Source organism: Paenibacillus sp. H1-7, assembly GCF_022354825.1.
In the GTDB taxonomy this organism is placed as follows: domain Bacteria; phylum Bacillota; class Bacilli; order Paenibacillales; family NBRC-103111; genus Paenibacillus_S.
The window spans coordinates 173,015-230,685 of the sequence record NZ_CP031168.1; the positions used below are offsets into that span (position 1 = coordinate 173,015).

Genomic DNA, 57,671 nt, shown 5'->3' on the forward strand with positions numbered 1-57,671 from the left:
AGAAAAACCTGCAAATTTTGCAATCGATCAACCGCCGTCTGAAAGAGCATATCGATATGATGTACAAGACGGAGGTCGCCGATATTTTGACCGTGAAGGAGAATGGAAGCTACCGGGCCACCGGCGTCGTACTCCAGAACGGCGAGGAAATCGAAGCCGGCTGTGTGATCGCCGTACCGGGCAGGGACGGCTCCGCATGGCTTACCGACGTTCTGAAGAAACGGCGGATCAAAATGTTCAACAACCAGGTCGACGTCGGCGTGCGCGTCGAGACGTCCGATGTCGTAATGCGTGAAATTAACGAGCATTTGTACGAAGGCAAATTTATTTTTAACACGTCGGTAGGGACGCGGGTGCGCACGTTCTGCAGCAACCCTTCGGGCCATGTCGTAGTCGAGAATCACAGCGGCGTTATGGCGGCTAACGGCCACGCCTACAAGGATCCTAAGCTCGGCTCGTCGAACACGAACTTTGCGCTGCTCGTATCGCACCGGTTCACCGAGCCGTTCGATAAGCCCAACGAATATGCGCGGGAAATATGCAAAAGAGCGAACGACCTGTCGGGCGGCGGCGTCATAGTGCAAAAGTACGGCGACATTATCCGCGGACGCCGATCGACTGAGGGCCGCATCAAGGAAGGCTTCCTGGAGCCGACCTTGAAGGAGGCCGTGCCGGGAGATCTGGGGCTTGTCCTGCCGTACAATACGATGAAGAGCCTGATCGAAATGGTGGAGGCGCTGGACAAGGTGACGCCGGGTATCGCTTCCGAGCATACGCTGTTTTACGGCGTGGAAGCGAAGTTTTATTCCGCGAGACCGAAGCTTAACACGCAGCTGGAAAGCGAGATCGACGGATTGTATTGCGGCGGCGACGGAGCCGGCATTACCCGAGGCCTGGCCCAGGCCGGAGCGGCGGGAGTCTGGATTGCACGCTCTATCGTGGAGCGGTTGTCTGTGTAAGGGCTTACTAAACAAAGTTCAAAAAAGCCTGTATCTGCTTCAACATGCGGATACAGGCTTTTTCTATGGGCGGCTTCCTTCAAACTTCCCACCAGGTTATGTTGGCGATAGAGCTTAATATTCCTGCGACCGATAAGGATGCGCTCACGGTCATCGCAATCGATTGGCCTGGAGGAACGACGATCCGGCCCGTTTCCTCGATGGAGAACTGTCCGGCAACGAGGGGAAGCGTAAGGAAAGGCGTTCCGCCCGTAACGGCAGCGGTTGAGGAGTTAACGTTCATGACGCTGGTGTTGGAGCTTGTGAAATTCGTATTGGTTTTGGCCACAGCGGAGGGGCTGGTTAGCGTCCCGCCTCTAACCAGCGTAGCCGTCGCGGAAAAGCTGGACAGCAAGCTCAACGAAATGCCGGTGCCGCCCGAAAAGCTGGAGACATAAACCGTCTTCCCGCTGCCTCCCGGGTTGCTGACCTGCAATGAAATGGTAACGGTTCCTCCCAGCAGATTGAGGTTCTGGGAGTTGGTAGCCGTTGAGATAAATAGGCTGCCTGATTTACCTGCGCCGGTTTCGGGGGGAGCGATGGTCCCGGGGGTATGGAACGTGTTGGTGACTCTGGTAAACACAGGCTGATTTTTGGGGTCGAATACAGAATCGTTGGGCATGATACACCACCTTATGATGCAATAGCTAAAATTCCCACCATGTAACGACGGCGGAAGCGTTCAGCGCCCCTGTTCCTACGGTTACGGTGAAGGTTTGTCCGGGAGGAACGACGATAGATCCTCCTATAGGGATCGTGTAAAGGCCTGCAGTGACCGGAAGGCTGGCGAACGTGACCGGAGTCCCCGTCAATGACCCCGTATTTTGCCGGGTTGTCATGGAGCTCACATTGGAGCTGCCAAACAGCATATTTACAGGTGTAGGCGTAGTCCCGCCGGTTATCGTTCCGCCTGAATGCATAAGGACGGCAGCCGCTGCGGTTACGCCGCCCATGACCCTGGACACATACATCGTCTTCCCGCTGCCCCCGGGATTAGATACCTGAAGCAGCAAGCTTGAACCGCTCGGGACGCTGACGCTGCCCGAAGACAGAGTATATAGTAAGCCGGACTTGTCCGCGTCTTCCGCCGGCGCCGATTCGATTCCCGGAGAGGAAAAAGTGTTGGTGATTTCGGTATACAACGGACTGTTGGATTTATTGAAAATAGAATAATTGGTCATCATCTCATCCCTCTTTCATCCGGCAATTGGAGAATGGAGCTGCGTTCTTGTGCCGTTGGTATACCATATGTAGGTCTTGTACAAGGTGTATAGGTACAATGGCAAACATTTTATCCAGAAAAAGGCAAATGCCGTTTCCTGAATGAGACGAGGGTCATACATTAACGCAGCACAACTTTTTAAGGGGAATCACGATGGGATCAAAAGCGGCTTGCGCAAAGCGACAAAACAAAGTGAATACCGGCCGAGGCAAGCAGTGCGTGACCAAAAAGTGCCCTCTGAAGAAGCCGGCCTGCACATTGCATCCATGCAGGAAAAAAAGGAAGTGCAGCAAGGCTTCCGGGCGGTGCAGGGAAGGCATTCCTGTCTATTCCGGCAAAACGTGCCTTGATATTTCGACGGAAGATGAGTTTGTGTTTTTGCCGATCCAGGATGTTTCCCGCCAATCGGTCTATTCTTTTGGCATAGTGAATAGGGGGGAGAATCCGGTTGAAGCGATAGTCCAAATCGGGCCGACCCGGGTGGACTTCACCGGAGATGTGCAAGAAGTGATTCAAGGTGGACAAACATCTGTCCTGGTGCCGGTCCGCTTTGTACGCTATGTTCGCCTGGGCGTCCGCTCCGTGGAGGAGGGAAAGGGCTCTGTCGTCGACGTGTATTTCCAGACCAAAACGACTGCATAAGGGATCGGGCTTGGTTTTCACTAATATGGAAGGGGGAAGTGAGCTTTGCCAAACTTTTCAACGTTTAATACGAATCCGGACCGGCTGCGTACGCTCATTTTCGGTCAAGACAATGCGTCCGTAGCGCACCCTTTGGCAACGGATGCTAACGGCAACTTGCTTACGGTCATTATGGACGGAACGCTGAGCGTACAGAGCGTAACGCTGACTGCGGGCACGTTGACGAACCTGCTGAACGGAACGATCACGAGTGTGCTGGGAGCAACGATTACGGCTGGGACGCTGTCGAACCTCCTGGACGGAACGATAACGAGTGTAATGGGAGCGACCATCACGGCAGGGACAGTGAGCGTATCGGGTGCGACGATCACAGCAGGTACGTTGACGAACCTGCTGAACGGTACAATTACCAGCGTACTGGGAGCGACGATCACAGCAGGTACGTTGACGAACCTGCTGAACGGAACGATTACCAGTGTGCTGGGAGCGACGATAACGGCAGGAACGCTGTCGAACCTGCTGGACGGAACGATCACGAGTGTAATGGGAGCGACCATCACGGCAGGGACAGTGAGCGTATCCGGAGCGACAATCACAGCTGGAACATTGACGAATTTATTGAATGGGACAATCACGAGCGTGCTGGGAGCTACTATTACAGCGGGGACGCTGTCGAACTTGCTCGACGGTACGATCACGAGTGTAATGGGAGCAACGATAACGGCAGGGACAGTGAGCGTATCGGGTGCGACGATCACAGCAGGTACGTTGACGAACCTGCTGAACGGTACAATTACCAGCGTACTGGGAGCTACTATTACAGCGGGGACGCTGTCGAACTTGCTGAACGGTACGATCACCAGTGTAATGGGAGCGACGATTACAGCAGGCACTTTGACGAATTTACTGAACGGAACAATCACCAGTGTGCTGGGGGCGACAATCACAGCCGGAACGCTGACGAATCTGTTGAACGGTACGATTACCAGCGTGCTGGGAGCGACGATTACAGCAGGGACGCTTAGCAGCGTAACCTCGATTTCACAAAAGAGCTTCCAGGAATCGGAGAACCTGAACTTGACGACTGCCGACGCTTTCACCCCGCTTGCTGCGGTCACTACGAGCGTGTTCGGCTGCTATTCGTTCTTTGTCTATAACCGGGGACCCGGTGTGAATAGGGCGGATGCGCGGATCGAGATTAGCGCCAACGGGACGAACTGGTATGACGATGTCGACACGGTAACCGGTATCGCGGTGGGCTCCGTCGATGTGCTGGTTCCGCAGCGATTCCTGAAATATACGCGGCTTACGTACCGCTCCAGCTCAGCGGGCAATCCGACGGCGATCGATGTGTTTTTTAACGGACAAGGCACATAACCTTATACCGCATCATATAGGTACATGGGGCCCCTTCTTCGGGGCTTCATGTACTCTTTTCATGATTAAATACAGTTTCACAAGATAGATACGGGTTATTACGAAAGCCTTACCTACACGCGGAGGAAGCGGATATGAAGCAGCTGCTGTTAGGCGTTCATGTAATTGCAAGAAATGAAGAAGCGGTGCTTGCCCGATGCTTGGAGAGCGTCCGGTCGATTGCAGACGAGTTAATAGTCGTAGATACGGGCTCGACCGATCGAACGGCGGACATCGCTCTTTCGTACGGCGCGAAGGTTGTGCATGAGCCATGGCGGGATGACTTTGCCCAGGCGCGCAACACGGGTATCGCCCACGCGGCTTCCGAATGGATACTGGTGATAGATGCCGACGAGGAAGTGGTGGACGGGGCGGAGCGGATCGTTGCGTTCTTGAAGGAAACCGAGGCGGACAAAGCTCTTGTACGCATTGTGAACCCGGTTGGGGAGCTTGCAGAAGAGAAGGTCACTTATGAGTCAGAGCGGCTGTTCCGTTCGGGCAAAGGGTACCGTTTCGAGGGGGCGATTCATGAGCAGCTCGTTCGTGATAGAGAGGATGATCGGGAGTCAGATACGGGTCAACAAGGAGAGCCGCTGTCAACACCGTCCGATGGAGCTGCTGCCTTGAGCCCCCCGTTAAGTCCGCTCCTGCTTCACCATACCGGCTATTTGCCCGCCGAGCTCTCGCGCAAGAAGACGATCGAGCGCAATATGCGTATTTTGCAGCGGGTATTGGAGGAGCATCCGGAAGATCCGTTTCACATTTACAATTTGGGTGTTACGTATTGCCAGAGCGGGCAAGCGGAGCAAGCACTTGCGATCTTCGCTCGAGCTTTGCGGTTAGCTACGCCGGGAGCCCCTTACCGGGGAACGCTGGTCCGTGACTACGCAAAAGTCCTTCTGGCTGCCGGAGATTATGCTGAAGCATCCGTCTTGCTTCAGGAGGAGACGAAGCGGTATTCCGGCTATTCCGATCTGCATCTGCTGCATGGTGAAAGTCTGGAAGGGCAAGGGCTGCTCTCCGATGCCTTCAACGCTTACCGTGATGCCATCCATGCCACGGGCGGCGGAACATATATTACGGAAGCGGGCGCGAACAGCTACCGCCCGCTGACCGGCCTGGCCCGGGTCGCGGGCCAGCAGGGGCGCACGGAGCTTGCCGGGCGGCTGTACCGTGAAGCGCTGTCGGAGCACCCGCACTACGAGCCGGCCCTCGCAGGCTGGGCCGACCTGCTGCAGCTAAGCGGGCTCAGCGACGACAGCATCAAAGCACGGCTGATCGAAGCCGTTCAGCCGGATAATACCGCCGCGTACGAGCTGGTAGCGCGCGTGCTTGCTGCCTGCGGCGCGTATGCCGCAGCGCTCGCCGTGCTGCAGCCGCTCAGCGATGCAGCTCGTGCCCTGGTCTGCGAATGCTTGATGCAGACCGGGCAGTTCGCCGAAGCCGCCGGACGGTTCGCGGCGTGGCGGCAAAGCGGCGGCCTGCCGGAGAGCGCGGCGGCGGATTGGGCGCTGTGCTGCTGGAGCGAGCAGCGGCCGTGGGCGGATTCGGCGGAGGGAGCGCTGCCGCCGCTGCAGCTGGCCGCCTTCGCCGCAATCGAGCGCTGGCTGTTGGACGGTACGGGTCAGCCGGAAGCCCCCTCGGCCGACCCGCCGCTGCACAAGCTTGCCTGCGAGCGCATGGAACGAGCCGTCGAGCTCCGGCTGCTCCGGCTGGCCAGGCGGCTGTCGGAGCTGGCGCCGCAGCTCTCGCTTGAGCTTGCCAAAAGCTTGTATCGGTACGGCTACGTGCTGTCGGCGGCGGATCGGCTGCTTGGGCTGATGGAACGCAGCGAGCTGGATGCGGAAGGGCTGTTCCACTTGGGCGAGGTGCTGTACGTCAAAGGCTTTTATGGTCAGGCGGCAGCCTTGTTCGAGCAATCGCTGGCATTGGTGCCGGATCAACCGCGTGCCCGTACGGGTGCGGCACTTAGTTATTTGCAGCTTGCGTACGAAGTGGCGGCGGAGAGCTACGATTCGGCTCCCGATGCACAGGTGCTGCATAACGATATGCGCAAGCTGGAGCAGGTCATCGCCACGCTGAGCGGCTTCGGTTGGAGGACGCAGCGCACCGGGAGGCAGAGGAGGAATGCGCATGCAGCGGAAGCGGATATCTCTATGCATGATAGTTAAGGACGAGGAGCACCATTTGCCGCGCTGCCTTGCCAGCGTTAAAGGAGCCGTCGATGAAGTTGTCATCGTCGATACAGGCTCCCGGGACCGGACGATACGTATCGCGCGTCAGTTCGGCGCCCGCGTCGTGGAAATACCATGGCGCGGCGATTTCGCTGCCGCCCGCAATGCAGGAGTCGAGCAGGCGTCGGGCGACTGGATTTTGTTCCTCGACGCCGACGAGGAGCTGGACCGGGAGGGCCGTGACCAGCTGAAGCAGTACGTTCAGCATGAGCAGTATGACGGTTTTTTTCTGCAAATTCACAATTACGTCGGCAGCGGCACGCAGGGAGCGACCATCAATCCGGTGCTTCGGCTGTTTCGCAACAAACCGTATCACCGCTTTGAAGGAACCATTCATGAACAGATTGCCGCCGCCATTTGCCGGCATAAGCCGGATGCGGCGTTCCATATAACAGATACGATCATTCACCACTACGGCTACCGGCATGAGGATGTCGTCGGCAAAGATAAAATACGGCGCAATATCGGACTTCTGGAGCAGGCGATAGCGGCGGAGCCGGACAATGCGTTTTACCGGTACAACCTTGGAGTGGAGCATTTGCGGAAGAACGATGCCTCAAGCGCGCTGCTGTCTTTCGAAGAGGCCAAGCGGCGGATCGACCCGCTGGAAACGAGCTATTCGCATTTGCTGTATAAGTATGAAATTCGCTGCTATCAGACGCTGGGACGCTGGGAGGAGGCTCTGGCGAAGATAGACCTGGCCCTCGAGCTGTTCCCGGCTTATACCGATTTGCTTCAATATAAGGCGGTCAGTTATGAGGCACTGGGCCAGCGGGAAGCTGCGGTCCGTTCGCTGCTGGAGGCGATCCGGGTCGGGCCCCCGCCCGCGGCTTATCACACGGAGGAAGGGATGGGCACGTACCAGACCGCTTTTTTGCTGGGGCAGCTGGTGGAGGAAGCCGGTGAGACGGAGGAGGCTCTGGAATGGTATATGGAGACGGTCCGGTTCAAGTCGAGCTTGACGCCGCCGTTGTACCGGATGTTTCATATGCTGCGCAGGGCCGGGCAAGAAGAACGGATCGTAGCGCTGCTGCAAGAAAGGCTTGCTGTCCGTTCGCCGGAAGCGTTGTGGAAGGTGGTTGCGATTTTGCTGCAATGCCGTTGTTCCCGGGCTGCAGTCTCCTTGTTAGACAGCCGCGAAGGCCGGCAGCTCCCCGAAGTCTCCCGCCGCCATGCGGCAGCGCAAAGCTATATGCTCTCCGGACGATGGGAGGAGGCGCGCAGTGTTCTGGAGGCGAAGCATGGACGCGGACAGGAGAAGAAGCTGGAGGAGCTGCGGGTGCAGCTGGACTGGCTGGAAGGACGCAAGATTCGAGGTAAGGACCCGGTTGTAGCGTTATTGACGGCTGCTGCAGGAAGCGACACTAACCGAGAGGAACGGCCTAAGAGTAAGGGGGACGGCTCACGCTCACGCTCCGGCAATGGCACAAGCTCCGCTTCCGGTACCGGCAAGCCAAGCAAAGGCGGCTCCGGATCGCGGAAGGCTGGACAGCTGCCGCGGGAGGACCATGCGTTGTGGCCGGACCTGCAAAGGCTTCTTCTTGCTGCCGATGCGGCGAATCGCAAGGATGCGCTCGGTTACATCGTGGAGAGGTGGATGGACCTGATACGACGGGAGAACAACGAGGGACGTGCGGCCGGTGCCGATGCACTGGTGAAAGGATTGGCTGCCGTAGCGGACCGTCATTTGGCTTTGCTCGGCAATGGCGGCAGGATGGGCCTGACGTCTAAGCGCGCCGAGAACGATGAGCACAGAGGAACTACAGGCGGATCGGCAGACGGACCGACATACGGACCGATAGACGGACCGGCGGGCGGATCGGTAGATGACGAAGGAGAGGGGAAGGGGACGCAATCCGGCTCCGGCGCGATTGCCAGGGAGTATCCCACCCTTTACATGGCTAAGGAACAGGCCTATAGGGCATTCACAGCCGGAGCCCGGCTGAAGCTTCCGTGTGAGGACGGATTTTAGCGCAATTTCCGGCGGTGTCCGGGCAAGGGCGGGCGACCGTGTCGCTTGAGGCCAGGCTTAAAGGCAAATAGGAAAGGAGGGGGCTGCCTGTGGGAGCGATGAACATATCGCTGTGCATGATTGTACGGGATGAAGAGGAGCATCTGGCCCGCTGTCTGTCATCGGTGGCCGGAACGGTCAAGGAGATCATCGTCGTCGACACCGGTTCGACCGATCGTACGGTCTCCATTGCCCGCAGCTTCGGCGCCCGGGTGGTTTCCGTTCCGTGGCGTCACGATTTCGCCGAAGCGAGGAACCGGTCGCTGGAGCTGGCTACCGAGCCGTGGATCCTCGTTCTGGATGCGGACGAACAGTGGGTTGCTCCTCCTGACGATAAGCTCGCAAGGCTGCTTAAGCAGGACGGCGTCCTCGGCTATTATGTACGGATGCTCAGCTATGTCGGGCCGCATGGGGATGAACACGTGACGGACGCCGTATGCCGGCTGTTCCGCAACGACCCGCGTATACGCTATACCGGGCGCATTCACGAGGACGTCGCTTCCCGCATCTTATCCTTGGCGCCGGAAGGCCTTGTATTTTCCGATTTGGAGATCGTTCATTACGGTTATTTGGACCGGGTCATTCAGCAAAAAAATAAGCACGAGCGCAATCTGACCCTGATCCGGGAGGCGCTCAAGCTTAACAAGGACGATTTGCAGCTGCTGTATGCGCTGGGGACGGAATATTACCAGCAGGCTCAATACGGACGCACTCTGACGGTGTTCGAGTCGCTGCTCCCGCGTGTGCCGGTTTATGGAGGCTATACGTCCGACCTTTTGTTGAAAATGGCCTACGCCTACCGGGCGACCGGGTTTCGCGACGAGGCGCTTCGCATGACCGAGGAGGCGCTCCGGCTGTATCCGGATTTTACCGATTTGTACGAGGTACAGGCACTCGTGCTGACGGATGCGAAGCGGTACCGGGAAGCGCTTCAGGCGCTGGACAAAGCCATGGCTACGGGCGACGTGTCCGAGAAGTATTCGTCCAGCTCCGGAGCGGGTACGTACCGCAGCTGCTACTTGAGCGGCATCGTCTACGAGCGGCTGTACTGCTGGGAGGACGCTCTCGCCTGCTACGAGCTGGCGCTTGCCGACCAGCCCGGCTACGTGCCGGCCTGGCAGCGGCTTGCGCCTATCTGCGCGGCGACGGAGCGGATGGACCGGCTCTCCGCCGCGCTGCGCGCGCACGGGCGCCGGCTGCCGCCCCACGCGCAGGCGGCGCTGCTGGAGGCCGCTGTCGATTTGCAGCGGCCCGAATGGCTGCTGCAGCACCGCGACGCGCTGCAGGCGGCTCTGGCCCTCCAGCCCTTGGCGGAAGGGCTGGCGCTCGCGCAATCCGGACGGCTCGATGCGGCCGAAGGAGCCCTGCGCCCATGGGCGGTCCACCCGCAGCACGGCGCTGCGGCGGCGCTCTCCTTATGGGCGCTCGCTGTAAAGCGGGCCGATGCGCAGCAGGACGCATCGGAGGCCGAGCTCCCGGCGGCCGCCTTCGAGCCGGCGCGGCAAGCACTGCTGCGGCTCGTCGCCGCGGACGGCTCCTTCGCCCCGCTGGAGTGGCTCACGCCGGGAGCTGCGCCTGTAGGCGGCGACGACGGCGATCCGCTGCCGCTGCCGGATGCGCTGCGGGCGCAGGCTGCTCAGGCGCTGCTTCGCGTAGGCGCCTGGGAAGCCTGGCTCCGGCTGTCGGCCGACGCGACGCCGGAGTTCGCCGCGATGCCGCACACGGTCCGCTGCGGCATGCTCCAAGCGCCGGCCGCTGTGCAGGAGCGGCTGCTGGACCTGCTGCTAGCCGCCGAGCCGCCGGCCGAGGAGCTGGATCGTCCCGGCCTGCTGCTGGCCGGGGTGCTGGCGCTTGAGCGCGGGCGCAGCCAGGACGCGCTGGCTTGGTTCTGGGCCGCGCGCGAGCAGGCGGGCGCCGAGCCGGCCGCGGTTCCTGCGGCCGTAGGCGTGCTGCATGCGCTGGCGCAGCTGGCCTCCGGCGTGGCGAACGGCCGCGTCCCCATTGCGCTGGCCAGCGAAATAAGGGCGGTCATCCTCGATTGATGACCGCCCCTTTCTTTGTTAGGCAAACAGACTGATCAGGTTGCCGTCAGGATCTTTGACGATGGCGTAGCGCTGCCCCCAGAACGCGTCCCAAGGCTCGCGATGCACCTCGTAGCCGCGGTCGACGATGCTGTGGTACAGCTCATTCACGGCATCCGGGCTGTCGCATCGGAAGGCGAGCTCGATCCGGTGCCCGGCCGGCTCTACCCAGCCTCCGTAAATGTCTTTGATCATCGATTGGGTATCAAAGGCCAAGCGGAAGCCGTTTTGCGCCACCTCCACGTGCGGCTCGGCGTTAGCGCTCTCGGGGATGTCGAGTCCCATGGCGCGATAAAAATCCAACGCCTGCTTCATGTCTTGAACTACAATGCCGACCATATCCAACTGAACTCCCATTAGTATCCCTCCACGATTGGAATTGAACTTTGTATCCTTATTTTCCCATAATCGAGCAGGCTTGTCCCGTACTATTTCGTGATGCCCCGTATTTGTTCGGACAGGCCCATCCGCCGGACGTCAGGAAAAGGCACGCCTATAGCATATACGATTCGGAACCAAATGAATTGTAAAAAACGGACATCGAATGAGGCGTGAGGCAAGAACGGATTGGAAGATCTCTTCGGTAGTGGATTATGGCCTGATTCTGCTCTACTTATTCTCCAGCTTGGGGCTCAAGTAGGCTTCAAGCACTTGGCGCCAGCGCTGCTTCCACTGGGCTTTATCGAAGGCGAGCGACGTCATCCGCGCGTGCTTGCCGAGCTGCCTGCGCAGCATAGGATCCTCAACCAGACTGCGAAGGGCGGTATACAACCGGTCTTCGGTAGGCGTTACCAAATAGCCGTTGAAGCCGTCGATGATCAAGTCGTTTAGACCGCCTACATTGCTCGAGACAACGGGCAGTCCGCAGCTCATGGCTTCGAGACATGCATAGGAGGTGCCTTCCGAGAACAGGGTAGGGATGACCGCAATATCGGCTTGATGATAAGCATCCCGGACTTTCGCGAAATCGTAGGTGTGTTGGAAAATGCGATCCCGGTGAGGATGGGAACGATGCCAGATCCGGAACGTCCGGCCGACAGGGCTGCCCTCCACCAGCTCGCCTGCAAACTCTACCTCGACCCGCGGGTCGGCAGCCAACAGACGGTCCGTAACCAGCATCATCAGGATGACGCCCCGCTCAAGACTAAGCCTTCGGGGATATAGGATGCGGATGGTTTCCGGCGCACGTGCGGCATCCTTATGGACCCGGACACGTTCGGTCTGCGCTCGTTCGATTGCCTCACGGCCGCCGTGACCAGCCTCCTCCAGGTCAAGCTTGTGCGTCCCTGACACCTCCGAAGCAGGCACGAAATAGTCCGTATCCACCGCATTCGGAATCAGCTCGATCCGTTCGGCATCGTCATACGTGCAGACGGACCGGCAGTATGTTTGGAAATGGGAGTCAACCGTTACGATCCGCTCCAGGCTTCGGACCGCCTGCTGAATGATCTCCGCCACGCTGCGTTTCACTTCGCTTCGCATATCGTGCCGGTCCCAGTTGATTCCGTGGCAAATGCCAAGAGACCCCGGCTTGTAGCGGATCGGCTGCCAAATACAGCTGGCATAAATAATAGGGCCTTGAGCGACCTCGGCCATCTGGTGGAAGGCGTCGCCGATCCGGTCCAGATCGAACGGGTGACCGTACACGTCGATGTGCTCGAAGGTCCGCTGGAACGGCTCGTAAAACGACAGCTGATGCACCTGCGTCCGATAGCCCATTTCTTTAAGGACTCCGCACAGGTCGTAAATATATCGTTCGAGACCGCCGCCGAAGATACGTGTCAAATCGCGGTTATAGCCGTCGAGAAAGCTGTGCGTAAACAGGCTGACTTTGCTCATGGGGTTACTCGGCCTCCTCTTTCCATTCGACCAGATTCGGATTCAGATCGAGAATCGACTCGTATTGTGCCAGGCTCCCCCACCGGCCGTCCGGATCGATCCGTTTGTAACGGATATATTTACGTACCCGGTCCTCCAGGGAGCCTGCCCAGCCCAGATGCTTCACCCTGAACTCGGTAAGCAGCCCGGGCAGCGTGCCGAACGGTACGGGCAGCCTGGGGACATGATGGTTCAGCTGCGGATATATATAAGGGAAGCCGGGGAAGTAGCGGACCAGCGTAGCCGTATGCCGCCGGTGGATGTTCCAGTACTCGTCCTCCCTGTAATGGGTAAGTCCGCCCCACATATCATAGAAGCGGAAGCCGACCCAGTCGTACCGGTCCTGATCGATAAGCCCCCGCATGGCGCGCTTGGCCCGCTCTTCATACAATTCGTCCGCATCGACGGAGAGCAGCCAGTCCGGCCCCGTAGAGACAGCGGTGTCCCAGAGAAGCGACCTCAGCTCCCACTCTTTATCGAACAGCGGAGAGGGGAGCGATACGAGCTTGACGACCTTGGGACAAGAGCGGCATAGGGCTGCGGTATCGTCGGTGCTGGCGTCGTCGACAATGACAATGTCGTCGACAAAACCGCACAGCTCATCCAGCACATACCGCAAATACCGCCCGCTTTCGTTGCGAACCTGCATCATGGCCGTCAGCTTGTTTCCGGCCGACTTGCGCACCAGGCGCATGGACCGGACCGCCCGCCCGTTCGGCAGGCTTGCCGCTGCCGTTGATACCGGCTCCCATCCGTATGACCCGGGTTTGCTGATAAGCGCGTCCGGCCCGGTTTTTTCTTCAGCGGGGAGAGGGGGCACACTCGACTGAGCCTGTTCGTGTTGTAGCTCGTGTTCCTGCTCCCGTTTCGCTTCCTTAGTCCATGCTTGTTCATCTTGCTTTTTCGGCTCCGGTGTTTCCTTGCTGTTATCGTTCATTGGCCACTCCTCCATTCCCGCTATCGCTTATCCGGTCCTGCAACCGTTCCAGTCCTTCTTCCAGCGCATCGATCTCTACGATATGCGCCAGCGCCTCTTCCTCGTTCAACGCTACCTCCAAAAACAGTCGTATCGCTTCATGCCGCCGGCCGCGCATGGACATCACCGTTCCCGTCAGCAGCTTGTGAGCCTTTACGTCGGAGGGACCGAGCCGTTCTTCGGGGGTTAAGCATTCGAGCGCCGCCTCCATCCAGCCCGCATCCAGACAAATACGCATCCGTAACCGTCGGGCTTCCGTGTCGAATGCTCCCGAGAGCGCTGCCAGAGCACTTTGGTAATCGTCATTCAGCCGAAAAACTTCCGCTTTGGCCAGATCGGGGCGGTCTTGCTCCATCCATCGGCACAGCTGCTCATAGCTCTGCCTCTCTTCCTCCGATACCGCCGTAATGCCATAGACATGAATCGCTTCTTCCAGCTCATCGTTCTGCGCATGGACGGCCGACAGAAACCGGTAATGCGTCGTAAGGCTGCTCCCGTACCCCTCCGTTACGGAGGCTTGCCGGAACGATTCGATCAGATGGGGTTTGGCCGACGGGCGGCCAAGCAAATATTCATACACCGCAAACAAAAAAGAAACCGTCTCATGCGGGCCCGTCTGCTCGCGGAGAAGCGAGTAATAGTCCTCGCGCAGCACCCATTGCACGGCTGCAGTCTTCGCCGCGCCGCCTGGTTGTTCATGCGTCAGATCGCCGATGCACCGCAGGAACAGCACCTCGTAATCGCGCAAGGGTATTTGCTCGGTGCCGATCGTTACGGTCGCTGAAGCGGAAGGGTCTTCGCCGGTTAGCAGAAGAGCTGCGCTTGTACGAAGGCTTAGCTCCAAATAACGCGTTTCGGATTCGGTGCATACGAGATCGGCGATAGCCGAGAGCTGAGCCCAGCATTTTTGCCATAAGTACGTCTCTTCGTCCATGGTTAGATGGGGGAGCATCACGACCAAACGGTGGGGCCGCAATGCCGCCACGGTCCTGACCCAATAAGGGTGAGTGACGATAACCAATGCAGGTTGGTTGAAGATGGCGGGCACATCGTCCACAGTGACAGCTTGCAAAGCCTCCGGCCATGGTACCGGTTCCGGCGCCGATCCGGTTACATAATAAACGGGGCGAACGGTTTGTAACACGGCCGCCAGCTTTTGATAAGGAAACTGCCCCCAACTGCAGTGGGGGAAAATAACAACCGGTATGCTGCTCATGTGATACCTTCTCTCCATTCGGCAACTGTGCCTCCTTGATCAGCTAGATCATAGGGCATAGCTCCGGAAGCATTCATTCCATCTTATGGGGAGAATGCGGTGTGGTGACGACTACGGAGAGGAAAACGGCTTCGGCGGTGCGGCCATTTTGAGCGTAAACATATGCAAAGGGCACACATGCATGGGCAGTCATGACAATTAGCCTTTCCCGGTTGGGCTGCCCAGCGCATTCCGCTTTTGAGCAGATGTAATGAACAATAGTTACCAGCGGGAGCCTGGGAAAGGGATTCAAGCTTGTGCAATCGAATGGCCGGAAAAATTGAAAAAACCCTCCGCTGCACTGTTATCAGTGACGGTGAAGGGTTGGCCGCTTATGTTTCCATTGTTGATTGCCATTGTTGATTACCTGTATGCCGGTTCAAAAGTACCGCTGCTTATGCTCTGCGCTGCCTGCCGCAAGAACTTCCCAAGCGGGAGGGCAACAGCGCGTTAGCCGACGCGCTTGAACTGGCTATTGTATAAGTCGCAATAGAAGCCGCCTTGATCGAGAAGCTGCTGGTGCGTTCCGCGTTCGATGATTTCACCGCCGTTGATGACGAGAATTTGATCGGCCTCGCGGATCGTGCTCAGCCTATGTGCGATAACGAAGCTCGTGCGTCCCTTCATCAAGGAATTCATCGCTTCCTGAATGTGCATCTCGGTCCGCGTATCGACGCTGCTGGTCGCTTCGTCGAGAATAAGGATCGCGGGATCGGCGAGAATCGCCCGCGCTATCGTGATCAGCTGCCGCTGCCCTTGGCTCAGGTTGCTGCCTTCCGCCGACAGCACAGTTTCGTAGCCTTGCGGCAGCTTGCGGATAAAGCTGTCCGCATTCGCCAGCTTGGCGGCGGCTTCGATCTCCTCGTCGGTGGCGTCCAGCCGGCCGTACCGGATGTTCTCGCGGATCGTATCGGAGAACAGGTAGGCGTCCTGAAGCACGATTCCGAGCTGTTGGCGCAGCTCGTCTTTGTCCAGCCGGTCGATCGGCTGCCCGTCTATTGTAATCGTCCCCTGCTGAATATCGTAAAAGTGGGTCAGCAGGTTGATGATCGTCGTTTTGCCGGCACCGGTAGGCCCGACCAGCGCGATCGTTTCGCCCGGCTTGGCCGTGAGCGACACGTTTTTCAACACGGGCACATCTTCATTGTAATGAAAATGGACCCGATCCAAAATGACTTCCCCTCTGACCTGGGGAATCGCCTTTTGCTCCGAGCGGTCTTCGTACTCGGTTTTCGTATCCATAATCTCAAACACACGCTCAGCCCCGGCCACGCCGGATTGAATCATATTGAACTGGTTGGCCAGCTCATTGATCGGACGGCCGAACTGCTTGGAGTAGTTCAGGAAGCTGACGATGATCCCTATCGTCGTCATGTCGTTGATAACCATCCAGCCCCCGACGGCGGCAAGCAGTGCGAAGCTCAGGTTGTTGATGACGTTCATGACCGGCCCGATCATCCCGCTGAAAATTTGCGCTTTCGTCCCAACGTCCCGCAGCTTGTTATTAATATCGCTGAACTGCTCGATCGATTTGCGCTCGCGCCGAAACGCTTTGACCACCTTTTGGCCGGATACGGTTTCTTCGATAAACCCGTTGATTTCGCCCAAATGCTTTTGCTGGCCGGAAAAGTAGCCCCGGGTATTACTCGCGATTTTGCCCGTAATGAACATAACGAGCGGGATGGTGACCAGACTGAGCAGCGTCAGCCACAGGTTCAGCCCGAGCATAAAAATCAAGGCGCCTACGACCGTAATGACGCTGGAAATCAGCTGTGTAACGCTCTGATTGAGCGTATTGGATACGTTCTCGATGTCGTTGGTCGTCCGGCTCATCAGCTCTCCGTGAGTCTTGCTGTCGAAGAAGCGGAGCGGCAGCTTCTGGATCTGCGAGAACATATCCTCCCTCATTATCCGGACGGTGCGCTGAGAGACGCCTGTCATCACGTAGGCTTGAATCCAGCTCATCACGGCACTGGCGACATATACGCCAAGCAGTAACAAACACAGCCCTACAAGCCCGTTATAATCGCGCGGGATAATATACCGGTCGAAGGATAGCCCGATTAAATAAGGGCCGATGAGCGCCAAGCCGGAGCTCAGTATCGCCAATAGGACTACGAATATAAGTCCTGCGCGCTGCCGGCTCAAGTAGGCCCACATTCGTTTCAGGGTCGCCCATGTGTTCTTGGGGCGCACCTTGGCCATCATGCCGCGGCCAGGACCTCCCGGACCGCCGCCCATCGGGCCGCCCATACCCATAGGAGGACCCATCGGTCTCATCCCGGCATTCGGTTGGCTATGCGATTCATTGCGGTTATGCTCAGCCATGGGCCAACGCCCCCTTTCCTAGCTGGGAATGATAAATGTCCCGGTATTCCGGACTGCTCTGGATCAATTGGTCGTGCGTCCCTTCGGCGACGATGGCGCCTTCTTCCAATACGATGATCGTATCGGCATCCATCACGGATGAGATCCGCTGGGCGATGACGAAGCAAGTGCTCTCCTGCATGAGCGACTTGATCGCAGCCTGAATGCGCGATTCGGTGCCCAGATCGACGGCGCTCGTGCTGTCGTCGAGAATAAGAATAGGGGGCCTGAGAAGCAAAGCGCGCGCAATGGAGATCCGCTGCTTTTGCCCGCCGGACAAGTTAACGCCCCGCTGCCCGAGCACCGTATCGTAGCCGTCCGGCATTCCGGCGATGAAATCGTGCGCCTGAGCGGCCTTCGCCGCCGCTTCGACCTCCTCCTGAGTGGCGTCCGGCTTGCCGAAGCGGATGTTGTCGCGAATCGTTCCCGTGAATAGGATCGCCTGTTGAAGCACCATGCCGATATGGCTTCGCAGATCGTCAAGCGGAATTTGACGGATGTCGGTTCCGTCAATAAGAATTTTTCCCTTCGTCGGATCGTATAGACGGGGGATGAGGCTGACCAGCGACGATTTGCCCGAGCCTGTAGCGCCGAGAATGGCGACGGTTTGCCCTGGCTTGGCGGTGAAGTTTATCGTCTTGAGAACAAGCTCCTTTTGCTCGGTCAGCGTATCGGTGCCGGTAGCTGCATCGGCGTTATATGCGAACGATACCCGGTCGAACACAACCTCGCCGGCCTTTATGGCGCCGGTCTTCGCGTTGCCGGCGTCGGCAATTTCCGACTCTACGTCAAGCACCTCGTTGATCCGGTCGGCGGAAGCTTTGGCACGAGAGACGAACATCAGCATCATGCCTACCATTAGCAGGGAGAACAGCACCTGCGTCACATAGTTGACGAACGCGATCAAATCGCCGACCGCGAGCGACCCGCCCCAGGTGAGATTGCCGCCGTACCACAGGACGGCCACGATGCTTGCGTTCAAGATCAAGGTCATCACCGGCATGTTCAGCGCGACAATCCGGGTAGCCTTCATCGCGAAATCGGTATAGTCGTCGTTAGCCTTGCGGAACCTGCTGTTCTCGAACCGGGCGCGGACGAATGCCTTGACGACCCGAATGCCGGCCAAATTTTCCTGCATGACATTATTGACGTTGTCCAGCTTGCTCTGCACCTTGGAGAACAAAGGAAAGGCATAGCGCACGAGCAAATACAGCACGAGGAACAAAATCGGAATGACGACGGCCAACACCGCCGCCAGCCGGTAACTGATCGTTACGGCCATAATCAAGCTCCCGAGAGCGAGAAACGGGGCGCGGACCAGAATGCGCAGTGTCATTTGGACCAGCGTTTGCATTTGCACCACATCGTTCGTCAGCCTTGTGACGAGAGAGCCTGCTTTGAACTGATCAAGATTGCGAAAAGAAAACGATTGCACTTTCTGAAACAGCTCCTGCCGCAGATCGGCTCCGAAATGCTGGGAAGCGATACTGGAAAATACCGTACATCCGAGTCCGCCCAGCAGCCCGATAAGCGTCAAGCCTATCATGATCAGGCCGGTTTGTTGAATGTGGGCCAAGTCCCGCTGCATGACGCCTTCATTCACGATGCTCGCCATCAGCTTAGGCTGAAGCAAATCCATGTAGACCTCAATGAGCATCAATAACGGAGCTAACAGAGCGGATTTCCAGTAAGGCTTTATAAAACGGATCAATTTCCACACAGCCTTGCACCTCGCAATTATTTTGTCGGCTAAACAGTTTCTTCGATCTTTTTCAAGTTATCGTGCATATGGAGCAGGAAGCGGCGCAGAAGCAGCTTCTCCTCCGGCGTGAAATCTTCGAAGCAGCGAAGCTCCAGGTCCTGCATTGTATCCTTGACAGCCTGGATCGCCTCATTGCCCTGCTCCGTCAAGTAGACGCGGGAAATGCGCTGGTCCCGTTCGTCCGGCTTGCGCTGGACCAGACCGGTCTTCTCCATGCGCGTCAGCATTACGGTCAAGGTTGCCGGCTTGATCCGCAGCTTCTTGGCGAGCTCCTTCTGACTCTGGCCGTCCTCCTCCGACAAGCGGAACAGGAGAGGAGGCTGTCCGGGATACACTTCGATTCCTTTCTCCTGAAGCAGCAGGTGCAGCGTATGGCGGTGGAGTCTCATGGTGTGGGACATCATATGGGTGAGCGATTCGAACTGGCTGCGATGCACCGGGTCTCCTCCTTTATTTAATTAGTCGGCTAATATAAATTGTAAAACAGTGACAACAATACCGTCAACCCGTTTCTTGAAATATGGGTAAAGGGGCAAAATGGTTGTTCCCTGTAAAAAAATCATTCGGCTATGTAACGGTAAAGCCGTGGCAATCGTCAAATCGTATGATGCTGGAAACGGTAGAGGAGGGCTGCACGGTGAAAGCGTGTCTTATTGTACTCGTTTGCGGGATGATGACGGTCCTGACAGCGGCACAGGTCAGCGCGGCACAGCCTGTTCAGGCTATGATAACGCCGGCCAAGTTTCAATATGACGGGGAAAGCAGCGGTTTGGGAAACGATAATCAGCCTATAAGCTACGATGGAGAATTGGATGAGCCGGCTCGATGGATAACCGAGAGAATGGGATTCCACATCGAATCCGAGGGCGAGAACCGCCTCGTTTACATCAGCTTTGGCAAGCTGGATATTACCGATCCGCGGGTCAGGGGCTTCAAAACAGGCAATTTGCTGCTCAGTCGGGATACGACGGTTCCGGGGATCGAACGGACCCGGGTTACCGGGCAGTTAAAAGTGGGGATAGCGGACTCGGAGCAAGTGAAGGTAAAAGCAAGTCTTTCCTTTTACAACGATAAGCATGAGCTGCTTGGCGAAGTGCCGCTGGATGGCGACTACCGGCTGCTTGGGACACACAAGTTCGAGAAGGTCGTCTATGGCGACCCGAGGCGGTATGCCAGTGTGGAGCTGCGGGTTCATTCAATGAACGACCGTCTTGTCACAGATGAGCCGCGGGTTCCTTTGACGGAAATAGTGAAGGATGATCTGCGCAGCGTATCCCGAATCGAAATCCGTTACGGACCTGTAATGCTGCTCGAGGTGCGGGAGGAATCACGGATTCGGGCTATTACCGATAAGCTGAGGGAGATGAAGCTGGTGAAGTCTTTTCATCAAGAACCGATGAGCGGTTATTTGTTTTATATGGATATTTATACCGACGGGCACAAGATCCGCTACTCCACAGGGCTAAACTTCGATGGAGTATGGTACGACCCGAATGAGCAAACGGATAGCTTCAATCAGTTTATTACCAGCCTGCAGTAAACGAGAGGCGCTGGTGGAGCAATACGCTGTCTGTTCAAGGGGGAACAAGGCGCAGTACCGGGCATGGAGCCATGTTGACAAAACAGTTGTTTGTAACTACAATCATTACAAGTTAAAGCTAACGAAGGAAGATGAGCCTCATGACGATAAGCAGCCGTTTTGCCGTTGCCATACACATATTGTCTCTGCTTGAGATTAATAAAGACGGGCGCACAACGTCGGATTTCATAGCCGGAAGCGTCAATACGAATCCTGTGGTCATCCGCCGGATTATGGGCATGCTGAACAGGGCGGGGCTCGTCATAACGAATCCCGGCGTTGCGGGTGCATCGTTAGCCCGGGATAAAGAACGGATTACACTGCTCGAAGTGTACCGTGCGGTGCAATCGGATCAGCAGGAAGAGCTGTTTGCCATTCACGAGCAGCCGAATCCCGAGTGCCATGTAGGACGCAATATTCAAGGCGCATTGGAAACCACGTTCCACCGGGCGCAGCAAGCCATGGAGCAGGAGCTCGATAAAGTGACTTTGGCGCAGATCATCGATCAAATGACGGAGTAAAAGGGGGCTTTCTCACAGGAGGAGCGCCCTTTATTTTTGTCAGGAGCTGCGGTGGGCTGGCGGCATGCAGAGAAAAAACCTCCGTCCCGCAAAATGCGAGCCCGGAGGCAGTTTCCACAGCCTTTAGAGGCTTTTTATCATATGAAAATACGTTTTTTTTGTTAATAATCGTTTCCTTGTCCGTCACGTAGCCGAGCTTCTTGTAAAGCGAGCAAGCCCGCTCGTTATACTGCTCGACGTTTAAGGCGATTTTGCCGTAGCCCCGCTGCTGTGCATGCTGCTCCGCCGCCTGAATCAGCTCGGTGCCGATGCCTCGTCCTCCCCACTCAGGCGATACGGCGAGAGCGTCAATGTAATATTCGTCCTCGTCCGCTTCTTTGTCGATGGTTAGCGTAGGATCGTTCGTTATGCGCCGCAGCTCATCGAGTATCGGGCGGTCTATCGTTTCGGCGTCGGAGCCGTGGTAGCATAAGATCATGCCGGCTGTCTCGCCGTCCGCTATTTTCACTAAAAATTGATTGCTGCTAAACCGATTCCCTTCCTGCACGAAAAAATTCGTGAGCCGATCGATGACTTCCTGCTCGGTTGCCGCTCCTGTGAGCTGAAAGCCGATGTCCTTGATGGCATCGAACAGCAGCCGTACAACGGAAGGGGCGTCCGCAGGCTGCGCTTGTCGTATGGTCATAGCTCCTCCGGTTCGTTTTTCATGTCATGTATTTTGATAAACTCTCCTTTCATTGTATACTAAATGGGACGAACTCGGAAATGGAGACGGAGAACAGCGGCGGGAAAGCCCTGTATATGGATGTTCCGGGAGAGATGAGGTGCCTTGTGTTTGTCAATAAAGAATCGCTCGTCGGGCAGTTCAAGCAAACGATAGCCGAGTGCAGCCGCAATCCCGATCTGCCTTTTTGGGGAGAGGTGTTTGTGCTGCTGCATCAGATGAAGAAAGTGCCGGGCCGTGAAATGCCTCTATACGAGATTGCTCCGTCGGGAGAGGTCATCTATGACCATGGGAAGCGCCGCTTTATCGTCAGGGCGCCGGATATGGATATTGTGATAAAGGATTCGGAGCTGGCCGACGCCATTGTGAAGCAGCGGCTGTTCTGGCCCAAATAGCGAGGGTATGAGAGAAAGCAGAGGATTAGCTCTGCTTTTTTTGCTATGCGCAGACTTTCCGCCTTCATGCCCAAGCAATCGGGAATAGAATGGAAAAGGAATTTCCTGCCATGTATCGAAATGTAACATAGACAAAATCATAGGTCAGCTTTCAGCCTCTGCGAGGATGCGGAGGCTATAAAAGGAGGATGCCACGATGACCATTTCCGCCACACTGGGCCACCCTAATGCCAAAAGCTTCGAACGCCGGATCCGATACGGCGGGCTTCCGGAGGATTCATGCCGATTGTATGAAGAAAGAGTGCGCGGACGGGGGTTCGGAAACGAACTTATCGTCGCGGTATGCAGCTAAAGACCAAATGATAGAGAGAAGAGACGGATTAGGGTGGACCATGGCAATCAGGAGTATGACCTTTGTCTGCGGCTTGTTTCTTTTAGTCTTGATGAGCTGCAGCAGCGATAAGCACCCGGCAAAGCCGGTCGAGGACGGGCTAGTCATTGCATCGGTAACATCAGCCTTGGGGGGGACGCCGGAGGAGACCGAGCTGACCTATACGGTTAGCCTGTGGAATAAGACCGCCAAGCCTATCGTCATCCGCTCGGTCGAACCGGTCATAGAGGAGCCGTTAAAAGCCAGAGTCATAGAAAAGCCTCCCGTTCTATGCAACACGGAGATTAAAGGGGGCACCGTCGAGCCGATTAACGGTTCGTTCCGATTCCGTACGCAGGGGATGAGCAAGGAAGACATCCGCAAGCTTCAGCCGACGGTAAAAGAGTTTATTCTCTATACGGAAAGCAGGCTCAGTTTGCAAGAGCCTTGAGATTCTTGGAAAATAGAGATGGACAAAGCGATTCCCGTCGTCAAAGATGGGTTGAATTTATGGATTTGGGATGATGCTAATGCACAGCAGACTACGCTATGCCGCTGCCGTCGTAATTACAATGGCGCTAGGGCTGGGATCGCGAAAGGGAGCGGCCTTGCTGCCGCATTGGATAGCGGAGCACGCCGGCGATATGCTATGGGCGGCTATGGTCTATTTCGGCTTCCGGGTTCTGCTTGTTAAAAGCAGTCTCAGCAAGGCGGCGGGATGGAGCTTGCTATTCAGCTTCGCCATCGAGTTCAGCCAGCTGTACCAGGCCGAATGGATCCAAGAGGTAAGATCGTCGTTGCTAGGCTCCCTCATCTTGGGCAGAGGCTTTTTATGGATCGATCTGGCCCGCTATGCCGTTGGAATTGCCGTCGCGTTCCTGATAGACAAGCGGTGGATCGCTCGAAACCGGCAATGAGAATCAATCAATTGAATCGAGAGGAGACCGAATCAATGCAATTTCGCCGATTAGGAAACAGCGGATTGAAAGTGAGCGAGATGGGGCTCGGCACGAACGCATTCGGCAAGCGGGCCGATCAGGATACTTCGATCCGGATCGTTCATCATGCGATAGAGCAAGGCATTAATTTCATCGATACGGCGAATATTTACGCCCAGACGGAATCGGAGCGGATCATCGGGCTGGCGCTGGAAGGAAGGCGGCATGAGGTCGTGCTGGCCACCAAGGCGGGGCTGGTCCGCGGCAAAGGACCGAACGAGCGGGGCTCATCCCGCTATCATCTTCAGCGGGAGCTGGAGGACAGCTTGCGGCGGCTCAAGACGGACTATGTGGATCTGTACCAGATCCATACGTTCGACCCGGATACGCCGCTTGAAGAGACGCTTCGGACGCTCGACGATATGGTCCGAGCGGGCAAGGTGCGGTATATCGGCGCTTCCAATTACGCCGCTTGGGAGCTGATGAAAGCTCTTGGCATCAGCGACCGGCTCGGGCTGAACCGGTTTGTGTCCACACAAACCAGCTATTCGCTCGCCGACCGGACGCCGGAGCAGGAGCTGGTCCCGATGTGCCTGGACCAGGGGGTAGGGATCATCCCGTATTTTCCGTTGGCCGGTGGCATATTGACCGGAAAATACGGCTCTGCGGATGCGGCCCCGGAGGGCTCGCGGGCCGCAACGGATCCCAGCTTCAGCCGATTCATCGCTGAAGACAAGCTTGCCTTGGCCCGGGCCGTGGGCTCCATGGCCGAGCAGGCCGGCTGCACGCCGAGCGCTCTGTCGCTGGCGTGGCTCCTGCAGCAGCCGGTCGTGTCGACGGTCATCGTCGGCGCGACGCGGGTGGAGCAGCTGACGGACAACCTGCAGAGCTTGTCCGTTACGCTGGAGCCGCAGCAATGGCAAGCGCTGGACGAGCTGAGCCGGCCGTACCGGTATGGCGAGCCGTTCGCAGTGTACCGGCTGCCTTGATCAACTAGCGGAGATAGCGAGCGGAGATGGAGCTTGCCTTCAAAGAGGCGTGCTGATAGATAACAGCCGCTTTGCGGTTCGTATTTGCATTTCCCGACCCGCATTCCTGAAGCATACAGCCTTAGTATAGAGACCGTCCGGGAAGGAACCCGGGCGGTTTTTTTAACCACAATAGAATTGATAAAATTCCGCGGTCATGATGCAAAATTCTATTTGGCAATAAAACCTGCCGTGCCTACCTTTGAAAGGCCTTGATAGAGGTTTTCTCGTATGACCAGGCTATCAGAGGATCAAACATAAACAGAAGAGCTCAAGAAGAGCGATAGATCAGTAAACGCTGAGCTTGCCAGGCTCCTTCCAGCGTTGCAGAGCGGCAATGTGAAGCAGCTGTTGACACGTCATATCAATAGTGATATTGTTAACCCATAAATAAATTGTGCACAATTAAATTTTGCAAAATTAATAACGGAGGTGCAGATGGACAAGGACGAACTGTTAAAGCTGGACAATCAGCTGTGCTTTGCCGTATATGCCTGCTCCCGGGAGATTACGAAGATGTATCGCCCGCATCTGGAGGAGCTGGGCCTTACGTATACCCAATATGTAACGCTGCTGGTGCTTTGGGAGACGGACCGCGTAACGGTGAAGGAGCTCGGAAGCCGTCTGTACCTGGATTCAGGCACATTGACGCCGCTGCTGAAGCGGTTGGAGCAAATGCAGCTGATCCGCAGGGTACGCGACAGCAAGGATGAGCGCAATGTATTGATCGAATTGACGGAGCAGGGCTCGCAATTGAAGGAGCAGGCCTACGAGATCCCGCGCAAAGTATTTTGCAATATGGGTCTGAACACAGAGGAGCTGGCTGAGTGGCGGGAGAAGCTGACCGGTCTGCTGCACAACATCCATCACAAAAATACGGAGGAATGAACCATGTCTATTTATAATATCCAAGCAACGACGATTCAAGGCAAAGAAGTGCAGCTCGACGACTATAAAGGGAAGGTGCTGGTCATTGTTAACACCGCGAGCAAATGCGGATTTACGCCGCAATACAGCGACCTGCAAAAGCTGTACGACCGATACAAGGAACAAGGCCTGGAAATTCTCGGCTTCCCGTGCAACCAGTTCAACGAGCAGGAGCCGGGCAGCCATGAAGAGGTAGAGTCGTTCTGCCAAATCAACTACGGCGTGAAGTTCCCTTTGTTCGAAAAAACCGATGTACGCGGCCGGGACGCCCATCCCGTATTCCGCTACTTGACGGAGCAGGCTCCGTTCGAAGGGTTTGATCTTACAAATTCCAGCGGCAAGCTTCTTCATGCCTTCTTGCAAGAGAAGCATCCGGAGCTGCTGCTCGGAGACGATGTGAAATGGAACTTCACCAAGTTCGTCATCGACCGGGAGGGCAACGTTGTCGGACGGTTCGAGCCGACGGCAGAGCCGCTGGATATGGAACCGACGATCGAGGCATTATTAAAATAATTCATCTTTGGAAGCAAGGGCTGTCCGGGCGATCGGCGACGATCGTTTCGGTGCAGTCCTTTTTGGTTTTTTTCAAATCGTTCGCGGGCATGGTATGATTTAAGGAAGAGAATTGTAGGAACGGCACCAGAAGAGAGGAAGAAAACGCAAGTGTTCCGTACTTTGCAGAAATATCCGTTAAGGCATCGGCTGCGCATTGCCTTTGCCGTCATGATCATTGTCTCGGTGCTGACGGTCGGCTGGACAACCTATTACATATCCGCCCAGGTAGTGCAAAATAACGCGCTGAAGCTGAGTCAGGATACGCTGAACAAGTCATCCCAGGCGTTCGACGAGAAGCTGAAGCACGTGGCCGTATCGCTTATGACGCTCGTAATCAGCACCTCCTATGAAAATACGATGAAGGATGTCGTGACCGGGGACAGCTCCAACTACTTCACTCATTTCGGGGCGCTGCAGACGCCTTTCATGCAGCTCAAGCTCAATGAACAGCTGCTGCACTCGGTTCTGCTGACGACGCCGATAGGCGATTTCTACCCCGCGGATGTGCCGCGGACCGAATTCCGGTTTAAGGACACCTCTATGTACGACAGAATTCGGGAGGAACGGCATGCCATCTGGATCGAGGGGCATAAGGATCCTTTTTTTGCTGGTGAGGTACCTGTCGTATCTTTAGTTATTTCGGCGATTTCCAGCCTCTACATTCCCGATTCGTACATCATCGTTAATTTGAAGGAAGACGGATTATGGCACTTTTTGACCGATAATATCAGCGACTGGCGCGAAGGCGTCACGATGCTGAAAGAAGACGGCTCACCATTGTTCGTGCAGAAGCCGTATAAATATGCGGATATGCTCAAGGAGCCGGAGTTTCAGGAGCAGCTCAAGTCGGGGGAACAGGGCGCATTCGATTACGATTGGAATGGAAACACCTATTTGGCGAATTTTGTAAAATCATCTGTCGATGACAAATGGACATACGTTAGCGTCAAACCGACCGATGAGCTGCTGAGTCAAGCTACGGGAATCAAGTGGGCCACGCTGATCGTAACCGTGCTTTGCATTGTGCTCGGCTTCTTCATCTCCAACGGGCTGAGCACGCTGCTCGCCAAGCCGCTGACAAAGCTCCAACTGCTGATGCGCCGCGCAGGGGAGAATGACCTGACGGTCCGGTTCGAGACCGACGGCAATGACGAAGTGACCCAGGTGGGCCGGCAGTTTAACCGGATGCTGGAGCAAATCGGGCAGCTGATCGAAGTGAACCGCCGTGTCGAGAAGGATAAGCATAAGGCGGAGATCAAGGCGCTGCAGGCGCAGATCGACCCGCACTTTCTATATAACACATTGAACACGATCTATTGGAAGACGAAGCTGAAAAAGTCCGACGAGGTCGGGGAGATGGTCATGTCGTTGTCCCGAATGTTTCAATTGGGCTTAAACGGCGGCAAAGAACTGACAACAATCAAGAAAGAACTGTTCCACGTGGAGCAATATTTGTCGCTTCAACAGAGATGCTACGAGAATTTGTTTGAATATCGGATCGAAGCGCCAAATGACGAGTCGATTCAACAGCATCCGATCCTTAAGGTACTGCTGCAGCCGTTGGTGGAGAACGCCATTCTTCACGGGTTCAAGAACAAGCAGGCCGGCGGCTTGATTGTCATTCGGCTGGAACAGGACGACGACCGGCTTGTCTTCACCATTTCCGACAATGGACACGGGATGGATAAGGAGACGCTTCAGAACATACGCCGGGCCGCCGAATCGTCCGACAGCTACGCGCTGCATAACATTGTGGAACGATTGAAGCTCTATTACGAAAATGAAGCTGCTTTTTCGATAGACAGCGTTCCGGGGGAGGGAACTACGGTAACGCTAACGATACCATGGTATGGAGGAGGGGAAGAGGATGGAGTCATCGGCAATTAATATGATCGTCATCGACGATATTAGAGATGTGGTTGACGGGATCGTAAACGGAATCGAATGGGATGAATACGGAATTACGATCGCCGGCGCCTGCTTGAATGGAGAAGAAGGACTGGAGCTCGCATTACGCGAAAGACCCGATATTATCATCACAGACATACGGATGCCGAAGATGGACGGGCTTACGATGACACGGGCGATTGTCGATAAGCTGCCTTTTTGCAAAATCATTCTGATCAGCGGCTACAGTGATTTCGAATATGCGCAGGAGGCGATCCGGCTCGGGGCGTTCGACTTCGTGACGAAGCCGTTCTCGCTGGAGGATATTACGGACACGGTGCAGAAGGCGCGGAATGCCGTGCTGGAGACCAAGAGGCAGCAATCAAACATTCGCGAGATGGAGCGGAGAGTCAAGGAAAGCTTGCCGGTGCTGAGGCAGGAGTTCTTCAATCTGCTGATTCGGCACAAGGCGAACGAGAGCAAAATTAGCGACCGGTGGGACTTCCTGCAAATCGGTCTCGACCGGAGCCGGTTTGTCGTTATGGTGCTCGAAATCGACCGGTTCCAGGAGACCAGCAAGGATTGGCCGGTCAATGAGATCGAGCTGCTGCGCTTTACGCTGCAAAACATTTTGGAGGAAACGATACACGCGTATACAAAAGGCGTCGTCTTCCGCGATTCGGACGGCCGCTTCGTCATTATTTACAATGAATACGAGGCGGACAGCCATGCCGCTCTGGCGGAGCGCTGCTGCGAGCATCTGGCCACCTATGCGAAATATACGGTGTCTGTAGGCGTAGGGAACCGGGCGGAGACGACCGATGAACTGCCGGTCTCGTATCAGCAGGCCGTCACGGCGATGTCCTATCATTTCTATACAGGCGGCAACGGCGTCGTCTGCTATAGCGACGTGATCGAGGACAAGCAGCAGCTGCCCAAATACCCTGCCGACCGGGTGCAGGATATCGCCTTTGCGCTGCAGTCGGGCAACCGGGAGAGGACGCTCGAAATCCTCGAGGAAGTATACGAGGAGCTGATTCACTTCCAGCCGCGGCCGCAGCCGCGTTATCTCGCGCTTCTGCTGCACGGCTTCGCCAACATGCTCGTCCGCGTTCTGCTGGAGAAGCTCAGCTACGAAGACATCGGGCCGCTGGAGGAGCTGCTGCAGGAGATGGAGACAAGCAGCGGCGGCTCGGTGCACGACATTTACGAGCTGCTGAAGCAAATTTGCGAGCACGGCTGCACCATCGTTGAGGAGCGGAGCGCCTCGCAGGCGCATCTGGTCATTGAGCGGGCGATTGCCTACATCAAGCAGCATTTGTCTGCGGAGCTGACGGTGGCGCATTGCGCGTCGCAGGTGCACTTGAGCGGCAGCTACTTTGCCAACCTGTTCAAGAAGGTGACCGGTATGAGCTTCAACCAATACGTGACCGCAACACGGATGGAGAAAGCGAAGGAGATGCTGCTGCAAAACAAGCAGATCCAGGAGATTGCCTCCGCGCTTGGCTATGAGGAGCGCCGCTATTTCAGCGACGTGTTCAAGAAGGTTACGGGCATGACTCCGTCCGAGTTCAGGCAGAGCGCCGGCTTGGCGGAGTAGGGGAAGGCATCGTGGAGTAAGGCCAGCTCCAAAAGACGATACGCATCAGCAGTTTCACGGTGAAGATAGAGAAAAGGGCGCCTGAGAGTGGCGTTAAAAAATGTCACCGACATGGATTAAGAAGAGAAGGCAACGAGCGGTGATCTGCAGGCATTTCCCCGAATCGGTGCCATAGTAAAAAGCCTTGATCTGAGACTATGGGGTTCACGGAGCTGACCCATAGTACTGATCAAGGTTTTTTAGTTGTTACCGGGTTGAGTATGCGGCTAAATCATCAGCAGATCACGGATATCCTGCTCGGTCATGGAGGACAGCGATTCCTCGCCTGGCTGGATCACTTCATCGATCAGACGCTTCTTCTTCTGCTGAAGCTCGACCATCTTATCTTCGACGGTTCCACGGGAGACCAGGCGGATCACCTGAACGACCTGCTGCTGGCCGATGCGGTGAGCCCGGTCCGCGGCCTGCTCCTCTACGGCCGGGTTCCACCACAAGTCGTAGAGGATGACCGTATCCGCTCCGGTCAGATTGAGACCGGTGCCGCCTGCTTTCATCGAGACGAGGAACAAGTCTCTCTCGCCGTCGTTGAACCTGCGGCACAGCTCGACCCGCTCGGCAGCAGGCGTGCTGCCGTCGAGGTAGAAGTGCGTCACGCCCTGCAGGCCGAGCTCGCGCCGGATGATGCCGAGCATCTCGGTAAATTGCGAGAACACGAGCATTCGTTTCCCCGAGCTCCGGCATTCCTCGATAATCTCCAGCAGCTGCTCGAATTTGGCCGAGCTGCCTGCGTAATCTTCGACGAACAGAGCCGGATGGCAGCACAGCTGGCGCAGCCGGGTCAAGCCGGCCAATATTTTGATCCGGCTTCTCTGAAAGCCGCCGTCGTCGTTCAAATGCTTCAGCGCCTCCTTCTGCAATTTGGCCAAATAGGCCAAATACAGCTTCTTCTGCTCCGGAAGCAGCTCGGACGTGTGGACCGACTCGATCTTCTCAGGCAGCTCCTTCAGCACGTCGGTTTTGAGCCGGCGCAGCAGAAACGGGCGGGCCCGGCGGGCGATAGTGTCCCGGGTCATATCGGCGAAGGCTTGACGGCTCTGGAACAGCTCCGGAAATACCGCATCGAAGATGGACCACAGCTCCTCAAGCGAGTTTTCGACCGGTGTGCCGGTGAGCGCGAACCGGTAAGTCGCCTGCAGCTCCTTCACCGCCTGGGCCGTCTGCGTTGTGTGATTTTTGAAAGCCTGGGCTTCGTCCAAAATCAGTGTATGGAACAAATGCTTGACGTACAGCTCCATGTCTCTGCGAAGGAGAGGGTAGGAGGTAATGAGCACGTCCGCTTCCTCCGATCTCTTGAGGGCCGCCGTCCGCTCGAGCTTGCTTCCGTCCACGACGACCGCTCGCAGATGAGGGGCGAACGACTGCAGCTCTGCGTGCCAATGGTACATCAGGGAAGCGGGAGCGACGATGAGCGCCGGGAGGTTCTTATCCCGGATGTCGGGAAGGATGGAGACGAGATAGGCGATGCTTTGCAGCGTTTTGCCGAGCCCCATATCATCCGCCAAAATACCGCCGAAATGATAATGGGCGAGCGTCTTCAGCCATTGATACCCGTATTTCTGATAATCCCGCATGATAGGGGCTAGCGTTTCGGGAACAGGGAAGTCCAGGTGATCCGGGTTCCTCATGTTTTCGAGGAGACGGCGGAACGACTTGGAGAGCTGCACGGCCCGGCCTTGCAGCTGCGCGTCCATGAGCCGGAGCCCGCGGACCGCCGGGAGCCGGAATTGTGCTTGTTTGACATCGATACTGCGGACCCCGACCTCATTCATGAAGCGGACAATCTCCTGAAACGCAGCACTTTCCAGCGGCAGCAGCGCGCCGTTCGGCAGCTTGTAATATTTGCGCTTCTCCTCCAGCGACTGCAGCAGACCGCGCAGCTCCGCCTCGGCAATTCCCGCCATATCGAACTTGATCTCGAGCCAATCGGTCCGTTCATTGACGTCAACGGTAATAGTCGGAGGCGCATGCTTGGCGATGATTCGGGCCTTGACGGCGGAAGTCGCATACACCTGGGCCAGCTTCTCCAGCTCGGGAACCGTATGGTACAAAAACTCGTATTCGCCTTCCTCGTCATCCATATAAAAGCCTTCCTCCGTCATGACGAAGGTGCTTTGCTCCAACAGCTCCAAAATGCGCCGTTCCTTGTCCCCATCCCTCATGAGAATGCGGTCCGTACTGCGGCTTTGTCTCGCGCTCTCCAACGGATTGAACACCATGTCGCCGTACTGGAATTCGAGCCCTGCAAGCAGACGGTCCCTTACCCGGTCCAAATACAGCTTGGCCTTGAGCTCGGTCTGAAGAACGCGGTCGGACACGGACTGTGCGATATGGACCGTCCCCAGCTTCATGAGCCCGGGAACGACTTTTTCCATAAATGGCTCAATCTGCTCCGGCGGAATGACCATTTCGCTTGTCCCGGACGCATCGAGCATTTGCTTAAGCCCTGACAGCCGCACGCATTGGTCGTCCTTCAGCTTCAGCAGCTTTCCGTCTGCGAGTGCCATGCCGTACGATTCCAGCATCGTCAGCTTCTCCAAGCCCTCGACGCTCAGCCGGTAGCCTTCATTCCCGTTCTGATCGAACGTATATCGCAGCGGAAGGGCTTCATCGGTGAGGCGCAGGCCGTCGTACACATGGCCGTCCGCTTCGAGCCGGACCGTAGGGGCCGAGACCAACAGAGGATAGAGCGACTCCCATTGGGCAGGCGGAATCAGCATCATCCGGTCGCTGCCGATGCGCAGCGGCTTCGCAGCCGTTGGCTCCTGCAGGAGCGACTCATTGTGGCACAGCTGGATGAGCTGGCGGATGATATCGTCATGCTCCGCTTGAAAGCAGTGGACCTCCGGGTCGTAAGTAAAATGCTTGGAGAACGCAATGGTCTCGCGCCGGTAAATCCGCTCCAGAGCTTCTCTTATATCGTGGACAATATATAGTCGCTGCAGTCCTAGTTTGAGCTCAATCCCGAACATTGTTTTCCTGTAACCATAGGGAACCGGCTTGAGTGTGATTTCCACCTCCAGCACGGTCCGGGGGTCCGTGACCAGCCGGTTCCGGCCGGGACGGAGCGGCTGCCTGGGCTCGAACAGGCCGAGCAGATCGCCGGCGAGGCGGCGGTCCTTGAGCGAGATTCCGCCTCCTTCGCGCTCCTCTTCGGCAGCATTAGAACGCAGAGGGGGACCGGAATCCGCACTCAAGGCGGCACGGTTAAGCGGCGGAGGCAGATGTCCGCTTGGTTGGGCATCTTGTATATGAAGCAGGACGGCACCGATATGGCCGCAATATTTTTGATACGATTGCAGGGTTAGGCATTCGCATTCGGCCTTCACCTCACCCAGATCGTCGAATTGGACTTGAACGCGGTAGCTGGAGCTTTTGTCCGCTTTCACTATAGCTTCATAGGAAGACATTTCGGTATCGTACTGTTGAAACGTGACTTTGCCTGCACGATAATAGGCTAATCCTTTCTCGTAGGAAAGCCGGTCGCACAGCGATTTAATGGTCTTGCGGGTTAACAGCAAGCTCATGGCGTAATCCTTTCTTTCCGGTGTTCTCAAATTCCGATAATCATATAGTAACACAATACGAGTGACAGGTCTGTGTCCCGGAGAGCGGCTCCACATGCCGGACTGGCTAGGAGACGATTCTATTGGCGGGCAATGATAGGCAAATCCAAGGCAGCGATCAGCTTTTTCAGGCGGGCGGAAAAAACGATTTTGGGACTATCGTCGGATTTTATCCCTTTGTGATTGTTTCACCGCACTCCAATTTCGACAAAAATCGCATAATCTATATACATAAGAACAAGTTAAGTACGAAACAGGGAGGTACTATACGATGGTTAAAAAATCAATGGCAGCGGTACTGTGTCTGTCCCTTGCCTTTACAGCTGCGGCATGCGGCAACCAGGAAGACGGTTCGAACGCGGGCGCGGCAGGCGGTGCCAACGGCAAAACGAAATTGACTTATTGGACGGCCGACCGTCATGACGTCGATCATATTAAAGGACTCATAGAGAAATTCAATGCGGACCACCAGGACATTGAAGTGGAAATGAGCGTTATGTCCGAGAACTACGTTCAGTCGGTTGACCTTGCTTATGCAAGCGGACAAGCTCCTGACATTCTTAACGCCAAATTCGATTTCGTCAACATGGCGCGCAAGCAGTACTTCGAGCCGCTGGACGGCTATATGAAGGACGACATGAAGAAGCGCTTTGAAGGCACTTTGAGAGACAGCGCGAACACGTACGACGGCAAAATCTACACGCTCCCTAACTATGGAACGACGATTCGTCTCGTATACAACAAAGAATTGTTCGAAAAAGCGGGCATTGCCAACCCTCCGAAAACGCTGCAGGAAATGGTGGACGCCGCGAAAAAAATTACCGAGGTCGGCAAAAAAGACGGCATCTACGGTTTTGCCGAAAACTTCAAAAACCCTACAAGCGCGATGGAGCGTTCCGTCCGCAACATTTTGCAGGTGAGCGGCTATGGAGTCGACGGTTACAACTTCAAGACCGGAAAATACGATTTCGCCGGTTACAAAGAAGTCATTACCGCCCTTAAGCAAATGAAAGACGACGGCAGCATGCTGCCGGGCGTAGAATCGATGGATATTGACCCGCTACGCGCGCAATTCGCGGCCGGTAAAATCGGGATGTACTTGTCCTACTCCGCGGAAATCGGCGTTTACCAAACGCAGTTCCCTACCAAAGTTCAATGGGCTGCGGCTGACGTGCCTTCCATTGACGGTACGGTGAAAGGTTTGAACGGAATGAACGGCGCACAATGGATGGCTATCAGCAGCAGCTCCAAAAACAAAGAAGCGGCATGGAAAGTCGTAGAGTACATGTACAGCGAGGAAAACCTCGTGAAATATGCAGAAACGGGTCTTGGTATGCCGGTGCTTCAATCGGTTGCCGAGAAAATGAAAACTCCGGACATTTACGGCTACAAAGATTTCGTTCCTACGAAATCCGATGCGATCTGGCCGGTTAAGCCTAACGTAGACAGCTCGCTGCAAGGCTTGAAGTATGCGGATGCGTTCTGGAAATACATCCTGGACGGCAGCGGAAACTTAGATACGATCATCGCCGATCTGACCAAGCGTTACAACGATGCGCTGGATAAAGCAATCAAAGCAGGCGACGTGAAGGTAACTCCGGATCCGAACTTCGATCCGATGAAGCTGAAGTAAGGATTTGAAGCTGAAGTAAGATTTACTGTTTAAGCTGTGGATGAAAGCTGAAGCAGTGATTGGATTGTAGTGTTATGCAAGAAGAGGAGGGACCTTCCAATAGACGGTCCCCTTCTTTTTGCCAAATAGCTTTGCTTACGAGACTTAGTACTGCTAACGAAGCCAGTTTTGCCTGCGGCAAAACTCAGCCAATGCTTGCGATGCCAGTTTCGTCTTCGACGAAACTCAGCTAGTGCTTACGAATCCAGTTTTGCCTGCGGCAAAACTTAGCTAATGCTTACGATGCCAGTTTCGTCTTCGACGAAACTCTTAGGAGGGGAAACACCATGGTAAAAAAACTCAGGTCCTACGGGGTATCCGCCGTTTTCGTCGTCCCGAGCCTGTTCCTGACGCTGGTCTTCTCCGTGTATCCGATCCTGTGGGCGATCCGGTACATGTTCTACGACTATAAAGGATACGGCAAGGAAATTTTCATCGGCCTCGACAACTTCAAACAGCTGTTCCACGACGAGCTGTACTGGGATTCGGTTTGGAACACGTTCATCTACGCCGGTGGCAAATTAATTATTACGCTTCCGCTATCGTTGATTCTGGCGGTGATTTTGAACCGGGCGCTGCGCGGGCGTCAATTTTTCCGGGCCGTCTACTTCATGCCTACGGTTATCAGCTCGGCCGTAATGGCCGTCGTTTTCTTCATTATTTTTAACTCGTATAACGGGATTTTGAACAAAATGCTGGTACAATTCCACATCATTGACCAGCCTATCGACTGGTTGGGGCAGAAGTACTCAATGCTTACGGTCATTCTGATCGCCGCATGGGGAGCGTTCGGTAACTATATGCTCCTGTTCATCGCCGGCTTGCAAAGCATTCCTAACGATGTGTATGAAAGTGCTTCGCTGGACGGGGCGAACGAAGCGCAGAAGTTCTGGTATATCACAATTCCGATGCTGGGACCGGTGCTGCAAATCATTATCATGTACGCGATCATCAACTCCCTGAAGGGCTATGAGAGCATCATGGTCCTCACCGAGGGCGGACCTGTCGGCAAGACCGAAGTTATGTTCCTGTACGTGTACAAGCTGTTCTTCCCGGTTTCCACTGGCTCCGGCGTTCAGCCGCAGTTCGGCTACGGCAGCGCGGTCGGTTTCGTAACCGCATTGATCGTCGGTATCATCACGGCAGCATACTTCTACATCTCGAAACGCCTGAACAAGGTGTATTAATAGGGGAAAGGAGCGGATACTATGAGCAACGCACCTGCAACCGTACACGCGGGGCAAAAAAGCCGGTCCAAGGCAAGCAGATATACGGGCAGCGTCATTCTGTGGGCGTTTTTGATTGCCGTTCTGGTCATCACGGTCTTTCCGGTCATTATGGCTATCATCAATTCGTTTAAAACGAATATTGAGATTAACTTGGGCGACACGTTTTTTCCGAAGTCGTGGCAGTTCAGCAACTATTTGAATGCATGGCAAAAAGGGAACTTCAGCACTTTTACGTGGAACAGCTTGTTTATTAGTATCGTATCTACGATCGGCACGCTGATCGTCGCTTCCATGGCGGCGTTCGCAGCCAACCGGCTCGATTTTCCGGGCAAAAAGCTGTTCGTCTTCATCCAGTCCGCTACCATGTTTATCTCGATCGGCGCGGTAGTGCTTCGTCCGCAATACGATATTATGGTGCAGCTTGGCCTGAACAAAACGCTGTGGGGTGTCGTCATCATCCTCATCGCGGGTCATGCTTCCACGTTCTTCATTTTGCTCGGCTTCTTCCAAGGGATACCGAAGGAATTGGATGAAGCGGCAATGCTGGACGGCTGCGGCTATTTCCGCATCTACTGGCGAATCGTGCTGCCTCTGGTCGCACCGGGACTTGGCGTATCGGCTTTGTTCGCCTTCCGCCACGGCTGGAACGAGTATATTTTGCCGCTCGTCTTTACGATGAGCTCACCGAAGCTGCAGCCGCTGACCGTCGGTCTCGCGAACCTGCGCTACGGTACGGGCGACGCGGCGCAGCTCAACCTGATGCTGGCCGGCGCATGCTTGTCCATCCTGCCGATTTTGGTCGTATACGTATTGGCTAACAAATCGTTCATGCAAATGTCCGCAGGATCTTTGAAGGGCTAATCCAACGGATGGAAGCTTATCAACACGAAAACCGCTTTTCCCTTACGGGGAGAGCGGTTTTTTGTCATGGCCGCAAGAAGCGGAGGACAGCGGGATCCTTTGCAGAAAATATTGGCATGAAAGTGGCTGCCGCTGCGCATATTACAACTAAACAATTTATGGGAAAACAGCCAGCCCCTGAGGAGGAGCAAGCTTGAACAGAAACCTGCTGCTGAAGTTATTGAAAAAAAGACAACCTGCGCCTCCGGTTCAAGAGCAGCAGCACGCTCAAAATTCTCAACACCTTCTTGTCCCGGACCTGCAAAGCAATCTGAATTTGCTTCATTCCATTTATGCCAATTGTTCGGACGTCGTGTTTAGGACTTTTTATATCGGGGGAACGATCAAGGCCAATTTATTGTTTGTCGAAGGGTTATCGAACTGCGATTCTATCGATATGTATGTGATTACTCCTCTGTTGAAGGAGGACATCGCCGGGTTTGCAGATATGAAGCAGCTGGCGGAAAGGATCATCTCCGTATCGGATGCCAAACCGATTGCGACGATTGAAGATTGTGTCTGGTATGCGGCCAACGGATATCCGGTTCTATTGTGCGAGAATGAAGCCCAGGGACTGGCATTAGGGCTGAGCAAATGGGAGAAGCGGGGGATTGAAGAGCCTTCGGCCGAAGTAGGGATCCGGGGGCCGCGTGAAGGGTTTACCGAGACGCTGCGGGTCAACACTTCCCAAATCCGGCGCATCATTAAGAGTCCACGGCTCAAAATGGAAACAATGAAAATCGGCGATTATACCCAGACGAATGTCACTTTGGCTTATATCGAGGGGCTTGCGGACAAGACACTGATAGAGGAAGTGAAAAACCGGCTCCATCGCATTCGCATCGACGGAATTCTGGAAAGCGGGTATATCGAGGAAATGATAGAGGATATGCCTTACTCCCCGTTTCCTCAGCTGCTTAGCACGGAACGTCCCGACGTTACCTGCGGCAACCTGATGGAGGGGCGGATAGCGATTTTGTCGGAGGGGACTCCATTTGTTCTTATTGCACCTGTAACCTTATTTTCCTTATTGCAGTCTTCAGAAGATTATTATCAACGGTTTTGGATCGCTACGATTACGCGATGGCTGAGATATATGTTTACATTAATATCGCTGCTGCTTCCATCGATTTATGTTGCGGTGCTTACCTTTCACCAAGAGATGGTGCCGGGCTCGCTGTTGATCAGTATGGCAAGCTCAAGGGAAGCGGTACCTTTTCCGGCTTTTATTGAGGCGCTGATTATGGAGGTTACGTTCGAAGCGCTTCGTGAAGCGGGAGTGCGGCTGCCCAAGCAGATAGGCGCTGCCGTCAGCATCGTCGGGGCGCTCGTTATCGGCCAGGCAGCGGTTCAGGCCGGCCTTGTCTCTGCGCCTATGGTTATCGTGGTTGCCATTACCGGCATCTCGTCCTTTATGGTTCCGCGTTACATCGTCGGGATTGCCATACGGATGCTGCGGTTTCCATTAATTTTTCTGGCGGGGACGTTAGGGCTGCTTGGCATTATGATGGGGATTATCGCTATCGTTCTCCACCTGTGCGGCTTGCGATCCTTCGGCATTCCTTATTTGGCTTCCGTCGCGATTCCAAAGGGGGGCGAGTTGAAAGATATCTTTGTGAGAGCGCCTTGGTGGATGATGAATACGCGTCCTCATCTTACCGGGGACTATGATCAATACCGGCAGTCTGCCAGTCAAAAGCCGGGGCCGGAGAGAGGTGACGAAAAGTAAAAGGGGTGGGTCGGATGCTGGAGAAAGGAAAGATTTCGGCGGTACAAATGGGGCTTATGCTGTATCCCACGGTATTGGGTACGGGGTTTCTCGTACTTCCGACCCTATCTTCCCGATATGCAGGCAACGATCTTTGGCTGGCTAGTATGTTAGCTTCTTTGACGGGCGTCATCGCCATATATGCTGCATGCCGCTTGCACGATCATTATCCTAAACAGAGTATCGTTCAGTACAGCGAAAACATTGTCGGAAAAATACCGGGTAAAATATTGGGCGTCATTTACTTCCTGTATTTAGTGCGTGCCACAGGGATCATTACCCGGGAATATGCCGAATTCGTCAAAGGCAACTTTTTGTTCAAAACACCGATTTTACTTGTTATTGCCTTAATGATTGTACTTGCTGCTGTGGCTGTACGCGGCGGTGTGGAGATGTTGGCCAGAAGTGCCGTCATTTTCACACCCATCTTTATTATTCCATTATTTCTTCTGCTGTTTCTGATCGGCCAGCTGGACTTGGGAAATATATTTCCCATACTGAATCACGGATTCGTCCCTGTCCTTAGGGGAACAGCATCGCCTCAAGCATGGATGAGCGAATTTTTTTTAATGACGTTTTTCTTGCCTTGCCTGCAGGATCCGGGAAAAGGAAAACAATGGGGCACGGTTTCGCTAATCGCGGTCGTTCTCAGCTTGACTTATGTCAATCTGATCACTTTATTTCTACTCGGGCCGGATATCGAGAATAAGTCGTATCCTGTCTTGACGGCTTTCCGCTATATCAGCGTCGCTAATTTTGTCGAGAATTTGGAGGCAGGTCTGTTGGCCATGTGGATCGTCGGAAACTTCGTCAAAATTGCAGTCTTCTATTATGCGACCGTGCTCTCATTAGCACATACCTGTCAACTGTCCGATTACCGGTCTATTGTGTTTCCAATCGGAATTTTGGCCGTCATATGCAGCATGTGGGGGCTGCCCGATTTACCGAAGGTCAAGCTGTATTTGAAACTGGTAGCCCCTTTCGAAATTACTACGATTCTCTTGATCATTCCGATGATCTTGCTGATTATCCGGGCTTTGCGCGCCAAGAAAACGAATGGCGGTGAAAAAGCGACCCGATGAAAGTCGGCGAAATAAGAACAGGGACTGGAATAAATCTTAACCTAAAGCGGGTGAACGGAACATGCTGGAGAAGGGAAAAATGTCCGCCTATCAAATGGGACTTCTTATGTACCCTCTTATTTTGGCTACAGGCTTTATAACGTTACCGGTCACTGCCGGAGAGTACGCAAAAAATGATTTATGGATGACACCCCTTGTTGCCTCCATATGCGGATTGATAAGCGTCCTTACAGCGATCCGGTTACATGAGCTGTACCCGAAGCAAACCCCAATCCAGTACAGCACTCGTATCGCAGGGAAAATACCTGGTAAAATACTCGGAATAGCATACTATCTTTTGATCACCTCTATTTCAGGAACGGTTACCCGTCAATATGCGGATTTTGTGACCGGCAACTTTTTATTCAAAACACCGATCCTGTTAGTTATTTTCTCCATCCTTCTGCTCGCGGCCTTCGCCGTACGCGGCGGAGTGGAAATGATCGCAAGGAGCGCAACGATCTTCACGCCCTTCTTTATTCTTCCGACCTTTTTTCTCCTGTTTCTGATTCCTGACTTGGATGTGCGGAATCTGTTTCCGGTCCTTCATCATGGGTGGGTACCTGTACTCAAGGGGGCAGCTATGCCGCAAGCATGGTTCAGCGAATATTTCCTGATTTCGTTTTTTCTCCCGTACCTGACCGATCCGCAAAAAGGAAGAAAGTGGGGGGTCCTTTCCTTGAGCGCCGCCATAATGAGCTTGACGTACGTCAATATCATTACTTTGTTCCTGCTTGGTGTGGACTCAAGCAATAAAATGTATCCGATTTTGGTTGCTTTCCGTTATATCAGCTTAGGCAATTTTTTCGAAAATTTGGAATCACTGCTTTTGGCCATGTGGGTGCTCGGAAACTTTGTCAAAATCGGAGGATTTTACTATACAGCGGCTCTTTCGCTCGCACAGTGCTTAAGTCTGTCCGATTACCGTCCGGTTGTCTTTCCCGTGGGACTCCTGATTATGGCTTTCAGCTTGTGGGGGCTGCCGACTTTTGCTGCGACTGCCATATATAACAGATTCATCATTCCGTTCGAATTGCCGCTCATGCTGACGGTCATTCCATTACTGCTGCTTTTGACAGCCATTTTCAAAAGAAAAGCATTGGGCAAAGGAGGGGCGGAGCAATGAAACGTATCGGGAAACCGGCCGTCGCCGTTCTGCTTCTGATCTTGCTTGGAGGCTGCTGGGACCGTACCGAGCTGAACGATTTGGCGGTGGTGACGGCTTTAGCCCTCGATATGGGAGAGAACAACCAGATCCGAACGACCATCCAAGTCATTATTCCGCAGAACCAGGGCGCAGGGGGGATGATGGGAGGGGGAGGAACCGGCGGAGGCGCGGCGCGGCGCACCACTATACGGTCAGAGCAAGGGTCCAATATTGCGGATGCATTATCCAAGCTGCAGCGGAAGATGCCGCGGAAGCTGTTTTGGGGGCAATGCAAAATATTTGTTTTCAGCGAAACGTTGGCTAAAGCAGGAATCCGGGAGCAATTCGATTTTTTGGTTCGTCATCCTCAGCCGCGCGAGAGAGCTTATATGTTTGTCAGCAAAGGGCTAGCCGCCGAAGCGCTTGAATTGTTTCCGCCTATCGAACGGTCCTCGGCGGAAGTGATGAGGAAATTATCCGATTTGCAAATCGGCATTCGTGTGACGCTGGAGCAACTGAGCCAGATGCTGAAAGGGGAAGCCCGATCGGCTATGCTCCCGCTGATCTACATTCTTCCGAAAGCGGTATCGGCCGAGCCGTATCAAACGATACCGTACATCTTCGGTACGGCCATATTCAAAAAAGACAAGATGGTTGGCGAAATATCGGAAAAAGTAACGCGCGGCGTCATGTGGATCAAAAATGAGATCAAAGAATATACCGTGACCTATAAAATCGGCAAGGAGGAAGGATTCGTATCGTTAAAACCGGTAAAAGCAAGGGTAAGGATGATTCCTGAAATGGATGGAAATCAGTGGAGGATGACCATTAAGGTGTATACGGAGGGGGATTTGGTTCAGAACGGAACCGTTCTCGATCCGATGGATCCGAACTTGTTAAAGAGCATGGAGGAGTCGTTTGCGAACGACGTGACAGAACGAATCCGCCTAGCGCTTCGCGAGGCGCAGGAACGGTTAAAAGTGGATATGTTCGGCTTCGCGACGGAATATTACCGTAAGTATCCTAAACAATGGGAGGCGGTAAAAGATCATTGGGATGACACATTTCCGGATGTGAAAGTGAAGGTTGAAGTGGAAGCACATATTCTTAGACCCGGGCTTATTAACACCCCGGGAGGAATGCCTGAGGAAGAGGTGACGAAACAATGAGATGGACCTTCTTTTACATCGTTACGGTCTCTGTGTTGGTTATTGCATGGGTTGAATGGCCGCAGCTCAAAAAAAAGCCGAAGCGGGACCGGGTAGTATTCGCTTCGCTTCTTCTCCTGGGCTGGGGCTTGTCCATGCTGGACTTGCCGAATACTCCCGGCCCTCCGATGGTCCTAGAGGCCATCTTCAAGCCGTTATGGCCATTGTTGGAGCCATGAGAAGGCTGGGAGATGCAATTCGCATGGGGGGAGGTGAAGGATACTCCCTTCACCTGGCCCATTACGATGAAATCGGCAGGGTAACGGTAAACGTCGTCCCCTCGCCGAGGCGGCTTTGCACTTGGATGCTGCCGTGGTGCATCTCGACGATTTTTTTCACGATCGACAGCCCGAGCCCGCTGCCGTTACTCGTGCCGCTGCGGTTGCGCGATTTATCCGCTTTGTAGAAGCGCTCGAAGATATGCTCCAAATCCTCCTGTGCAATGCCGATTCCGGTATCGGTAATCCGGATGACGGCCGAATCGGCCAGCCGCTGCAGGTGGATGCCTATCGTTCCTTTGTCCGGTGTGAACTTGATACAGTTGTTAATCAGGTTGACCCATACCTGACTCAACATATCTTCGTCTGCATGGACAGTTACTTCTTCGAGGTCGACGTCCATGTCAATCGCTTTGTCCAGCCATTGCGGCTCGCATGCCAGCACGATGCGGCGCAGCTGCTTATCCAGCCGATACGGCTTCGGCTCGTACGGGTGATGATTCGATTCGAGCGACGTCAGCTTGAGCAGGTTGTCGCTCAGCTTCGACAGCCGCTTGCTCTCCGTTTCAATAATGTCGAGATAGTGAAGCCGCTCCTCCGGGTTCAACTGCTCGTTGCGCAGGGCGCGGGCAAATCCGCTGATCGATGTCAGCGGAGACTGAATCTCGTGGGACACGTTGGAGATGAACTCCTGCCGCATTTGCTCCATCTGGTTCAGTTCTACCGCCATATGATTCAAGCTTTGCGACAGCTCGCCCCAAGGCCCGCGGTTATGAAGCGCCGTGAAGGTGACGTTGAAATCCCCACGTGCAATTTTGCGGATGGCGGCGACCATGTTTTTCAGAGCTTGCATTTGTTTTTTCCTTGCCGGAGTAGCGCAGAGAATGACGATGTAAAACAGGAGCAGATCCACTACGACCGTGAGAAGCTGCTTGCCGTAATCGTGAAACAGGCTTAACGCTTCCGCTTGAATGAATAGGGCATAAGGGCGCCCGCCTAGCATAAGAGTTTGGCCTGTAACGGCAAAGCCGGCCATGAACAGGTTCGGACGGTCCACGCGCTGGAGGATATCCCCCGACAGCACCTGAGCGACGTCGGCCGGATCGATGCTTTGGGCGAACGCCGAAGCGTCCGCTCCTCCCGAGTCGAGCTTGCGGCCCGTCGTGTCTATAAGCACGATGCGTTCCTTCTTGAGAAGCGCCAGCTGCTTCATCAGCATTTCCGCGTTCATCTCGCCTGAGTCGGGGCCGGACAATAAGGCGATTTTGCTGCCGCTTTCGAGCATGTCGGCCCACAGCGCCTCTCTGTCCCGCGCATCGTACATATAGGCGGTGATTAGAAACGCAATGGTCCAAAACAGGATGGTGACGACCAGAAAGCCGACTACGCTGGCAGCGAAGCGCAGCTTCATGGGAAAACCTCCAGACGGTAGCCCAAGCCCCGGATCGTGTTGATTTTAAAAGAGCACCGGTCTTCGGGAAACCGCTCGCGGAGACGGTTCACATGAACATCGACCGTTCTCTCGTTTCCTTCGAAATCGTAACCCCATATTTGCTCGATCAGCTGCTCGCGCGAAAACGTTTTGCCGGGGTAGCTCGCCAGCTTGAACAGCAGCTCGAACTCCTTTAAAGGGATGGTCATGCTTTCTCCTGCGACGGTGAGCTCATACGTTTTGCGGTTCATGGCCAGCTCACCGACTTGAACCGTCTGGGAGGCGGCGATCCGGTACCGCTTCAGGAGCGCCTTCACCCGGGCGACCAGCTCGGGCGGATCGAACGGCTTGACGAGGTAATCGTCCGTACCGAGCTCGAAGCCTTTTACCTTCTGGGCCGTTTCACCCTTGGCCGTGAGCATGAGCAGGGGGAGCTCATAATGCTCCCTCAGCTCCTTGCACAGCTCCCAGCCGTCCATGTTCGGCATCATAATATCGAGAATGACCATATCGACAGTTAGCGACGCCAGCTTATTCAGTGCATCCTCGCCATCCACGGCCTCGTACACTTCAAAGCCCTCATTGTTTAGGAACACCCGAACCAGCTCGCGAATATGGGGATCGTCGTCCACGATCATCAGTTTTGTCATGGTTGTACCCGGCCTCCTTGCTGCAATATCCTCCAACGGATGGAACGGAATCATCATCGGTAATAGAAATAGCATACACCAGTTACTTCCTTTATACGAGTTCCGGCTTGGCTGCCGTTTCCGGGGCGCCAGCCGTCGCCGGCGCGGGTGCCTTGCGGGCTCCTCCGCCTTCGCCGTCCTGATTGGTCAAGCGGGCGTTGCCCATGAAGAAGCCGGCGATAAAGCCCAGGACGATAATAATAAAACCGGCGATAAACACTTGGTCGACTGCGGAGGTGAACACCTGCTGCAGCTCGAGCAGCACGTCTCGCGGGATGGCTGCCAGCGCTGCAGGATCGAGCAGGACGCGCGGATTGGCGAGCTGTTGCAGCTGCTCTGCCGGCAGCTGAGGGAGCTTGGCGCCGATGCCGCTCAGGCCCTCGGTCATCCGGCCCGCCATGAGCGCTCCCATAACGCTGACGCCGATCGTCCCGCCGATGGAGCGGAAAAATTGGACGGAGGACGTAGCGACTCCGCGCAGCTGACGGCCGACTTCGCTTTGCACGGCCGTATTGATGGTCGGCATAAGCGGGCCCATGCCCAGTCCGGCAATGATCATATACAGAATGATGGTCCCGCTCGTAGTATAAACGTCCATTTGCGCGAGCAGTGCGAATCCGATGCCGATAATCGTCATGCTGGCAACAATGATCGCTCTGTAAGGCACCTTGTTAAGGAGGCGTCCGCCGATCATAGCCGCAGCGAAGACGGACAGCATGAGCGGTGTCAAAATGTAACCCGCCATCGAAGGCTTGACGCCGATAACGCCCTGTACGAACAGCGGAATGTAGGTGATCGCACCAAACATGGCCGCGCTCATTAGAAAACCGGTCAAATACGATACGGCGATGACGCGGTTTTTGAACAGCTTCAAGGGCAGGATAGGCTCCTTCACTTTGGACTCGATCCATAGGAATACAGCCAGCAAGGCGGCGCTAACGGCTAGAAGGCCGATGATTTGCGGCGAGCTCCAAGCATAATGGACGGTACCGCCGCCTTCTCCGCTGCCTCCGAGCACAAGGGCAAGCAGCAGCGAAATAATCGATCCGCTCAAAGTAACCGCACCGAGCCAGTCGATCGTCCGCTTCTCGCTGCTTTTACTCTCTTTCAGCGCGGCAGCCATAATCAGCATGGCGGCAATGCCGAAGGGCAGATTGATGTAAAAGATCCAGTTCCAGCTGGCATGCTCAACGATAAAACCGCCGATTGCCGGGCCGATAATGCTCGAGAGGGCGAATACGCCGCCGAACAGGCCCTGCATTTTGCCCCGCTGCTCCAGCGTTACGACATCTCCAATGATGGTCATTGCAATCGGCATCAGAGCACCGCCGCCGATGCCTTGAATGCCGCGGAAGACGATGAGCTCCGTCATATTGCCGGCCAAGCCGCACAATGCCGAGCCTATCATGAATAGCGACATTCCGATTAAATAAATGCGCTTGCGCCCGTACAGGTCGGCGAGCTTGCCGAAGATGGGCATGCTGGTCGTCGAGGTGAGCATATAGACGGAGAACACCCAGCTGTACAGCGACAGACCTCCCAGATCTTTGATGATGGTCGGCATGGCCGTCGACATAATCGTCTGATCCAGCGACGCCAGGAGCAGTCCCAGCAGAAGGCCGGTTAGAATAAGCTTCAGATTCGGTTTGTCGGAAGACATGGTTTCGATCTCTCCTTTATTTTTTTCTTGTGAGAGCAGAATACGATACTTTTTTAAACTGAATGTAAACGGAAGTTTATGGAAGAGGAAGCGGAAGACCTTGCGAGAAATTGAGGCTAGGAACGCGTAGGGAATCTTACAGAAATAAAAAAAACCGCACCGGGAAGGTGCGGGGGAAGGAACTATTTTGGCTTTAGTTATCGCTTTTCGTTATCTTGATGCTTTAAGCGTGAGCTGCGGTAGGCTTCGTGCCTTTGCCTGCTGTGTGGTTGGCGCCGTCTTTTTTATGAGCGAACCATTTGCGGAGCATTGGCATCAGGTAGTAGTCCAAACCGTATTTACCTGCGTTAGTACCTGCGATGAATACGATACCGCCTACCAGGACTAGCCATGGGTTAGTGCTTACCGTACCGGCGAACATGAACATGAAGTTCATCATGAGTCCGAAGAACGCTGCCGCGGCAGTCAAGCAGCCGAGGATCAAGCCAAGGCCTACCAGGAATTCGCCGATCGGGATAAGGATGTTAATAAGCTTTACGTTCGGCAGTGCGAAGTTGTTCACGAAAGCGGTGAAGGTAGGGTAGACCAGCTCGCCGGTCGCTTTGTCAGCGATAGGCTTGGTGACCGCATTTTTCAGGAATCCTCCAGCGTCGAAGCCTCCTGTCAGCTTATGCCATCCTGCTGTTAACCACTCATAACCGACATACAATCTTACGAAAAGAAGAAGCATCGCCGCATATCTGTTTTCTCTAAGCCATTGTACCATGATCAGTCACTCCTCAAGTTTATTGGTGAAATATTTCACAATCCAGGGTAAAAAACAAAGTTCGTTGGTTTATTTTGTGCCGGATCGTCGGGATCGTTTAGTTTGTAGTTTTGGTTTCATGACTCATGTTCCTTTCTTTTTTGTTTGCTTCCTTTCTACACTTTTAGTGTACTCGATTTGGATAACATTGTATGTGATTAAAATCACATACTAAAAAAAGTTTGTTCCCTTATCGAAAGAAATGAAAAGACCGCCTCCCGCGGATGACGATCCTTACGGTAGACGGCCTTCTTAAGTCCATGCATCAGGATGCTTTAGTAGAAAGGTGCCGGCTGATATGCTTGCGGCCTAGAACAGCCCGGGAATGGAAGAATGCTTTGAATTTGGCTCAGCGGGTAGTGCTTGGTTGCGAACTGCGTGTGGTACAAATATTCGAGCAAATAGATTTCTCCGCCCTGTACGCTGCACAAAACGCCGGATACTCCTTGCCCGTTCGTCAAAGAGACGCCTACCGGCTTGCCGATTAAATACGGGATGCTTTGATTCCATGACATGTGCGGATACCCCCTCATGCACTACTGTATGTAGAGGGAAGGAGGGGAGGTTACCGGCCCAAGACTTCCGTCGGGCGAGCAAGACTGATTGTTAAGCCAGTCAGGAAAGCAGATTGCATAGAAGCTCGAGATTACACGACACAGCCTGCTTCGAGCCATTGGTATAAAGGTGACAAAAATGATAGCGTTATTAATCTCCTGTAGCGGGTGGAGCATGCCTTACTTCTATGAGTATCGTGTCGCGGCCGTTTCTCTCCATATCCAGAACGGTTTGAATCAGCTTGATCGCTGCGTTCCATTTTTCCTGTTCGATAGCAGACTGGATAATTTCCTTCAGATCGTTTTTGGTTGTGAGATTATACTGCATTCGCATAGCCCCTTTACACAATATTCACATTTACATTGTATTGTTGCCATGAAATGTCAGTTTCAATCCTTTGCATGAGAAAACCTCTATCGAGGCCTCTCCTTTATCGCCAAAACACAATTTTTCATCCGATGACCTCGGAATCTTATGTACTTTATTGTGGTAAAAAAGACGGCTCCCCTAAGTAGGAGCCGCCGTCTGTCAAATAGTTAAGCAGTTTAAAATTTCACGATCAAATGGCTTAGCGACGCATATTGGTAGCTTTGGTGGAGGAGCTCCGCTTTTTTGCGGCTGTCTCCGGCGCCCATCGCAAGAAAGAGCGGCAAGAAATGCTCGTAATCCGGCGTAGCTTGTTTGGCATGAGGTGCGAGCTGCAAATAATTGAACAGCTCTGCCGTATCCCATTTTTCCATATGCTCGATCAGCCAATCATCGAACTCCTTCGCCCAGGAATCGGCTTGCTCCGGTGCGGCGAAATTCATGGCGCGGAAGTTATGAACCGTCGCGCCGCTGCCGATGATCACGACGTTTCTTCGTTCGCTTAGCTCGGCAAGCGCTTGCCCGATACGGTATTGCTGCTCAGGCGGCAGAGTAGGGTTGACGGAAAGAGCGATAACCGGGACATCGGCATCAGGGTACATATGACGCAGCAGCACCCATACGCCGTGGTCGAGCCCGCGAACCGTATTGCTTTGAGCCGGAATGCCTGCTGCTTCGAACAGAGCATTGATTTCGTCAGCGATGCTAACCGAACCGCGTGCTGGATACACAACCTGGAACAGCTCGTCGGGGAAGCCGCCGAAATCATAAATTGTTTCGTACACGCCGTCTGTTGACGTTACGGCTTGACCGCGGCTCACCCAGTGAGCCGAGAACACGATAACCGCTTCAGGCTTGCCCAGTTGATCGCCCAGCTGACGCAGCTCTCTGGTGTAAGGGAGATCCTGAATCGCCAGCATAGGGGAGCCATGACCGATAAACAACGAAGTTCCCATAATACTACCTCCTTATGAATGCAAGATTAGGATGCGTTAGGCGAAGCTCCGAACAACCGGTCGATGCCCCAGCCTTTTTTCGGTTCTACAGTGAGGAACAAAGCAATGAGCAAATAGGCGATCTCAAGCTCGAAGCCTGCGGCTTTGCCATCTCCGAGTAAGCCCAATGGCAGTTTGACGCTGATAATGGCGCCTGCCATCAGGACAATGTAGACAATCGAGATATAACGAGTGGCGAATCCGACGATGAGCAGCACCCCTCCGATTAGCTCGAGCCATGCGACTACGTAACCGAGCCCTCCCGGCAAACCGATGCTGTTGAACCAGCTCGCCACATTGCCAAGACCCATCTGCAGCTTGGCGATCCCATGAATTAAAAATAACACTCCGAATAGGATGCGTACTACCGTGTAAATAATACTTGCTTTAGGCACTGTACCGACTTCCTTTCATTAACTATAATTAAGTAAGTAACTTATACATCAAAGTTAACACGTTTCAGTTAAGGCGTCAATAGAAATATTTATCATATAAATATAAAGTATGTATAATTAAACTTTTGAGGTGTTGAAGGTCGGTCGATCCGAGCGTGAGTTGGCGTTGAGCGTCTGTAAAGCGGAAAAACCGCGTTATAGCGAGGTGTAGCAGGTAGGAGAGAAGCAGTAAGAAGGAAATTCCGCGTTACAGAACGGGAGGAGCTGGTGGAGAGAGTGTGTGAGCGTCTGTAAAGCGGAAAAACCGCGTTACAGGGAGGTGAAGTGGGAAGGAAGGCGGCTGTAAGAAGGAAATCCCGCGTTACAGAGCGGGAGAGTGGTCATGAGAGGTGACGGAGCGTCTGTAAAGCGGAAAAACCGCGTTACAGGGAGGTGTAGGGGGAAGGAGGGCGGCTGTAAGAAGGAAATTCCGCTTTACAGAGCGGGAGGAGCTGGTGGAGAGAGAGTGTGAGCGTCTGTAAAGCGGAAAAACCGCGTTACGGGGAGGTGAAGTAGGAAGGAAGGTGGTTGTAAGAAGGAATTTCCGCGTTAGAGATCGGGGGAGGCCCGATCACGAGGTGGCATTATCCGCCTCATCGGCAGGGCTGCCGGCGATTCCGCCAAGCTCAACGGACCCAACTAGGCATCCGTTGGCGGCCGTACCAACAACAAAAAGCCGCGAATCCACACAACCGGATTCACGGCTTTGTATCATATACCTGCTCTGCGAGCGATCTCATCCATTCGCGTCTTGCTCTCATGCATGATGCGCTCTTGGTCGAGCGTCAACACCTCGCGGTTCTTCATCACGAGCTTGCCGTCGATGATGACATCCTCGACATCCCGCGGCGTGACCGATTCCACGATCGTGTTGATCAGTATGCGCGACGGGGTAATGTGCGGCTGATCGATATCGATCAGGATCAGGTCGGCTTTCTTGCCGGCCTCGACGGTCCCGATCTCATTCGCAAGCTGAAGCGCGCTAGCCCCGCCCGTCGTGATCATCTTAAGCAGCTCCTGCACGGGAACGACGAGCGGATCGAACACGGGGAGACCCCAGTAAGCGTGCAAACCGGAGCGGAAGATGCGCATTTCGTCGAACAAGCTCAGGTTCGACCCGGATGCGCCGTCGCTGCCCATGCCGATCGGCATGCCCATTTCGATCATGCGCGGCGTTTTCGGGAAGCCGTGCGAGTTGAAGTTGGCGCGCGGGCAGTGGACGATTTTCACGCCGTACTGCCTCAGCATCTCCAGCTCCCGTTCGGAGTAGACGACGTTGTGCGCGGTCAGCAGATTCGGCCCGAGCGCGCCGAGCGACTCCAGGTATTCGACCGGCCGCTTCTTGTACCGCTCCAGGCAGTACCGCACCTCGTCGCGGTGCTCCGCCAAATGCATGTGCAGCCCCGTGCCGTATTCACGGGCTTTCTCCGCCGCCGCTTGAATCAGCTCGGGCGAGCACGACATGACCTGACGGATGCCGAACCAGATCTGGATTCGGCCATCTCCTGCACCATTGTATTCACGGTGCAGCCACTCATTGTTATCGAGGATCGTCTCCAGCGGCTGCTTCATCGCATCCGGCAAAAAATCGCCGATATCGATACAAGACCGCGTAATCGCCGCCCTCATTCCGGACTGCACCGCCGCTTCGGCGACCTGGTGCATATGCACGCCGCCGGCGTCGGCAAAAGAAGTCGTCCCCGATTTGATCATCTCGAGACAGCTCATTTCCGCACTGACGCGGACGTCGTCTTCGTTCAGGTTGCTTTCGAACGGGACGAGGATACGCGACCAGATCATCGGGAGCTCGTCCATCGTGCGGCCTTTTAGCAGCTGCTGGCACGTATGCGTATGCGCGTCCACGAGCCCGGGCATACACAGCTTTCCTTTGCCGGACAGCGTTTCGGCAGGTTCATATTTGGCTGTCAGCTCATCATTCGGCCCGATTTCGATAATGCGCGTCCCGTCGACCGCTATGGCGCGGTGGTCAACGATTTCGAAGTCGGGGGTCATGACGCTGCAGTTTTTAATCAGCAAATCGCATTTCATGTTATCACCTTTTTTCTCTCTGGTTGCATCATTTTACGCCGCCTTCGGTCAAGCCCCTGACGATAAACTTCTGAAAGAACAAAACCAGAAGCAGCACCGGCAAGCTGCCGACAATTCCGGCCGGGAACATGATCTCGTAGGCGACCCGGTCTTCTCCTATAAACTCGGCCATCCGGACGGACAACGTCTTCACATTCATATTCGTCATGGCGCTGGCAAACAAAAATTCGTTCCATGCTCCCATGAACACGAAAATGCCTGTCGTAACCAGGCCGCCCATCGAGAGCGGCAGTACGATTTTCCGGATGACCTGCATGCGGGAGCAGCCGTCCAGCTTGGCGGCTTCTTCGATCTCGTAAGGAATCGAGATGATAAAGGCGCGGAACATCCACACGACGTAAGGAAGCGAAAAACTGATATAAGTCAAAATTAAGCCCTGATGCGTATACAGCAAGCCTGTCAGCCGCATAATCATAAACAGCGGAATAAGCAGAGCCATATGCGGAAGCATTTGCGATGCGAGCACGGTCAAAAAGAATGCGTTTTTGCGCGGAAACTGAAACCGGGCGAACGCATAAGCGCCAAGCGATCCTATCGACAAGGAGATGGCGGTAGTAAAGCCCGAGACGATCAAGCTGTTCAGCATAGCGGAAGTGAACGATTTTTCCTGCAGCAGCTGAAGGTAATACTTGAACGTCCATTCGCTGGGCCAAAGCTTCGGAGGGTTGCTGAACAAATCAAGCGGCAGCTTGAAGCTCGATAGCAGCAGCCATAGTATGGGAAACAGGATAAAGATCATCAGAGCAATCGAGATCAGGACCTGAACCGCTTTTTTTGCGTACTTCACGCTCAAAAACATCCCCTCGTGTAAGAATTGGGCAAAATTACTTTTTGCCGATCATGGCCAATATTTTTTGCTCGGCATCTTTCAGCGCCTGCTCCGGCGTCACTTTGCCGAGGACGGCGGCCAAGACATTGCGGGACAGCTCGTCCGTAATTTTCGTCGCCTGCTCATGACGGAACAAGCCGAACGGATATTGCATTTGCTCCGGAAGCAGTTTGTAGTGCGGGTATTTGGCCTGCAAGTCGGCATCCTTCACGACTTCGGCGTCGCTTGGAATTTTGCCGTTAGCGAGAGACATTTTCTTCTGCTGCTCGGCATTGGTTACGAATTTGATGTATTCCATGGCCCACTCTTTTTTCTTCGAGGAAGACGGAATCGCGAGACCGCCGGTTTCGCCGTAGGAGGCGGTTTTCAGCTTCGCGCCCGGAATAAGGGCTACACCCATTTGGTCAACGACCTTTGATTTCTCCTTGTCGTTAGCCATCGGCAGCGTCTGAGGAGTGTTCATGTTCATGGCGATGGTACCTTGGGTCAATACTTCCGCCATGGCGCCGGAGCTCGTAAATTCCTTCGATTGCGGGCTCATAATGTTGTGCTTTAAGTTCATATCGGCCATCAGCTGCAGAGCGGCTACGCCTTCCGGACTGTTGAAGGTCGGACGGTCGTTCTGGTAATCCCAGAATTCGCCGCCGTTGGAGCGCAAATGCACGATGAAGCTGGAGTAGGACAAGATCCCGCCCAAAGATTCCGCATAAGGGGACACTTTATCGGCATTGATTTTTTTGGCTGCCGTGATCAGCTCATCCCACGTTTTCGGCGGATCTTGGATCAGCGTCTTGTTATAGTAGAACTGCCACAGCCACACGTAGCGGGGAATCGCATACTGCTTCCCTTTGTAAGACATCGCTTCCATCGTTTGCGGATTCAGCCGTTTTTTCATATCGTCGGTGACGTAGGAGTCCAATGGCTCCAGGAAGCCCTTGGAGGCAAATTCGGTCGCCCAGTCGTCGCGTACGTGCACGACATCGTACTCGCTGCTGCCGGCCGTGAACGACACGAACACCTTATCGTGCAGCTGCATGAAAGGCACAGTTTCGTACTTGACCTTGATGCCCGTAGCTTTCGTAAACTCTTCGTTTTGCTGCTTCCAGAACGGCTCGTCCAAGTACAGGACGGTGATTTCCTTGTTCTCCTTATCGGCTCCTCCAGCCGCTTGGCCGCCTTGATCGGCAGGTGCGCCGCAAGCCGCCAGCATCGAAGCGGACAGTGCGCCGACAACCCCCATTTTCATCCATCTCACATGTTTTTTTTCCATGAATCTTTCCCCCTGTTGGATTAATCGTTTTTGCCTATGGTTTTTAAGTAAACTGCCGTAAAAAGCAGCGTACAAAGCGTTATGAAAAACGCCAGCGCCGAGCCGTAGCCCATGTCGAAATTGCGGAAGGCCTGCTCGTATGCATACACGTTGATCACCATCGTCTTATCCAGCGGACCGCCTTGCGTCAGCACCCAAATGATGTCGAAGGCGCGCAAAGCCCACATCGTCTCCATGACGAACAGCACCATCAGGACCGGCCGAAGAGAAGGGAGGGTAATATGGAAAAAACGCTGGATCGTTCCTGCGCCGTCGACTTGGCCCGCGTCATACAGCTCCTTCGAGATCGTCTGCAGACCGGCCAGCAGGATGAGCGCCGCGAAAGGAACGCTTTTCCAAATGTCCGCGACAATGACCGCACCGAGCGCCGTCGAGCCTTCGGCCAGCCACGATTTATACTCGTCGATCAGACCCAGCTTCAGCATCAGCTCGTTAATGATCCCGTTGTTGCCGTTGTACATCCATTTCCACATGAGGCCGTTGACGACATTCGACAATGCCCACGGGATGAGAAATATTTTTTTGAAAAATTCGCCGCCCCATATGCCGTGAAAAATAGTGAGAGCGATGCCAAAGGCGATAAGCAGCGTTCCAACGACTTTAGCCGCCGTAAAAAGAAACGTTTGCAGCAGCACGTTCGGAATGCGCAAATCCTGCAGCAGCAGCGCATAATTATCGAGGCCGACGAAGGTGAAATGGGCGCGGCCTGCGGCGAAATCCATTTTCGTAAATGAAAGAAACAAGGCATACGCCATTGGAAACAAGATGGTCATGGCCAGCAAAATATACGTCGGCGTTAAATAAATGCCGGCCGCAGCCGAATCCGACAGCCGGTCAAAGCGATTCACCCAGCCCGTATGCCCGGGGGTCTTGCCATGCTTGCTCATGCGGGGTTGTCCTCCTTTTATCTGCTGAATGCTTGGTCGACCCGATCGAGAAATTCGGAGACAAACCGGTCTGCATCCACTTCCATGCACACCTGCGTGTTCGGACCGCCGGGAGATACCCGGCGAATATCCTCGACCGTGCGGCCTAACGCATCGTCGTCCAGATCGACGGTAATATGCATCGGCACGGTCGCCACCAGATCCGGATGAGCGGCTACGCCGACGGCCAGAGGATCGTGCAGCGCACAGCCTTGCAAATACGGATGGTATTGCTTGTAAGCCTGCATGTAGTACTCCGTAAAGCTTGCGAAGAAGACGCTGCTCTCCGTATTCTTCTCCCGCCACATCGCTACGGCCTCTTGCCGCAGCACGGTCTTTCTCGTCACATCGAGCCCGACCAGTGTGATCGGCAGCTCGGAGGAGAAGACGATGTGGGCCGCATGAGGATCGATGATGATGTTCGCCTCTGCGAACTTCGTGACGTTGCCGGGCGTGGCGACCGCGCCGCCCATCGTTACGACGCGCCCGAGCTTGCAGACAATGTCGGGCGCCTTCCGGATTGCCAGCGCCAGGTTCGTGAGCGGCGCTGTGGTCACGAGCGTCAAATCGCGGCCGAACTCGCGCGATTGCTCAATAATGAAGTCGACGGCGTGCATGCCGTCGGCGGTCCGCTTCGACTCGCGGCGGGGGACGTCGCCGAGCCCGTCGTTGCCGTGGAACGTGCCGCTGTAGGCGCGGCTTCGCACGAGCGGCTGTTCCGCACCGCGGAATACCGGCGCGTCGCACTTCAGCTGCTCCAGTACGAGCAGCGTGTTACGTACGGAGTCATCGACTGGAGCCATGCCGTATGTCGTCGTGACGCCAAGCAGCTCGAGCTCAGGCGATGCCGCAGCATAGGCGATTGCCAAGGCATCGTCGATGCCCGTATCCATATCCAAAATCACTTTGCCCACCAAGATGTCCTCCTTCGCTGCCGTCTTATAGTTGTAGAGTAGGTACCGGCATCCTTTTTGTACGGTATGAATAGTGTTCCATCCGAATCCGAATGCAAATGCAAATGCATAGAGATGTTCCTTTTGCATTACATGACGAGAGTTATGTTCTTATATGCGGGACATCGTTCTCTTAGATGATTAAAAAAATTAGACTCCACCGAGTCTATTGGATATAAGCTCCGCCGCGTTCTGGCATTGCTGCAGCAGCTGATCCGTAATTTTGCTCATCCGGAATTCGAGTCCCGATATCGACAAGCCGGCTATCACTTCGCCTGTATGGTCTCTAATAGGAACGGCGATCCCCATGCCACCGAGCGAGAAGTCGTTCGAGGAGATACAGTACCCCTGCTCTCTAATCGTCTGCAGATGATCGAGCAGCTCCGACGGGTCTACGATGGTATATTCCGTATACTTTTGCAAACCACTGGATATAATTTTGTTAATCTTGTCGGGCGAAAGGTTAGCGAGTAATATCTTGGTAGTGGCCCCTGCATGCAAGGACACTCTTTTGCCGAGAGGCGACGTGTATCGCACACTCTGCGGACTTTCGACCTTTTCAATACATATGCCCTCGAGTCCGTCGGCGATCATGAGCATGACGGTTTCGCCGGTGCTTGCGCACAAATCCTCCATGATCGGCTTGGCGACCGTTCGCAGACTCATCCGGTTGGCGACGATCGTTCCCAGCTCGAACAGCTTGATGCCGAGCGAGTATTTTTGCGTGACCGGACTCTTGCTGACAAAGCCGCGATGCTCTAAGGTGACCAGAATCCGGTGAACGACGCTTTTGTACAAGCCCAATTGCTCGCTAAGCTCGGTAACTCCCCATTCGGGCTTGTCTGCGGTGAAGCATTCAAGCAATCGTAAAATGCGGTCCCCGGTTTCTAATACAGCGGTTTTCTTCACGTTATTTTCCATCGCAACGTTACCTTTCGTTCCGCAAATAAGAACGGTGTTCTTTTATCGTAAAAACTCAATTTCATTATATCTCATTTTATGTCGAACGCAATCACTTTCATGGAAATTTTCATCAAGAAAAAAACTACGGCGCTCCTTCTAAAGGAGACCGTAGTCGGATGGTAAGCCAAGCACGTTTCTTTTAGGGCTGTTACCTCGCATAGGGAGGCTGTAGCTTTTAGTCCACAAGAAGCTTTATAATGTCCTGCTTTCATTGAAGCTCGCAATGAGAATAACCGCCGATTCTTCCCCGATATTGGTAACTTTATGGGGGACGCACGCCTGCCACGAAAAGGTGTCCCCTTCCTCGAGCGTATATTCGTCTTCCCCTTGAGAGACGCTGACTTTTCCTTTCAGCACCATATGGCACTCCACGCCTTCGTGGACGCTCTCACCGTTGTCAGGCATGCCGGCCGGAATCTCGATCATCATCAGCCTTAGGCCGCCTTCTTCGCTCAAATGCTCGACTTTCAGCTGATCCTTGTACATGCTGAACGATCTCTCGTCCTTGCGCACCACTTTCATGCGCTCCTCCTGCTTCAGCAAGAGAAAGGCGAGCGGAACCTGCAAAACATTAGCTATAGAATCCAGCGTGGCCAGCGAGGGCGACGTTTTGTTGTTTTCGACGAGGCTCATAAATCCTTGGGACAGTCCGGTCGCTTCGCATAGCTGTCCGATCGTGATGCCTCTCTTTTTGCGTATGGTCCGTATCGTTGCTCCAATCTCCATGATTCCAACTCCATTTGTTCGCGACCAAGGAGAATGCGGATGCAGACCCCCGAATCGAGTTAAGTGCTGCTCTCATCTTATCGAATCGGGGGCGGATTTGCAAAGCAAAGATAGCCTTTATTCCTGCAGAATTTCGACCGGCTTTTCTTGCGGAGATTCGGCGGGCTTGGCCCTTCTCAGGAAGAAAGCGAAGAACAACCCGATCAAAGTAATTAGCGTAGCGACCAAAAAGGAGTCGTTGATGCCGTTAATGGTCGATTGGACCGTGGCCAACGAGAACAGCGTCTGGATGGCCAGAGTACCGCCTGCCTGAGCCGCTTGGCCCGAGGCTTCAGCCAACTGCAAGCCGAACTGATTGATATTGTCGGCAACTAGCGTGTTCGCCGCCGTAAGCTGGTTCGAATAGTCGGCCATATGAATAGTCGTGCGGCTCGACATGACGGTGACGAGGAGCGCCGTACCGATGGAGCCGGCGACCTGCCGTGTCGTATTGGACATCGCCGTTCCATGGCTGCCCAGGGTTCTCGGCAGCTGGTTCAAGCCTGCCGTCTGCACGGTCATCATCAGCAGGGACATGCCGAACATGCGCACGGTGTACAGCAGCATGATGTGATTGTAAGTGGAATCGCTCGTCAGCTTGCTGAATT

53 protein-coding genes (2 of these 53 running past the window's edge) are annotated in these 57,671 nt (G+C 54.6%); 26 read left to right on the top strand and 27 right to left on the bottom strand.

Going from position 1 to position 57,671, the window contains the following annotated elements; all coding sequences use genetic code 11:
* Positions 1–959 carry the 3' portion of an NAD(P)/FAD-dependent oxidoreductase gene (locus tag DVH26_RS00810; protein WP_239630712.1) on the top strand. The gene continues 481 nt to the left of window position 1, outside the view, so the window shows 959 of its 1,440 coding nt (coding positions 482–1,440); its start codon lies off the left edge, out of view; its stop codon occupies positions 957–959.
* 79 nt (positions 960–1,038) lie between these two features.
* Here DVH26_RS00810 and DVH26_RS00815 read toward each other — a convergent pair whose 3' ends face one another.
* Positions 1,039–1,620 (bottom strand): hypothetical protein, encoded by a 582-nt coding sequence (locus DVH26_RS00815; RefSeq protein WP_239630713.1) that lies wholly within the window; start codon positions 1,618–1,620, stop codon positions 1,039–1,041.
* 25 nt (positions 1,621–1,645) lie between these two features.
* On the bottom strand, positions 1,646–2,182 hold the full coding sequence (locus DVH26_RS00820) for a hypothetical protein (protein WP_239630714.1): 537 nt from the start codon (positions 2,180–2,182) through the stop codon (positions 1,646–1,648).
* Between the two features lie 191 nt (positions 2,183–2,373).
* Between DVH26_RS00820 and DVH26_RS00825 the strand changes: the two genes are divergently transcribed.
* The 5 genes from DVH26_RS00825 (at position 2,374) to DVH26_RS00845 (ending at position 10,565) form a co-directional block, all read left to right on the top strand.
* Positions 2,374–2,862: a DUF6385 domain-containing protein gene (locus DVH26_RS00825; RefSeq protein WP_239630715.1), complete on the top strand. Its 489-nt coding sequence runs from the start codon at positions 2,374–2,376 to the stop codon at positions 2,860–2,862.
* 45 nt (positions 2,863–2,907) lie between these two features.
* On the top strand, positions 2,908–4,239 hold the full coding sequence (locus tag DVH26_RS00830) for a DUF6385 domain-containing protein (protein WP_239630716.1): 1,332 nt from the start codon (positions 2,908–2,910) through the stop codon (positions 4,237–4,239).
* A gap of 134 nt (positions 4,240–4,373) precedes the next feature.
* Positions 4,374–6,449, top strand: coding sequence for a TPR domain-containing glycosyltransferase (locus DVH26_RS00835; protein WP_239630717.1), 2,076 nt, complete (start codon positions 4,374–4,376; stop codon positions 6,447–6,449).
* Positions 6,412–8,484 carry a tetratricopeptide repeat-containing glycosyltransferase family 2 protein gene (locus DVH26_RS00840; protein WP_239630718.1) on the top strand — a complete coding sequence of 691 codons (2,073 nt, stop codon included), beginning with the start codon at positions 6,412–6,414 and terminating at the stop codon, positions 8,482–8,484. The genes DVH26_RS00835 and DVH26_RS00840 overlap by 38 nt, the downstream gene beginning before the upstream one ends.
* A 98-nt stretch (positions 8,485–8,582) precedes the next feature.
* A complete protein-coding gene (locus tag DVH26_RS00845; RefSeq protein ID WP_239635243.1) occupies positions 8,583–10,565 on the top strand; it encodes a glycosyltransferase family 2 protein in 1,983 nt (660 codons plus the stop codon).
* 18 nt (positions 10,566–10,583) lie between these two features.
* Here DVH26_RS00845 and DVH26_RS00850 read toward each other — a convergent pair whose 3' ends face one another.
* The 4 genes from DVH26_RS00850 to DVH26_RS00865 all read right to left on the bottom strand — a co-directional run bounded on the left by DVH26_RS00850 (position 10,584) and on the right by DVH26_RS00865 (position 14,692).
* Positions 10,584–10,961: a VOC family protein gene (locus DVH26_RS00850; RefSeq protein WP_239630719.1), complete on the bottom strand. Its 378-nt coding sequence runs from the start codon at positions 10,959–10,961 to the stop codon at positions 10,584–10,586.
* 252 nt (positions 10,962–11,213) lie between these two features.
* Complete coding sequence (locus DVH26_RS00855; RefSeq protein ID WP_239630720.1) at positions 11,214–12,443, bottom strand: glycosyltransferase family 4 protein; 1,230 nt, start codon at positions 12,441–12,443, stop codon at positions 11,214–11,216.
* A gap of 4 nt (positions 12,444–12,447) precedes the next feature.
* Positions 12,448–13,419, bottom strand: coding sequence for a glycosyltransferase (locus DVH26_RS00860; RefSeq protein ID WP_239630721.1), 972 nt, complete (start codon positions 13,417–13,419; stop codon positions 12,448–12,450).
* The gene (locus DVH26_RS00865) at positions 13,409–14,692 is read right to left on the bottom strand and encodes a tetratricopeptide repeat protein (RefSeq protein ID WP_239630722.1); all 1,284 of its coding nucleotides are present in this window, start codon (positions 14,690–14,692) and stop codon (positions 13,409–13,411) included. Before DVH26_RS00865 ends, DVH26_RS00860 begins: the two co-directional genes overlap by 11 nt.
* Before the next feature lie 232 nt (positions 14,693–14,924).
* Here DVH26_RS00865 and DVH26_RS00870 point away from each other — a divergent pair, with 232 nt between their 5' ends.
* Positions 14,925–15,167, top strand: a complete 243-nt coding sequence (locus tag DVH26_RS00870) for a hypothetical protein (RefSeq protein WP_239630723.1) — start codon at positions 14,925–14,927, stop codon at positions 15,165–15,167.
* On the opposite strand, the gene DVH26_RS00875 is transcribed toward DVH26_RS00870, so the two are convergent.
* Genes DVH26_RS00875 through DVH26_RS00885 form a run of 3 tightly spaced genes read right to left on the bottom strand, consistent with a single transcriptional unit; the run spans position 15,164 to position 19,279 of the window.
* On the bottom strand, positions 15,164–17,041 hold the full coding sequence (locus DVH26_RS00875; RefSeq protein ID WP_239630724.1) for an ABC transporter ATP-binding protein: 1,878 nt from the start codon (positions 17,039–17,041) through the stop codon (positions 15,164–15,166). The genes DVH26_RS00870 and DVH26_RS00875 overlap by 4 nt on opposite strands.
* Positions 17,034–18,800: an ABC transporter ATP-binding protein gene (locus DVH26_RS00880; RefSeq protein ID WP_239630725.1), complete on the bottom strand. Its 1,767-nt coding sequence runs from the start codon at positions 18,798–18,800 to the stop codon at positions 17,034–17,036. Before DVH26_RS00880 ends, DVH26_RS00875 begins: the two co-directional genes overlap by 8 nt.
* 29 nt (positions 18,801–18,829) lie before the next feature.
* Positions 18,830–19,279, bottom strand: coding sequence for a MarR family winged helix-turn-helix transcriptional regulator (locus tag DVH26_RS00885; protein WP_239630726.1), 450 nt, complete (start codon positions 19,277–19,279; stop codon positions 18,830–18,832).
* Positions 19,280–19,383: 104 nt separating this feature from the next.
* Here DVH26_RS00885 and DVH26_RS00890 point away from each other — a divergent pair, with 104 nt between their 5' ends.
* Positions 19,384–20,382 (top strand): hypothetical protein, encoded by a 999-nt coding sequence (locus DVH26_RS00890; RefSeq protein WP_239630727.1) that lies wholly within the window; start codon positions 19,384–19,386, stop codon positions 20,380–20,382.
* A gap of 140 nt (positions 20,383–20,522) precedes the next feature.
* Complete coding sequence (locus tag DVH26_RS00895; RefSeq protein ID WP_239630728.1) at positions 20,523–20,942, top strand: Rrf2 family transcriptional regulator; 420 nt, start codon at positions 20,523–20,525, stop codon at positions 20,940–20,942.
* On the opposite strand, the gene DVH26_RS00900 is transcribed toward DVH26_RS00895, so the two are convergent.
* Positions 20,920–21,627: a GNAT family N-acetyltransferase gene (locus DVH26_RS00900; protein WP_239630729.1), complete on the bottom strand. Its 708-nt coding sequence runs from the start codon at positions 21,625–21,627 to the stop codon at positions 20,920–20,922. The genes DVH26_RS00895 and DVH26_RS00900 overlap by 23 nt on opposite strands.
* Positions 21,628–21,707: 80 nt before the next feature.
* Between DVH26_RS00900 and DVH26_RS00905 the strand changes: the two genes are divergently transcribed.
* The 9 genes from DVH26_RS00905 (at position 21,708) to DVH26_RS00945 (ending at position 29,366) form a co-directional block, all read left to right on the top strand.
* Complete coding sequence (locus DVH26_RS00905) at positions 21,708–22,061, top strand: hypothetical protein (RefSeq protein WP_239630730.1); 354 nt, start codon at positions 21,708–21,710, stop codon at positions 22,059–22,061.
* Positions 22,062–22,257: 196 nt separating this feature from the next.
* Positions 22,258–22,413, top strand: coding sequence for a hypothetical protein (locus DVH26_RS00910; protein WP_239630731.1), 156 nt, complete (start codon positions 22,258–22,260; stop codon positions 22,411–22,413).
* 40 nt (positions 22,414–22,453) lie between these two features.
* Entirely contained in the window at positions 22,454–22,882 is a 429-nt protein-coding gene (locus DVH26_RS00915) for a hypothetical protein (protein ID WP_239630732.1), read from the top strand.
* 79 nt (positions 22,883–22,961) lie between these two features.
* The gene (locus tag DVH26_RS00920) at positions 22,962–23,348 is read left to right on the top strand and encodes a ribosomal maturation YjgA family protein (RefSeq protein ID WP_239630733.1); all 387 of its coding nucleotides are present in this window, start codon (positions 22,962–22,964) and stop codon (positions 23,346–23,348) included.
* A gap of 35 nt (positions 23,349–23,383) precedes the next feature.
* Positions 23,384–24,358: an aldo/keto reductase gene (locus DVH26_RS00925; protein ID WP_239630734.1), complete on the top strand. Its 975-nt coding sequence runs from the start codon at positions 23,384–23,386 to the stop codon at positions 24,356–24,358.
* 477 nt (positions 24,359–24,835) lie between these two features.
* Complete coding sequence (locus DVH26_RS00930) at positions 24,836–25,285, top strand: MarR family winged helix-turn-helix transcriptional regulator (protein ID WP_239630735.1); 450 nt, start codon at positions 24,836–24,838, stop codon at positions 25,283–25,285.
* A 3-nt stretch (positions 25,286–25,288) separates the two neighbouring features.
* The gene (locus DVH26_RS00935) at positions 25,289–25,837 is read left to right on the top strand and encodes a glutathione peroxidase (protein WP_239630736.1); all 549 of its coding nucleotides are present in this window, start codon (positions 25,289–25,291) and stop codon (positions 25,835–25,837) included.
* 150 nt (positions 25,838–25,987) lie between these two features.
* Positions 25,988–27,766 (top strand): sensor histidine kinase, encoded by a 1,779-nt coding sequence (locus tag DVH26_RS00940; RefSeq protein ID WP_239630737.1) that lies wholly within the window; start codon positions 25,988–25,990, stop codon positions 27,764–27,766.
* On the top strand, positions 27,747–29,366 hold the full coding sequence (locus DVH26_RS00945) for a response regulator transcription factor (RefSeq protein ID WP_239630738.1): 1,620 nt from the start codon (positions 27,747–27,749) through the stop codon (positions 29,364–29,366). Before DVH26_RS00940 ends, DVH26_RS00945 begins: the two co-directional genes overlap by 20 nt.
* Before the next feature lie 266 nt (positions 29,367–29,632).
* Here the strand turns inward: DVH26_RS00945 and DVH26_RS00950 are convergent, their stop codons facing one another.
* Positions 29,633–32,950 carry a DEAD/DEAH box helicase gene (locus DVH26_RS00950; protein ID WP_239630739.1) on the bottom strand — a complete coding sequence of 1,106 codons (3,318 nt, stop codon included), beginning with the start codon at positions 32,948–32,950 and terminating at the stop codon, positions 29,633–29,635.
* Between the two features lie 310 nt (positions 32,951–33,260).
* On the opposite strand from DVH26_RS00950, the gene DVH26_RS00955 reads away from it, so the two are divergent.
* The 8 genes from DVH26_RS00955 to DVH26_RS00990 all read left to right on the top strand — a co-directional run bounded on the left by DVH26_RS00955 (position 33,261) and on the right by DVH26_RS00990 (position 42,213).
* A complete protein-coding gene (locus DVH26_RS00955) occupies positions 33,261–34,622 on the top strand; it encodes an ABC transporter substrate-binding protein (protein WP_239630740.1) in 1,362 nt (453 codons plus the stop codon).
* Positions 34,623–34,948: 326 nt separating this feature from the next.
* Complete coding sequence (locus DVH26_RS00960; protein WP_239630741.1) at positions 34,949–35,848, top strand: carbohydrate ABC transporter permease; 900 nt, start codon at positions 34,949–34,951, stop codon at positions 35,846–35,848.
* A gap of 21 nt (positions 35,849–35,869) precedes the next feature.
* Positions 35,870–36,751 (top strand): carbohydrate ABC transporter permease, encoded by an 882-nt coding sequence (locus tag DVH26_RS00965; RefSeq protein ID WP_239630742.1) that lies wholly within the window; start codon positions 35,870–35,872, stop codon positions 36,749–36,751.
* Between the two features lie 193 nt (positions 36,752–36,944).
* Complete coding sequence (locus DVH26_RS00970) at positions 36,945–38,519, top strand: spore germination protein (RefSeq protein WP_481857567.1); 1,575 nt, start codon at positions 36,945–36,947, stop codon at positions 38,517–38,519.
* 14 nt (positions 38,520–38,533) lie between these two features.
* Complete coding sequence (locus DVH26_RS00975; RefSeq protein ID WP_239630743.1) at positions 38,534–39,640, top strand: GerAB/ArcD/ProY family transporter; 1,107 nt, start codon at positions 38,534–38,536, stop codon at positions 39,638–39,640.
* A gap of 61 nt (positions 39,641–39,701) precedes the next feature.
* Positions 39,702–40,805 carry a GerAB/ArcD/ProY family transporter gene (locus DVH26_RS00980; RefSeq protein WP_239630744.1) on the top strand — a complete coding sequence of 368 codons (1,104 nt, stop codon included), beginning with the start codon at positions 39,702–39,704 and terminating at the stop codon, positions 40,803–40,805.
* Positions 40,802–41,995, top strand: coding sequence for a Ger(x)C family spore germination protein (locus tag DVH26_RS00985; protein WP_239630745.1), 1,194 nt, complete (start codon positions 40,802–40,804; stop codon positions 41,993–41,995). Before DVH26_RS00980 ends, DVH26_RS00985 begins: the two co-directional genes overlap by 4 nt.
* On the top strand, positions 41,992–42,213 hold the full coding sequence (locus tag DVH26_RS00990) for a hypothetical protein (RefSeq protein WP_239630746.1): 222 nt from the start codon (positions 41,992–41,994) through the stop codon (positions 42,211–42,213). Before DVH26_RS00985 ends, DVH26_RS00990 begins: the two co-directional genes overlap by 4 nt.
* Positions 42,214–42,274: 61 nt before the next feature.
* Here DVH26_RS00990 and DVH26_RS00995 read toward each other — a convergent pair whose 3' ends face one another.
* From DVH26_RS00995 to DVH26_RS01070, 16 genes are all read right to left on the bottom strand, one after another.
* Positions 42,275–43,663, bottom strand: a complete 1,389-nt coding sequence (locus DVH26_RS00995; RefSeq protein ID WP_239630747.1) for a HAMP domain-containing sensor histidine kinase — start codon at positions 43,661–43,663, stop codon at positions 42,275–42,277.
* On the bottom strand, positions 43,660–44,334 hold the full coding sequence (locus tag DVH26_RS01000) for a response regulator transcription factor (protein ID WP_239630748.1): 675 nt from the start codon (positions 44,332–44,334) through the stop codon (positions 43,660–43,662). Before DVH26_RS01000 ends, DVH26_RS00995 begins: the two co-directional genes overlap by 4 nt.
* A gap of 91 nt (positions 44,335–44,425) precedes the next feature.
* Positions 44,426–46,033 (bottom strand): MDR family MFS transporter, encoded by a 1,608-nt coding sequence (locus DVH26_RS01005; protein WP_239630749.1) that lies wholly within the window; start codon positions 46,031–46,033, stop codon positions 44,426–44,428.
* A 223-nt stretch (positions 46,034–46,256) separates the two neighbouring features.
* Positions 46,257–46,799 carry a DoxX family protein gene (locus DVH26_RS01010; protein WP_379459280.1) on the bottom strand — a complete coding sequence of 181 codons (543 nt, stop codon included), beginning with the start codon at positions 46,797–46,799 and terminating at the stop codon, positions 46,257–46,259.
* Between the two features lie 314 nt (positions 46,800–47,113).
* A complete protein-coding gene (locus tag DVH26_RS01015) occupies positions 47,114–47,353 on the bottom strand; it encodes a hypothetical protein (protein WP_239630750.1) in 240 nt (79 codons plus the stop codon).
* A 190-nt stretch (positions 47,354–47,543) separates the two neighbouring features.
* Positions 47,544–47,720 (bottom strand): hypothetical protein, encoded by a 177-nt coding sequence (locus DVH26_RS01020; RefSeq protein WP_239630751.1) that lies wholly within the window; start codon positions 47,718–47,720, stop codon positions 47,544–47,546.
* A 218-nt stretch (positions 47,721–47,938) separates the two neighbouring features.
* Positions 47,939–48,715, bottom strand: a complete 777-nt coding sequence (locus DVH26_RS01025) for a DODA-type extradiol aromatic ring-opening family dioxygenase (RefSeq protein WP_239630752.1) — start codon at positions 48,713–48,715, stop codon at positions 47,939–47,941.
* A gap of 26 nt (positions 48,716–48,741) precedes the next feature.
* Complete coding sequence (locus DVH26_RS01030) at positions 48,742–49,149, bottom strand: DoxX family protein (RefSeq protein ID WP_239630753.1); 408 nt, start codon at positions 49,147–49,149, stop codon at positions 48,742–48,744.
* A 750-nt stretch (positions 49,150–49,899) separates the two neighbouring features.
* Positions 49,900–51,237 (bottom strand): amidohydrolase family protein, encoded by a 1,338-nt coding sequence (locus DVH26_RS01035; protein WP_239630754.1) that lies wholly within the window; start codon positions 51,235–51,237, stop codon positions 49,900–49,902.
* A 28-nt stretch (positions 51,238–51,265) separates the two neighbouring features.
* Positions 51,266–52,084, bottom strand: coding sequence for a carbohydrate ABC transporter permease (locus DVH26_RS01040; RefSeq protein WP_239630755.1), 819 nt, complete (start codon positions 52,082–52,084; stop codon positions 51,266–51,268).
* Between the two features lie 37 nt (positions 52,085–52,121).
* Positions 52,122–53,396, bottom strand: coding sequence for an ABC transporter substrate-binding protein (locus DVH26_RS01045; protein WP_239630756.1), 1,275 nt, complete (start codon positions 53,394–53,396; stop codon positions 52,122–52,124).
* Positions 53,397–53,416: 20 nt separating this feature from the next.
* The gene (locus tag DVH26_RS01050) at positions 53,417–54,343 is read right to left on the bottom strand and encodes a carbohydrate ABC transporter permease (protein WP_239630757.1); all 927 of its coding nucleotides are present in this window, start codon (positions 54,341–54,343) and stop codon (positions 53,417–53,419) included.
* A 17-nt stretch (positions 54,344–54,360) separates the two neighbouring features.
* Positions 54,361–55,296: a nucleoside hydrolase gene (locus tag DVH26_RS01055; protein ID WP_239630758.1), complete on the bottom strand. Its 936-nt coding sequence runs from the start codon at positions 55,294–55,296 to the stop codon at positions 54,361–54,363.
* Positions 55,297–55,485: 189 nt separating this feature from the next.
* A complete protein-coding gene (locus DVH26_RS01060) occupies positions 55,486–56,256 on the bottom strand; it encodes an IclR family transcriptional regulator (RefSeq protein WP_239630759.1) in 771 nt (256 codons plus the stop codon).
* A 234-nt stretch (positions 56,257–56,490) separates the two neighbouring features.
* A complete protein-coding gene (locus DVH26_RS01065) occupies positions 56,491–57,024 on the bottom strand; it encodes a helix-turn-helix domain-containing protein (RefSeq protein ID WP_239630760.1) in 534 nt (177 codons plus the stop codon).
* 117 nt (positions 57,025–57,141) lie between these two features.
* Positions 57,142–57,671: the 3' portion of a DHA2 family efflux MFS transporter permease subunit gene (locus tag DVH26_RS01070; RefSeq protein ID WP_239630761.1), read on the bottom strand. 1,024 nt of this gene lie beyond the right edge of the window; 530 of the gene's 1,554 nt are visible here — the last part of the coding sequence; the start codon falls outside the window, past its right edge; the stop codon is at positions 57,142–57,144.

Coding starts and splice junctions, on each gene's coding strand:
- DVH26_RS00870 (WP_239630723.1), top strand. CDS start 14,925: ATGAACAATAGTTACCAGCGGGAGCCTGGGAAAGGGATTCAAGCTTGT.
- DVH26_RS00915 (WP_239630732.1), top strand. CDS start 22,454: ATGGCAATCAGGAGTATGACCTTTGTCTGCGGCTTGTTTCTTTTAGTC.
- DVH26_RS00910 (WP_239630731.1), top strand. CDS start 22,258: ATGACCATTTCCGCCACACTGGGCCACCCTAATGCCAAAAGCTTCGAA.
- DVH26_RS00845 (WP_239635243.1), top strand. CDS start 8,583: ATGAACATATCGCTGTGCATGATTGTACGGGATGAAGAGGAGCATCTG.
- DVH26_RS00920 (WP_239630733.1), top strand. CDS start 22,962: ATGCACAGCAGACTACGCTATGCCGCTGCCGTCGTAATTACAATGGCG.
- DVH26_RS01060 (WP_239630759.1), bottom strand. CDS start 56,256: ATGGAAAATAACGTGAAGAAAACCGCTGTATTAGAAACCGGGGACCGC.
- DVH26_RS00825 (WP_239630715.1), top strand. CDS start 2,374: ATGGGATCAAAAGCGGCTTGCGCAAAGCGACAAAACAAAGTGAATACC.
- DVH26_RS00900 (WP_239630729.1), bottom strand. CDS start 21,627: ATGACCATACGACAAGCGCAGCCTGCGGACGCCCCTTCCGTTGTACGG.
- DVH26_RS00875 (WP_239630724.1), bottom strand. CDS start 17,041: ATGGCTGAGCATAACCGCAATGAATCGCATAGCCAACCGAATGCCGGG.
- DVH26_RS00945 (WP_239630738.1), top strand. CDS start 27,747: ATGGAGTCATCGGCAATTAATATGATCGTCATCGACGATATTAGAGAT.
- DVH26_RS01025 (WP_239630752.1), bottom strand. CDS start 48,715: ATGGGAACTTCGTTGTTTATCGGTCATGGCTCCCCTATGCTGGCGATT.
- DVH26_RS01045 (WP_239630756.1), bottom strand. CDS start 53,396: ATGGAAAAAAAACATGTGAGATGGATGAAAATGGGGGTTGTCGGCGCA.
- DVH26_RS00925 (WP_239630734.1), top strand. CDS start 23,384: ATGCAATTTCGCCGATTAGGAAACAGCGGATTGAAAGTGAGCGAGATG.
- DVH26_RS00820 (WP_239630714.1), bottom strand. CDS start 2,182: ATGATGACCAATTATTCTATTTTCAATAAATCCAACAGTCCGTTGTAT.
- DVH26_RS00840 (WP_239630718.1), top strand. CDS start 6,412: ATGCAGCGGAAGCGGATATCTCTATGCATGATAGTTAAGGACGAGGAG.
- DVH26_RS00935 (WP_239630736.1), top strand. CDS start 25,289: ATGTCTATTTATAATATCCAAGCAACGACGATTCAAGGCAAAGAAGTG.
- DVH26_RS00955 (WP_239630740.1), top strand. CDS start 33,261: ATGGTTAAAAAATCAATGGCAGCGGTACTGTGTCTGTCCCTTGCCTTT.
- DVH26_RS01020 (WP_239630751.1), bottom strand. CDS start 47,720: ATGCAGTATAATCTCACAACCAAAAACGATCTGAAGGAAATTATCCAG.
- DVH26_RS00865 (WP_239630722.1), bottom strand. CDS start 14,692: ATGGAGAGAAGGTATCACATGAGCAGCATACCGGTTGTTATTTTCCCC.
- DVH26_RS00995 (WP_239630747.1), bottom strand. CDS start 43,663: ATGAAGCTGCGCTTCGCTGCCAGCGTAGTCGGCTTTCTGGTCGTCACC.
- DVH26_RS01065 (WP_239630760.1), bottom strand. CDS start 57,024: ATGGAGATTGGAGCAACGATACGGACCATACGCAAAAAGAGAGGCATC.
- DVH26_RS00990 (WP_239630746.1), top strand. CDS start 41,992: ATGAGATGGACCTTCTTTTACATCGTTACGGTCTCTGTGTTGGTTATT.
- DVH26_RS00895 (WP_239630728.1), top strand. CDS start 20,523: ATGACGATAAGCAGCCGTTTTGCCGTTGCCATACACATATTGTCTCTG.
- DVH26_RS01050 (WP_239630757.1), bottom strand. CDS start 54,343: ATGAGCAAGCATGGCAAGACCCCCGGGCATACGGGCTGGGTGAATCGC.
- DVH26_RS00975 (WP_239630743.1), top strand. CDS start 38,534: ATGCTGGAGAAAGGAAAGATTTCGGCGGTACAAATGGGGCTTATGCTG.
- DVH26_RS00905 (WP_239630730.1), top strand. CDS start 21,708: ATGGAGACGGAGAACAGCGGCGGGAAAGCCCTGTATATGGATGTTCCG.
- DVH26_RS00835 (WP_239630717.1), top strand. CDS start 4,374: ATGAAGCAGCTGCTGTTAGGCGTTCATGTAATTGCAAGAAATGAAGAA.
- DVH26_RS00985 (WP_239630745.1), top strand. CDS start 40,802: ATGAAACGTATCGGGAAACCGGCCGTCGCCGTTCTGCTTCTGATCTTG.
- DVH26_RS00930 (WP_239630735.1), top strand. CDS start 24,836: ATGGACAAGGACGAACTGTTAAAGCTGGACAATCAGCTGTGCTTTGCC.
- DVH26_RS00965 (WP_239630742.1), top strand. CDS start 35,870: ATGAGCAACGCACCTGCAACCGTACACGCGGGGCAAAAAAGCCGGTCC.
- DVH26_RS00850 (WP_239630719.1), bottom strand. CDS start 10,961: ATGGGAGTTCAGTTGGATATGGTCGGCATTGTAGTTCAAGACATGAAG.
- DVH26_RS01010 (WP_379459280.1), bottom strand. CDS start 46,799: ATGGTACAATGGCTTAGAGAAAACAGATATGCGGCGATGCTTCTTCTT.
- DVH26_RS01015 (WP_239630750.1), bottom strand. CDS start 47,353: ATGTCATGGAATCAAAGCATCCCGTATTTAATCGGCAAGCCGGTAGGC.
- DVH26_RS00860 (WP_239630721.1), bottom strand. CDS start 13,419: ATGAACGATAACAGCAAGGAAACACCGGAGCCGAAAAAGCAAGATGAA.
- DVH26_RS01005 (WP_239630749.1), bottom strand. CDS start 46,033: ATGTCTTCCGACAAACCGAATCTGAAGCTTATTCTAACCGGCCTTCTG.
- DVH26_RS00950 (WP_239630739.1), bottom strand. CDS start 32,950: ATGAGCTTGCTGTTAACCCGCAAGACCATTAAATCGCTGTGCGACCGG.
- DVH26_RS01035 (WP_239630754.1), bottom strand. CDS start 51,237: ATGAAATGCGATTTGCTGATTAAAAACTGCAGCGTCATGACCCCCGAC.
- DVH26_RS00960 (WP_239630741.1), top strand. CDS start 34,949: ATGGTAAAAAAACTCAGGTCCTACGGGGTATCCGCCGTTTTCGTCGTC.
- DVH26_RS00855 (WP_239630720.1), bottom strand. CDS start 12,443: ATGAGCAAAGTCAGCCTGTTTACGCACAGCTTTCTCGACGGCTATAAC.
- DVH26_RS00815 (WP_239630713.1), bottom strand. CDS start 1,620: ATGCCCAACGATTCTGTATTCGACCCCAAAAATCAGCCTGTGTTTACC.
- DVH26_RS00980 (WP_239630744.1), top strand. CDS start 39,702: ATGCTGGAGAAGGGAAAAATGTCCGCCTATCAAATGGGACTTCTTATG.
- DVH26_RS01000 (WP_239630748.1), bottom strand. CDS start 44,334: ATGACAAAACTGATGATCGTGGACGACGATCCCCATATTCGCGAGCTG.